A 57,671-nucleotide genomic window follows, 5' to 3' on the forward strand; every position below is an offset into this window, starting at 1 on the left:
ACCTCCTTCGAACCGCACCGGTTCTCCGAACCCCTCCAGCTGGTGCACCGCGGGGCCCGTCCCGACATCACCTTCGAGGACCTGTACGGACTCGACCCCCAGGCGCGGGAGACCGCCGTCGCCGCCCGCTACGCCGCCGAGCGCGACCGCCCCTTCGACTGGCAGCGGCCCCCGCTGATCCGCTTCCACGTCCAGCGGCTCACCGACACCCGGCTCCGGCTCTTCGTCGCCGAGCACCACGCCGTCCTCGACGGCTGGAGCGAACGCTCCCTCCTCACCGAACTCGCCACCGCCTACACCCGGGCCCTCACCGCCCTCTCCGCCCGCACCCCCGGGAACGCCCCCGCGGACCCCCCGGACCCGGCGCCCCGCTCCCGCTACGCCTCCTTCGTCGCCCTCGAACGGGCCGCCCTGGCCGATCCCGGACAGCGCGCCTACTGGACCGCCCGGACCGCCGGCGCCCCGGTGACCCGGCTGCCCCGCCCGTCCGCCACCGGCGGGCTCGCCCGGATGTCCTGGCACCTCGCCCCCCTCCCGGAGGGGCTGCACGCCCGGCTCACCGCCCTGGCCGCCGAATGCGCCGTACCGCTGCGCACCGTCCTGCTCGCCGCACATCTGCGGGTGATGGCCCTGCTGGGCGGCACCGACGAGACCACCACCGGGGTGGTCCACAACGGACGGACCGAGGAGGCCGACGGCGACAAGGTGGTGGGCGTCTTCCTGAACACCCTCCCGATGCGCGTCGACACCGGCGGGCTCAGCTGGCGGGACCTGATCGGCCGGGTCGCCGGGCAGGAGGCGGAACTGCACCCGCACCGCCGGTTCCCGCTGGCCGAGATCCTGCGGCTGTCCGGCGGCAGCCCCCTCTTCGAGACCTTCTTCAACTACACGCACTTCCACATCGAACGGGACGGGCCCGCCGACGGCGGTTTCACCGTGCTGGAGGAGACCGGCGAGGCGGGCACCGACTTCGCCTTCGGCGCCGAGTTCTCCCGCAGTTCCGACGGCTCCCTCCTCGAACTCGGACTGCGCTACGACGCGGCCCAGTTCTCCGAGGAGCAGATGGCCGGCGCCCACGCCTCCTACACGGCCGCCCTGCGCGACCTGGCCGAGGCCCCGGACCGCGACTGCACCGCCGCCGACCTGCTCCCCGAGGCCGACCGCCGCCGCTACGCCGGATGGAACCGGACCGCCGTGCACTACCCGCGGCCGCACGTCCTGACCCGGCTGATCGACGAGCAGCGGGACCGCACCCCCGACGCCCCCGCCGTCCGCTTCGAGGGCCGGGAACTCAGCTACCGCGCCCTGGACGCGGAGGCCGAACGGCTCTGCGCGGTGCTCCGGGCGTGCGGCGCCGCTCCCGGCGGCTTCGTCGGACTGCTGCTGGAGCGCTCCCTCGCCCTGCCCGTGGTGCTGCTCGCCGTCCTGAAGTCCGGTGCCGCCTACGTCCCCCTCGACCCGGAGCACCCGGAGCCGCGGGTGCGCTCCCTGCTCGCCGAGTCCGGGATCCGTCTGGTGGTCGCCGAAGGGGAGTGGGCCGACCGGCTGGCGGGCACCGGGACCGAGGTCGTCCGGCCGGACGGCACCACGACCGGCACCGCCCCCGGCACGGCCCCCGTCCCCGGCACCGCCACCGCGCCCGCCACCGCGCCCGCCCCCGTACCGGCCCCGTACCCCGGTCCGGAGCCCGCCGACCCGGCGTACATGATCTTCACCTCGGGTTCCACCGGCAAGCCCAAGGGCGTGGTGGTCTCCCACCGGGCCATCGCCAACCGGCTGCTGTGGATGCAGGAGGAGTACCGGCTGACCCCGGGGGAGCGGGTGCTGCACAAGACCCCCTACACCTTCGACGTCTCCGTGTGGGAGCTGTTCTGGCCGCTGATCGCCGGAGCCACCCTGGTGCCGGCCCGCCCCGGCGGCCAGCGCGACCCCGGATACCTCTCCGGCCTGATCCGGGACGAGCGGGTCAGCACCGTCCACTTCGTCCCCTCGATGCTCAGCGCCTACCTCGACGACCCCGCCGCGGTCCGCCGCTCCGCCGGACTGACCCGGGTGGTGTGCAGCGGCGAGGCCCTGCCGCACGACGTCCAGCGCCGGTTCTTCGAACGGCTACCCGGGGTCGAACTGCACAACCTGTACGGGCCCACCGAGGCGGCCGTGGACGTCACGCACTGGCGCTGCCGGCCCGACGGCGGGGACACCGTGCCCATCGGTCACCCCATCGCCAACATGCGCACCCATGTCCTGGACCGGCGGCTGGCCGAGGTCCCCCTCGGGGTCACCGGCGAACTGTTCCTCGAAGGCGTGGGCCTCGCCGACGGCTACCACCTGCGCCCCGGGCTCACCGCCGAACGGTTCGTCGAGCACACCGGCCCCGACGGCACCACCCGCCGCCTCTACCGGACCGGGGACCTCGCCCGGCACCGCCCCGACGGGGCCCTGGAGTACGCCGGCCGCACCGACCACCAGTTGAAGATCCGCGGGTTCCGGGTCGAGCCGGGGGAGATCGAGGCGGTGCTCGGAGAGCACCCGCGGGTGCGCGACTGCGCGGTGCTGCCCCGCGCCGGACGGCTGGTCGGCTATCTGGTGCCGGAGACTCCGGGCGCCGCACCCGGACCGGCCGAGCTGGCCCGGCACGCCCGGGAACGGCTGCCCGAGTACATGGTCCCCGCCGCCTGGGTGACGCTCCCGGCCCTCCCGCTCACCGCCAACGGCAAACTGGACCGCGCAGCCCTCCCCGACCCGGACCCGGCGGCGGCCCGCGCGGGCGCCGAACCCACCCCGCCCCGCGACGCGCTCGAAGCCCGGCTCGCCGGGATCTGGGAAGGGCTGCTGGGCACCGGACCGGTCGGAGTCCACGACGACTTCTTCGACTCCGGCGGCCACTCCATCGACGCGCTCCGGCTGATCGGCCGGATCAACCAGGCCTTCGGCGAGAGCCTCGGCGTCCCGGCCGTCCTGGAGCACCCCACGGTCGCCCGGCAGGCCGGACTCCTGCGGAGCCGCCCGTCCGGCCCGGACCCGGTGGTCCGGATCCGGCCCGGGGGCTCCCTCGACCCGGTCTTCCTGGTCCACCCGGTCGGCGGGAACGTCCTCTGCTACCGGTCCCTGGCCGCGGGACTGGGCGAGGACCGGCCGGTGTACGGGCTGGCGGCCCCGGGGCTCACCTTGCCCGAGGACACCCCCGGACCCGGTTCTGGTCCTGGACCCGTCACCGTGCCGGAACTGGCCGAGGCCCATCTGGACGCCCTGCGCCGGATCCGCCCGACCGGCCCCTACCACCTGGCCGGCTGGTCCTTCGGAGGGCTCCTCGCCTACGAGATGGCGGTCCGGCTGCGGGCCGCCGGGGAGGAGGTCGGCACCCTGGCCCTGCTGGACACCGGCTACCCGGACCCCGGCGGCCTGCCCGCCGACGAGAACGAGCTCGTCGAGTGGTTCCACGAGGACCTCGCCCGGTCCGCCGGCTACGACCCCACCGAGGAGGACACGGCCGCCCTGCGGAACGCCCTGGCGGACGCCCCCGACACCGGGGCCCGGCTCGCCGTGCTCGCCGAGCGGGTGGCCCTGGAGGGCTTCGCCCCCGGCCTGGACCCGCGGGAACTCGCCCGGCACCACGCCGTGTTCCGCACCGGCGTCCACGCCACCGCCACGTACGAGCCGCCGGCCGCCCCCTGCCCCGTGCTGTTCCTGCAGAGCGGGACCGGGGCCCGGGAGCGGGCCGCCGACCGCTGGGCGGAACGCGCCCCGGAAGGCTTCACCCGGCACGAGGCGGCCACCGACCACTACGGACTGATGCGGCCGCCGCACAGCACCCGGGCCGCCGCCCTCCTGCGCACCGCCCTGGACGCGTCCGACCCCCGCTGACCGGGCCCCGCCCCGACCGGCACCCCCGCACCACGCCCACCCCCACCCCTTCGCCTTCGCCTTCCCGCGCCGCGCCGCGCGCCGACCAGGCGTGCGCCGACCCGCGCCCCGCACCAGACCAGGAACGGAACACCACGTGACGAGCGATACCCCGGGGCCCGCCCCCGAGCTGAGCGGCCGCATCCGCGGCGGCCCCGCCGAACTCCTGCACGAGGAAGTGCTCGCCCCGCAGTTCGCGTTCGAGTCCCGCCACCTGCTGCGCCACTACACGGCCATCGAGAAGACCCTGACCGCCGAATACCTCCGGATGGAGCTGATCACCGCCGAGGAGGCCGGACGGATCGGCGCCCTGCTGGACTCCATCGGTCCCGACACCCTCAGCGCCCGCCCCGGCGCCAACATGTCGGACATCGCCTTCGCCCTGGAACAGCACGTCGAAGCGGGCCTGCCCGCCCCGGTGGTCCGCTGGCACGCCGACCGCAGCCGCAACGACCTCCAGGCCTGCGCCCAGCTGATGCACGGCCGTGAGCAGCTCGCCCGGTTCGCCGAGGCCCTCCTCGAACTGGGCTCGGTGGTGCACCGGACGGCAGGCGACAACCTCCACCTGCCGATGCCCGGCTACACCCACTTCCAGGCCGCCCAGGTCATCACCCCGGGCTTCCACCTCGCCGCGCTCTCCGAGCAGCTGCTGCACACCCACACCCGGCTGCTGCACGCCTACTACGGCATCGACGCCTGCCCGCTCGGCGCCGGCGCCATGGCCGGCCAGGAACTGCCCTGGGACCGCGACCGGATGGCCCGGCTGCTGGGCTTCGGGCGCCCCCAGCCGCACGCCCTGACCGCGGTGGCCTCGCGCCGCTGGAGCGCCGAACTCACCGCCGAACTCGGCCTGCTGGGCACCGCCCTGAGCCGGTTCGTCACCGACCTGCTGACCTGGGGCGGCAGCGAGCACGGGTTCCTCGAACTCCCCGACGAACTGTCCGGGATCTCCTCCGCGATGCCGCAGAAGAAGAACTACCCGATCCTGGAACGCGTCCGGGGCCGCACCGCCCACCTGGCCGCCTTCCACCTCGACGTGCTCCTCGGCCAGCGCAACACCCCCTTCTGCAACCTGGTCGAGGTGTCCAAGGAGGCCGGCACCCATCTGCTGGACGCCTTCGACTCGGCGCACGGCACCGTCCGCCTGCTCACCGAGGTGCTCCGCCGGGTCACCTTCCGCGCCGACCGGATGCGCGCGGCCTGCGAACGGGAGTTCCTCGGCGGATTCAGCCTCGCCAACGCCCTGTGCCTCACCGAGGGGGTGCCCTGGCGCACCGCGCAGGTCCTCGCCGGGAAGTACGTGGTGCTGGCCCACGCGGCGGGAGCCGCCCCGGCCCCGGGCGAGCCCGCCCTGCTCGCCGAGGCCGCCGCCGCACACGGCCTCACCCTCACCGACCCCGCCCGGCTGCTCGCCGAGGCCTTCGACATCGACCGCGGCCTGGACCGCATGGCCTCCGCCGGCTCCGCCCGCCCCGAAGCCGTCCGCGCACTCCTGGAGACCCAGCGGGAGGCGTACGAGACCGTCGGCGCCGCCTGGCGCTCCCGCGCGGCCGCCGTCCGGGCCGGACTCGACGAGGGCGACCGCGCCCTCCGCCCGGCCGCCCGGCCCGACACCCACCAGGAGGAGGACGGTGACGGTGCCCGCACCCGTATACAGCCGACCCGCTGACCCCGCCGCGCCCGCGGCCGCCGCCCCCGGCCCGGCGCCGGACGGCGGGCCCGCCACCGGCACGGCCACCGGCACGGCCATTGGCACCGCCTTCGGCACCTTCGGCGAACTCCTCCAGGGCGCCCTCCCGACGCCGCGCGGCGAGTTCCTCGTCACCTTCCCGCTCGCCCGCTGGGCCACCGCCGTCTTCCGGCCGTCCCCCGGACGGCCCGGGGTCCTGGTCCGGCCGGCCCACAAGGGCAAGTCCCGGCGGGTCGCCGAAGCCGTCCTCCGCTCCCTGGGAGTTCCCGACGGCGGCCTCCTCGACGTGGCCGGGGACCTCCCCGAGGGCAAGGGCCTGGCCAGCTCCTCCGCCGACCTGGTGGCCACCGTCCGGGCCGTCGGAGCCGCCTACGGCCGGGAGTTCACCCCCGCCGAGACGGAGGACTTCCTGCGCGGCATCGAACCGGCCGACGGGGTCATGTACGACGAGATCGTCGCCTTCCACCACCGCGAGGTGCGGCTCGGCCGCCGCCTCGGAGTCCTGCCCCCGCTCGCCGTCGTCGCCCACGACGAGGGCGGACAGGTCGACACCGTCGCCCACAACCGGGGCGCCCGCACCATCGACACCGCGGCCCGGCAGGAGTACGCGCTGCTGCTGGACCGGCTCACCGGAGCCGTGGCGGCCACCGACCTCCCGGAGGTCGGCGCCGTCGCCACCCGCAGCGCCGAACTCAACGCCCACCGGCGCCCCCGCCCCGGCTTCGCCGAACTCCGCGCCCTGTGCCGGGAGGTCGACGGCCTCGGCCTGGTCCTCGCGCACAGCGGCACCATGCTCGGCGTCCTCCTCGAAGCCCACGACCCGGCCCTCCCCGGCAAGACCGAGCACATCAGGGCCGGCTGCGCGGCCCTCGGCGGAGAGGTGTCCGTACACCGCTCCCTGGGCGCCGGCGACGACTGGAGCCCCCCGGCCACCGCCCTCCACCCCCTCGACCGGGAGAACTGACCATGCTGTTCGACACCGTGACGGACGCCATCGGCCGGACCCCGCTGGTCCGGCTGCGCCTCGGCGAGGCCCGCGGCGTGGAGGTCTACGCCAAACTGGAACTGCAGAACCTGTTCGCGATGAAGGACCGCGTCGCCCGCAACATCCTGCTGGAGGCCCGCCGGCTCGGCACCCTGCGCCCCGGCGCCCCCGTGATCGAGAGCTCCTCGGGCACGATGGCGCTCGGCGTCGCCCTCGTCGGCCGCGCGCTGGGCCACGAGGTACACATCGTCACCGACCCCCGGATCGACCCGGTCACCCTGGCCAAACTCCGGGCCCTGGACTGCCGGGTGCACCTCGTGTCGGCCATGACCGGCCAGGGCTGGCAGAGCGCCCGGCTGGAACGGCTCGCCGAACTCCTCGCCGAACTGCCCGGCGCGTTCTGGCCCCAGCAGTACACCAACCCCGACAACCCCGGCGCCTACCGCGACCTCGCCGACGAACTCCGCGCCGACCTCGGCCACTTCGACACCCTCGTCGGCGCCGTCGGCAGCGGCGGCTCCCTCTGCGGGACCACCCGGGCCCTGCGCGAGACCCTGCCCGGTCTGCACACGGTGGGCGTCGACTGCGTCGGCAGCTCCCTGTTCGGCCAGCCCGACGTGCCCCAGCGGCTGCAGAGCGGACTCGGCAACAGCCTGCTGCCCGGCAACCTGGACCGCACCCTGATCGACGAGGTCCACTGGCTCAACGACCACGAGGCCTTCGCCGCCACCCGGGACCTCGCCCGCGAACAGCAGATCTTCGGCGGCAACACCTCCGGCTCCGTCTACCGGGTCCTCACCGGACTCGCCGACCGCGTCGCGCCCGGCACCCGGATCGTCGGCATCCTCCCCGACCGCGGCGACCGCTACGCCGACACCGTCTACGACGAGGAGCACTGGGCGGCCCACCGGCTGCGCGCGGTGCCGACCGCCGCGGCCCCGGCGCCGCTGGCCGACGGGGAGACCGCCCGCACCTGGTCCAGCCGCTCCTACCAGCCGCCCTCCGGAATCCACCGCCACCTGCTGTTCGTGGAGTCCAACACCACCGGAACCGGCATGCTGGCCCTGCGGCGCGCCCGCGAACTGGGCACCGTACCGGTCCTGCTGACCGGCGACCCCGACCGCTACCGGGGCCTCGCCGCCACCGGCGCCGAGGTGCTGCCCTGCGACACCAACTCCGACGCCGCCCTGCGCGCCGCCGTCCAGCAGCGGTTCCGCCGCGAGGAGATCGCCGGCACCACCACGACCAGCGACTTCTACGTCCCGGCCGCCGCCCGGCTGGCCCGCTGGCTCGGCCTGCCGGGCAACCCGCCCGAGGCGGTGGCCGTCTGCCGCGACAAGTCGGCCCTGCGCGAGGTCCTCCGGGCGGCGGGCGTCCGCCAGCCCCGGCACGCCCTCGTCCGGGACCCCGCCGAAGCCGCGGCGGCCGTCGCCGTCACCGGACTGCCCTGCGTGGTCAAACCGGCCGACGACTCCGGCTCCACCCATGTCCTGCTCTGCGCCGACGAGGAAGCCGTCCGGGCCCACACGGCCCGCATCCTCGCCGTCACCACCAACGCCCGGGGCATGGCCACCGCCCGGACCGTCCTGGTGGAGGAGTACCTGGACGGGCCCGAGTACAGCGTGGAGACCTTCGGCACGGACGGCCGCACCGAATGCGTGGGCATCACCGCCAAGTCCGTGACCGGCACCCCGCACTTCGTCGAGCACCGGCACCTCTTCCCCGCCCCGCTGCCCCCCGCCACCGCCCAGCGGATCACCGAGACGGTGACCGCCGCCCTGGACGCGGCCGGCCTGCGGCTCGGCGCCGCCCACACCGAGGTCAGGCTGACCGCCGACGGACCCGCCCTGATCGAGATCAACCCCCGGCCCGCCGGCGGCATGATCCCCGAACTCATCAGGCTGGCCACCGGGGTCGACCTGCTCACCGAGCAGCTCCGCGCCGCCCTCGGCCTGCCCCCCGGGCTCAAGTCCGCGCCCGACGGGCACGCCGGCATCCGGTTCCTGCTCGCCCCCGCCGACGGCACCCTCACCGCCGTCCACGGCACCGGGGAGGCGGCCGCCGTTGCCGGAGTCGAGTCGGTGCTCGTCACCGCCGCCCCGGGAACGCCCGTCCAGCGGGCGCGCAGCGCCGCCGACCGGCTCGGGCACGTGATCGCCCGCCACCGGGACCCCGAGGGGGTGTACGCCGCCCTGGACGCGGCGCACGCCCTGCTCCGCCTCGACATCGAGGCCCCCGACCGAACCTGACCCGCCCTCCCGCGCCGCACGCCCCGTACGAGCGCACCCGACCCATCACAGGAGACCGCCATGAGCAACCCCTTCGAGAACGACAGCGCCGCCTACCTCGTGGTCCGCAACGAGGAGCTCCAGCACGCGCTGTGGCCCGCCGCCAACCCGGTACCGGCCGGCTGGACCACCGTCCACGGCCCCGACGCCCGCCAGGCCTGCCTGGACCACGTCGAGCGGGTCTGGACCGACATGCGCCCCGCCTCCCTGGTGGCCGCCCTCGCCGGGACCGCGCCCCGTGACTGACCACGACCAGGTACGGACCCTGTGCGCGCTGTTCGCGGAGGTCCTCGGCCTCCCCGGCACCGAACCGGGACACAGCTTCACCGGGCTCGGCGGGGACAGCATCCAGGCGATCCGGCTCGTCAGCCGGGCCCGCGCCGCCGGACTGGCCCTGACCACCCGGGACGTCCTGCGCGCCGACAGCGTCACCGCCCTCGCCGCGACGGCCCGGACCGCCGGTCCGGACCGGGACGGCGGCGGACCGGCCGAACCGCCCCGCCGGCTCGGCCCCGTCGCGGCCACCCCGATCATGGGCTGGCTCGACGGACTCGGCGGCCCGGTGGACACCTACAACCAGTCCCTGGTGCTGCGCACCCCGCCCGGACTCGACCCCCCGGCCGCCCGGCGCATCCTCCAGGTCCTGCTGGACACCCACGACATGCTGCGGCTGCGGCTCCCCGACGGCATCGGCGCCGGGACCACCGCCGAACCCCTGATACCGCCCGCCGGCACGGTGGACGCCGCGGACCTCCTGGAACCCGTCGACGCCCGGCACGCCACCGACGCGGAACTGCCCGCACTCGCCCGGGAGGGGATGCGCCGGGCCCGCCGGCTGCTCTCCCCCCGGGAGGGCCGGATGCTGCGCGCCGTCCTCCTCGACCGGGGAACCGGACGGCAGGGACGGCTCGCGCTCGTCATCCACCACCTCGTCGTGGACGGGGTCTCCTGGCGGATCCTCCAGGATGACCTGCGGAGCTGCTGGCAGGCGCTGGCCGAAGGCCGCGAACCCGCCCCGGAACCCGCCCACACCCCCTTCGCCCACTGGGCCGACCTGCTGCTCGCCGACGCGGCCTCCGGCCGCCGCGCCACCGAGGCCGACCGCTGGGCCGCCGCCCTCCGCCCGGCACCCCAGCCGCTGGCCGGGGTGCGCCCGGCCGGCGGCCTCGACCCGGAGAGCCCCGACCGGACCCTCACCCTCACCCTCGGACCGGAGGTCACCGGCCCGCTCCTCACCACCGCCCCCGGCACCGTCAACGGGACCGTCAACGACGTCCTGCTGACGGCCCTCGCGCTGGCCGTGCTCGCCCGCCGGGCGGCCGAGGCCGAGGCCGGGACCGGGCCCGCCGACGACGGCGCGGGAGCCGTCCTGATCGACGTGGAAGGCCACGGCCGGGAGGACATCGCCGACGGACTCGACCTCTCCCGCACCGTCGGCTGGTTCACCACCGTCTTCCCCGTCCGGCTGGCCCTGGGCCGCCCCGACCTGGACGGGGCACGGTCCGGCGGACACGCCGTCGGTGCCGCCCTGCGCCTGGTCAAGGAGGAACTCCGGTCCCTCCCCGACAAGGGCATCGGCTTCGGACAGCTCCGCCACCTCAACTCCCGCACCGGACCCGCCCTCGCGGCACCCGGCATCCCCGAGATCGGCTTCAACTACCTCGGCCGGTTCCCGATGGGCGGCACGGCGGACTGGGACGCCGCACCGGGGCACCCCTTCGCCCTCGACGACGCCGACGAGGGACTGCCGATGGCGCACGCCGTGGAGGTCAACGCCGCCGCCCACGAGGGCCCCGACGGCCTCACCCTCAGCGCCACCTGGACCTGGGCCGGCAACGCCGTCCCCGACCGGCGGGTCCACGACCTCGCCCACGAGTGGTTCACCATGCTGCGTGCCGTCGCCGCCCACGCCGCCCGCCCGGACGCCGGCGGGCTGACCCCCTCCGACGTGCCCCTCGCCCAGGTCAGCCAGGCCGACCTCGACGCCTTCGAATCCCAGCTCGGAGCCCTGCTGTGATCCCTCTGTCCCACGCCCAGCAACGGCTGTGGTTCCACGCCCGCGACGGCGCCGACGGCGCCCTCTACCACATCCCTCTCCGGCTCCGGCTGCACGGCGACCTCGACCGCCCCGCGCTGCGCGCCGCCCTCGCGGACGTCACCGCCCGGCACGAAGCCCTGCGCACCGTCTTCCCCGACCTCGACGGCCGCCCCCACCAGCGGGTCCTGGACCCCGCCGAGGCCGTCCCCGTCCTCACCGCCTCCGACGGCCCCGCCGACACCGATCCCGCCGACGAGGCCGCCACCCGCCCCTTCGACCTGCGCACCGAACCGCCCCTGCGCGCGGTGCTGTCCACCGACGGCCCCCGCGAACACCGGCTGCTCCTGGTCCTCCACCACATCGCCGGCGACGGCCACTCCCTGAACCTCCTGGTCCGCGACCTCGCCGCCGCCTACACCGCCAGGACCACCGGCCGCCCCCCGCAGTGGCCCGAACTCCCCGTCCAGTACCCGGACTACGCCCTCTGGCAGCGCGAGCTCCTCGGCCGGGCCGAGGACCCCGACTCCCTGCACGCCCGCCTGCTCACCCACTGGACGCAGACCCTCCGCGGACTGCCCGAGGAACTCGCCCTGCCCACCGACCGGCCCCGGCCGGCCGTGGCCGGACACCGGGGCGGCCTGGTGGAGACCCGCACCACCGCCACCGTCCACGCCGGGCTGGCCGCACTGGCCAGGGAGCACCGGGCCACCCCCTTCATGGCCGTACAGGCCGCCCTGGCGGCCCTGCTCACCCGGCTCGGCGCCGGCACCGACCTGCCGCTGGGCTGCCCGGTGGACGGCCGCGAGGACGAGGCCCTCGCCGATCTCGTCGGACTCTTCGTCAACACCCTGGTGATCCGGGCCGACACCTCCGGGGACCCCGCCTTCACCGAACTCCTCGACCGGGTCAGGTCCGCGGCCCTGGACGCCTACGCCCACCAGGAGATCCCCTTCGAATCCCTGGTGGAACACCTCAACCCGGTCCGCAGCAGCGCCCGCCACCCGCTCTTCCAGATCGCCGTCGCCGCCCAGCGCGGAAGCTCCGCCGAACCCGGCTTCGCCGGACTGCGCGCCACCACGGAGGCGGTCCGCACCCCCACCGCCAAGTTCGACCTCACCCTGGAGGTGGAGGAACTCCACGACCCGGCCACCGGCGAACCCCTCGGCCTGGCCCTCGGCCTGGAGTACGCGAGCGAGCTCTACGAGGAGGCCGGCGCCCGGCGCCTGCTGGACCGGCTGGTCCGCCTCCTCGACCTCGTGGTCCGCGCACCCGGCACCCCCCTCAGCGGAATCGACGTGCTCCTTCCCGGCGAACGCCGGGACCTCCTGGAGAACTGGCAGGGCACCCCCGCCGCACCCGACCACCGCACCGTCCCGCAGGCCTTCCGGGAGCGGGTCGCCGCCCACCCCGACCGGCCCGCCGTCCGCTGCGCCGGCCGGGACACCGGCTACGCCGAACTCGACGCCCGGGCCGACCGGACCGCCCGGGCGCTCCACGACCTCGGCGTGCGCCCCGGGGACACGGTCGCCGTCCTGATGGACCGCTCCGCCGAGCTCGTCGCCGTATGCCTGGGCATCCTCAAGGCCGGCGCCGCCTATCTGCCGCTGGACGCCGCGGCCCCGCCCGCCCGCACCGAGGGGGTGCTCGCCGCCGCCGGGGCCGCCGTCCTGGTCACCGACGCCCCGGCCGGCACCCCGCTCCCGGCCGGCCCGCACCGGGTCCTGCGCCCGGACCCCGGCCCCCTCCCGGCCGGAACCGTCCCGGCGCGCCCCGGCCCGCCGGTGCCGGAACACCCCGACGCCCCGGCCTATCTGATGTACACCTCGGGCTCCACCGGCACCCCCAAGGGCGTGACCGTGGCCCACCGCGAGATCCTCTCCCTCGCCACCGACCGTCGCTGGCGCGGCGGTGCCCACGAGCGGGTGCTGTTCCGCTCCCCGCACGCCTTCGACGCCTCCACCTACGAGCTGTGGGTGCCGCTGCTGAACGGCGGCCTCGTGGTCGTCGCCCCGCCCGGGGAACTCGACACGGAGGCGCTGGTCCGGCTGATCGCCGAGGAGCGGGTGACCGGGACCTTCCTCACCGCCACCCTGTTCAACGCGCTCGCCGACCGCCACCCGGCAGCCTTCGCCCCGCTGCACGAGGTGATGACCGGCGGCGAGGCCGCCTCCCCGTCCATGGTCCGCCGGGTCCGCGAGGCCTGCCCCGGCACCACCGTCACCAACGCCTACGGCCCCACCGAGACCACCACCTTCGCCGCCACCCACGCCCTCGCCCCCGGGCTGCCCTCCCCGGCCGGACAGGTGCCGATCGGACGCCCGCTCGACGGCACCCGGCTGCACGTCCTCGACGAACGGCTCGGCCTGTGCCCGCCCGGGGTCACCGGAGAGCTCTACATCGCGGGCGCCGGCCTCGCCCACGGCTACCACGGGCGCGGCGGAACCACCGCCGAACGCTTCGTCCCCTGCCCGTACGGCCCCCCGGGCGCCCGGATGTACCGCACCGGCGACCTGGCCCGCTGGACCACCGCCGGGCAGGTCGAGTACCTGGGCCGCGCCGACCGGCAGGTCAAGATCCGCGGAATGCGCATCGAACCCGCCGAGATCGAGCACGCCCTGGCCGCCCACCCGGGCGTCGGGCAGACCGCCGTGACCGTACGGGACACCCCGGCCGGCCCGGCCCTGGCCGGCTACGCGGTACCCGCCGAAGGCGCGCCCGCCCCCACCCCGCAGGAGCTCCGCGAGCATCTGCGCGCCCGACTCCCCGGCTACCTGGTGCCCCTCACCGTCACCCTGCTCGACGCGCTGCCCGTGACCGCCAACGGCAAGACCGACCTGGCGGCCCTGCCCGCCCCTGGCCCGGACCCGGACACCGCCGGCGCCGACCGGGCCGGGCAGGAACCGCGCACCGAGCGGGAGCACGCCCTGCGGGACCTGTGGGAAAAGCTGCTGGGCCGGACCGGGATCGGGATCCACGAGGACTTCTTCGACCTCGGCGGCCACTCCCTGCTCGCCACCCAGCTGCTCGCCGAGGCCCGCTCCCGGCACGGGGCCGCCGTCACCATCCGCCGGTTCTTCACCGCACCCACCATCGCCGGCCTGGCCGCCGCCCTGACCGAGGCGGCCGCGGCCGCCCCCGAGGAGCCCCCCGTCGTCCGCCGGGCCCGCCGCACCCACACCGCCTGACCCCGAAGGAACCCCACCGTGAACCACCCCCCGAACACCCCCGCCCCCGTGCCCGCCGCCGGTTCCCTGGTCGAGGACGTGCTGCCGCTCTCCCCGCTCCAGGACGGGATCCTCTTCCACGCCCTCTTCGACGAGGACGCCCGCGACGTGTACGTCGCCCAGCTGCTCCTCGACCTCACCGGCCCCCTGGACCCCGCCCGGCTGCGCGCCGCCGCCGACACCGTCCTGGAGCGGCACCCCGGACTCCGCGCCGGCTTCCTGCGCCGGGCCACCGGCGAACCGGCCCAGGTCGTCCGGCGCGGGGTACCCGCCCCGTGGCGGGAGCTGGACCTCTCCGCCCTCGACGAGACCGCCCGGACGGCCGCCGTGGACGCCCTGCTGGCCGAGGACCGGGCCACCCGCTTCGACCTCGCCCGGCCCCCACTGCTCCGGTTCACCCTGATCCGCACCGGACCGCTCACCCACCGGCTGCTGCTCACCTACCACCACATCCTGTTCGACGGCTGGTCCTGGCCGGTCCTGGTCCGCGAACTCCTCGCCCTCCACCACACCGACGGCGCGGACCTCGGCCCGGCCACCCCGTACTCCGCGTTCCTGAACCGGCTGCACGACCGCGACACCGCCGCCGCCGAGGACGCCTGGACCCGCGCCCTGGACGGCCTGCCCGGCGGCACCCGGACCGCCCCCGTCTCCCCGCCCCCCGTCCCGGTGCTCCCCGACCGGGTCGAGACCCTCCTCCCGGAGCCGCTCACCGCACGCCTGGGCGCCCTGGCCCGGGAGCGGCGGATCACCGCCAGCACCCTGCTCCAGGGGATGTGGGCGCTGCTGGTGGGCCGCCAGATCCGCTCCGAGGACGTGGTGTTCGGCGCCATCGTCAGCGGCCGCGACCCCGAGCTCCCCGGCGTCGCCGACATCGTGGGCCTCTGCATCAACACCGTGCCGGTCCGGGTCCGGATCGACCCCGCCGAACCCCTCGGCGCCCTCCTGGAGCGCCTCCAGGACGAACAGGCCCGACTGATCGAGCACCACCACCTGGGCCTCACCGACATCCAGCGGCTGGCCGGCGCCGGCGAACTCTTCGACTCCTGCGTCGCCTTCCAGAACTACCCGGTGGACCCGGCCGGACTGGCCGCCCTCGGCGGCGGCGACCTGCGCGTCACCGCCGTGGACCCGTACGACGCCGCCCACTACCCGCTCTGTCTGACCGCGGTGCCCGGCCCACGGCTGCGCCTCCAGATCGACTACCGGCCCGACGTCTTCGACCGCGACACCGCCCGGGCCATGCTGGACCGGCTCGCCCGGCTCCTGGAGGCCCTCGCCGAGGACCCCGACCGCCCGGCGGGCACCGTGGACCTCCTCTCGGCCGCCGAACGCCACCGGGTCCTCGTCGCATGGAACGACACCGCCCGGGACGAGGAGTACGCGGAGGTCGCCGACCGGGTGCGGGAGCGGGCCGCGCGACGCCCCGAGGCCACCGCCGTCACCGACGACACCGGCCTCGAACTGACCTACGCCGCCCTGGTCGGGCACGCCCGCACCGTCACCCGCGCCCTGCTCGCCGACGGGGTGCGCCCGGGGGAGACGGTCGCCGTGCTCGGCGAACCCACCGCCCGGATCCCGGTCGCCCTGCTCGGCATCCTGGACGCCGGCGCCGCCTACGTCCCGCTCGACCCGGAAGGGCCCGTCGGCCGCACCGCGCGGCTCCTCGCCGAAGGCGGCGTCAGCCGGCTGCTGGCCGCCCCCGCACAGCTCGACCGCGCGCACGAGATCGCCGCCGAGGTCCCCGGCGGCCTGCCCGTCCTCGCCCTCGCCGACCCCGCCACGGGCCCCGCCACCGGTCCCGAACCGTCCGGCCCCGCCGGCCCCGTGGACGCCGGCGGACCGGACGCCCTCGCCTACGTCTGCTTCACCTCCGGCTCCACCGGCAAGCCCAAGGGCGCCATGGTCCACCGGCGCGGCATGAACAACCACCTCCTCGCCAAGGTGGAGGACCTCGGCCTCGGCGAGACCGACCGCCTGATGATGAACGCCCCCCTCACCTTCGACATCTCCGTCTGGCAGATGCTCGCCCCGCTGATCACCGGCGGCCGCGTCCACCTGGTCTCCCGGGACACCGCCCGGGACCCGGCCGCCCTCTTCGACACCGCGGCCCGCCGCGGCACCACCGTCCTGGAGACCGTCCCCTCCTTCGTCCGCGCCGCCGTCGACCTGTGGGACACCGGGGCACCCGCCCCCGGCCTCCCCGCACTCCGCTGGTTCATCGTCAACGGCGAGGTGCTGCCCCCGGAACTGTGCACCCGCTGGTACGCCCGGCACCCGGCTGCCGCCCTCGTCAACGCCTACGGCCTCACCGAATGCTCCGACGACAACACCCACGCCTTCATCGGACCCGAGGTGCACGCCCAGCTGGAGCACGGCCGGCTGCCCGTCGGCCGCCCGCTCCGCAACAACTCCCTCTACCTCCTCGACCCGGCCCTGGCCCCGGTCCCGCCCGGCGTGCCCGGCGAACTCTTCATCGGCGGCACCGGGGTCGGCCCCGGATATCTGCGCGACCCCCGCCGGAGCAGCGAGCGCTACCTCCCCGACCCGTTCTCCGCCGTTCCCGGCAGCCGGATGTACCGCACCGGCGACCTCGCCCGGCTGCGCGCCGACGGACAGCTCGACTTCCTCGGCCGCCAGGACCACCAGGTGAAGGTCCGCGGCAACCGCATCGAACTCGGCGAGGTGGAGACCGCGGTGCGCGCCGTCCCCGGGGTCGGCGAGGCCGTGGTCTCCGTCGACCGCGACCAGACCGGCCAGCAGCGGCTGGTCTGCTACTTCACCGGCGGCACCACCGCCGAGCGGGCCCGCGCCGAACTCGGCCGGACCCTCCCCAACTACATGGTCCCCTCGCTGTTCCTGCACCTGCCGGAGTTCCCCCTCACCGTCAACGGGAAGCTCGACCGCAACTCCCTGCCCGACCCGGCCACCGCCCACCGCCCCGTCGGACGGCCGCCCGCCACCCCCGGGGAGCAGGCCGTCTGCGAGATCTTCGCCGCCGTCCTGGACCTCCCGGCGGCCGGCCCGGACGACGACTTCTTCGCCCACGGCGGCCACTCCCTGCTCGCCACCCGGCTCACCGGCCGGATCGCCACCGAACTCGGGGTCCGCCTCCACATCCGCGACCTCTTCGAGACCCCCACCCCGGCCGGGATCGCCGCCCGGCTGACCACCGCGGCGGCCGAACCGGCCCGCCCGGCCCTGCGCCCCCGTGCCCGCTCCTGAACCCGCCGCCCGCCGAACCGCCCGCCCGACCGCACCCCTTGGAGACACCAGCGCCATGATCCGCACCGACACCGCGCCCGCGCCCGTGCCCCTGCGCATCGCGCGCACGGCCGCGCTCACCCCGGGGGCCACCGCGGTCCGCGGCCCCGAGGGGGAGCTGACCTACCGGGGGCTCGACCGCCGGGCCCGGGTGGTGGCCGCCGAACTCCGCGCCGCAGGCGCCGGACCGGAGGACACCGTGCTGCTCGGGGTGCGCCGGGGGGTCCACTGGGCGGTGGGCCTGCTGGGCATCTGGTACGCCGGGGCGGCCGCCCTCCTGGTGGACCTGGACGCCCCCGACGAGCGGCTCCGGACCCTGCTCCGGGAGGCCGGCACCCGGCACGCGGTCACCCGGGACACCGCGGCGGCGGCGGCCCTGCGCCGCCGCACCGGCACCGAACTGTTCTGGGCCGCCACCGGGTCCGGGCCCGGCCGGTCCCCGGCATCCTCCGGGACCGGCCCGCCGCCCGGCACGGACATCGCGCCGGACTCCCTGGCCTACGTCCTGTTCACCTCGGGCTCCACGGGCCGCCCCAAACCGGTCGCGGTCGGCCACGCCGGACTCACCGCGCAGACCACCGCCCTGGCCGGCCGCTACGGGCTGACCGCCCGCGACCGGGTCCTGCAGTTCGCGGCCCCCGCCTTCGACGTCTGCATGGAGGAGGCCCTCCCCACCTGGTGCACCGGCGGCACCGCCGTGTTCGTCACCGACAACCTGCTCTCGCCGGCCGAACTGGAACCCTTCCTCACCGAGCAGGAGGTCACCCTGGTCAACCTGCCCACCCCGTACTGGGCGCAGTGGGCCAAGGACCTGGAGCGGACCCCCCGCCCGCTGCCCGGCGCCCTGCGCCGGGTGGTGATCGGCAGCGACGCGGGCCGCACCGCGGACCTCGGGCGCTGGGCCGCGGCCGGCGGCCCCCCGGTGATCAGCGCCTACGGCCTCACCGAGTCCACCATCACCGCCACCGCCTACGAGCCCGCCCCGGCCGAACTGGCCGCCTTCACCGGGGACGAGGTGATCCCGCTCGGCGAACCCCTGGACGGCGTACGCGCCTACGTCCTGGACGAGGCCCTCCGCGAGACGGCACCCGGCACCCCGGGGGAGCTGTACCTGGCCGGCGCCTGCCTGGCCCGCGGCTACCACGGGCGGCCGGCGCTCACCGCCGAACGCTTCCTCGCCGACCCCTTCGCCGGCCGGCCGGGGGAGCGCATGTACCGCACCGGCGACCGGGTCGTCCGGACCCCGGGCGGGCCGCTGGTCTTCCTCGGACGGGCCGACGACCAGGTCAAGATCCGGGGGCACCGGGTCGAGCTCAAGGAGGTGGAGTCGGCCGTCGCGGCCCACCCCGAGGTGGTCGACACGGCCGCCCTGGCCGTCACCGGACCCGAGGGCCCGCAGGTGGCCGCCTGGGCCGCCACCGCCCCCGGCAGCCCCCTGACGGCCGAGGACCTGCGCCGTCACCTTCTGGCCACCGTGCCCGGGTACCTGGTACCGGCCCGTGTCACGCTGGTCGACCGGTTGCCCCGCACCCCCGGAGGCAAACTCGACACCCGGGCGCTGCGCTCCCTCGGACCGGAGGAGCCGCCCCGATGAACCCGACAAGGAACACGACCGTGTCCGTCACCACCGAAGAGGGCGCGCAGTCCGCCGAGTCCGCCGTGCTGCGCCGTCGGCGCCGGGACTTCCGCCTCTTCATGTCCTCGCACATCTGCAACGAGCTGGGCGGCAGCATCACCTATGTGGCGCTGCCCCTGATGGCGGTCCTCACCCTCGACGCCAGCCCGATGCAGGCCGGTCTGCTGGCCGCCGCAGAACACACCGCCTTCCTGGTCCTCGGGCTGCCCGCGGGCGCCTGGGTCGACCGGATGCGCAGACGGCGCGTGATGATGGCCGCCGACCTGGCGCGCGCCGTCCTGCTGACCGCCCTCCCGGTGGCCTATCTGCTCGACCTGCACTCCATGGGCCTGCTGTACGCGGTGGCGCTGCTGCTCGGCTGCGCCCGGCTGTTCGGCGATGTCGCCGACCAGAGCTATCTGCCGACCCTGATCGGCCGCGACACCCTGATCGCGGGCAACTCCAAGCTGGAGACGGTGCGTTCCTCGGCCGAGTTCGCGGGTCCCGGCCTCGCCGGATTCCTGGTGCAACTGCTCGGCGCGGCGGGCACGCTGGCCGGGCAGGCCGTCACCTCGCTGGTCTCGGTGGTGCTGCTGGGGCGGATATCGGCCCGGGAGGAGAAGCCGGAGCCCGCCCCGCGGCGCCGGCTGCTCGCCGACATCCGGGAGGGGCTCGGCTATGTGCTGGGCCACCGGATCCTGCGGCTGATCGCCCTGAACACGGCCGCCGTCAACCTGTTCCTGAGCGCGGTGATGGCCCTCGAAGTGCTGTTCCTGACCCGCACGGTGGGACTGCCGCCCGCGGCCGTCGGCTGGGTGCTGACCACGGCCACCATCGGCTCGGTGCTGGCCGCCACGGCCGCGGACCGGCTGACCCGGGCCGTCGGCGCCGCCCGGCTGACCTGGCTCTCCCTGCTGGTGGCCATGCCCTTCGGACTGCTCCTGCCGCTGGCCGAGGAGGACTGGCGGATCGGGCTGTTCGTCCTCGGCTCGCTGGTCCAGTCGGCGGGCGTGACCCTCTACAACATCTGCCAGGTCACCTACCGGCAGACGGTCTGCCCGCCGCACCTGCTCGGCCGGATGACCGCCACCATGCGCTTCCTGGTGTGGGGGGTGCTGCCGTTCAGCGGGCTGCTCGCCGGCGTCCTCGGCGAACTGCTGGGCGTACGGAACGCCCTGTGGCTGTGCGCCGCGGCCCTCTCGGCGGCCCCGCTGGTCCTGCTGTGCTCCCCGCTGCGCCGGATGCGCGGGTTCGAGGACGCGGCCGGGTGAGCGCTCAGTAGCCCATCCGGAAGGCGATGTGCGTGAGCTGGGTCCGGTTCACCGCCCCGGTCTTGCTGCGCAGCCTCCGCAGATAGGTGTCCACCGTGTGGGGGCTCAGCCCCATCCGGCGGGCGATCATCCGGTACGTGTCCCCCTGGGCGAGATAGGCCAGGACCTCCTGCTCGCGGGGGGTCAGGGCGGGGAGTTCGGGCGCGGGCGCGGTGAGGGTGCCGTCGAGCATGAGGGGCTCCGGTTCGGTTCGGTGAGAAGGGGAGGGGGGAACGGGGGACCGGGCGGGGGGTTCCGTTTCGGCCTTCCGCTTCCCGAAGTGGCCGGTGACCCGCCGGTGTTCGTTCCGCTCCAGACTTTCGTCCTGCATATCCTGGCGCCAGGGGGCGGGCACCTCAGGAAAGTGCCTGGCAGTAAAGCGACCGGGGGCGAAAAGGGCGAAGTGGGCCAATGCGAATATCTGACGTGGTGACCGACACCACCGATGCAGACGTCGACGCCGCAGTCGACGCCGACATCGATGTCGATGTGTACGGCTGGGTGCTGGAGCACCGCACGGTGGAGGTGGCGGCGGTCGCCGCCGGGACCGGGCGCGGCCCGGAGGAGATCCGGCGCAGCGTGGAGCGGCTGCGGGCCGCCCGGCTGCTGCACATGAGCCCGGGGGACCCGGCGGTGGCCTTCGCGGTCGCCCCGGACACGGCCGCGGAGCAGCTGGTCGCGCCGCTGGAGGCGCGGGTCCGCGAGCAGCAGCGGGAGATCAGCGGGATCCGGGAGGAACTGGGCAGGTTCCTGCCGCACTACCTGGGGCGTCGTTCGGCGGGGGAGTCCCTGGAGGTTCTGGAGAGCCTGGAGGACGTGCGCGGGGCGCTCAACCGGGCCTCCCTGGCCTGCACCACCGAGATGCTCAGCTCGCAGCCGGGCGGCGGCAGCCGGGTCCCGGCGGCGATGGAGGAGGCGCTGCGCCGGGACGAGGCGATGCTCCAGCGGGGGATCGCGATCCGGACGCTGTACCACCACACGGCCCGGTTCAACGGCCCCAGCCAGGCCTATGTGGCGGCGGCCTCGGCCCTGGGCGCCCAGTACCGCACGGCCCACGAACTGTTCGGCCGGCTCATCGCCTTCGACCGGAAGCTGGCCTTCATCCCGGTCGCCGACGGGAGCTGGGGGGCGGTGGTGGTCCGGGAACCGTCCACGGTCGCCTATCTGTGCGGAATCTTCGACCAGACCTGGGACCTGGCCTCGCCGTTCTCGGCGGCGGCCGGCCAGGGGCTGGAGGAGGTGGCCCGGGAGATCCACGAGACCATCATCCGGCTGCTCGCGGCCGGTCTGAAGGACGAGGCCATCGCCCGCCGGCTCGGCATGTCGCTGCGGACGGCCCGCCGCCATATCGCCGACATCATGCAGGAGTTGGGGGCCGGAAGCCGCTTCCAGGCGGGGGTGGCCGCCGCCGCGCGCGGACTGCTCGACCCCGCCGGCCTGCCGGACCCCGAGGAGGCGGAGGCCGCCGGCCGGGAATGACGTCGCCGTGCGTGTGTCACGTGTTCCCGTGTCTGTCGCCGGGGCCGGGCGTGTCGGATGCTGCTCGGATGGAGCCGTGGGGTATCGACCGCGGCGCGGCGAGGGGCGCGTGATGGACGTACCGGTGGGGATCCCCGAGCGGGAGGCCCCGTACCTGCGGGAGCTGGCCCTGTTCCTGTCGGTCCATCTGGACCGGGCGCCGGGTGTCATGTGGCCCGAGTACGACAACCCGGCCATCGGCGAGGACGGGGTCCGCCCGGTCCGCTGGAACGCGTTCGCCGGGGCGCTCGGCGCCCTCACCGGGCTGTCCCTCCGGCTGGAGGGGGTGCTGGGGGCCGGGGCGGTCGTGGATCGCGAGGACCTGCTGATCCACCAGATCGCGGGCGCCGTCACCTGGCGGCTGGAGGGCCCCGGCGGAGACGGCCGGCCGGACTCCCTCCGGTGCCGGCTGCTGCCCGGCGAGGTGCTGTACGTACCGGCCCGCTGGACCCGCCGCGCCGAGGGCGGGCCACGGTCCCGGTACGCCGTCATCGCCCTGCTGAGAGCGGGCGGCTGACGGACTCCCGGTGGACGCAAAGGGCGGAGGGAGGTACCCGATCGGGTACCTCCCTCCGCCCTTTGCCGCAGGTCAGCCGCCCCAGGAGCTGTCGCCCGGGTCCTTCAGGCCCCGCGTGGTGGTCTGGCCGACGACGACCACGACCCCGGACGGGGTGGTGTACTGGCGCGTCCCCCCGGTGGCGCCCCCCTCCTCGGCCAGGGCGGTGCCGGCGGCCGGGAACAGCAGGGCCGAGGCGGTCAGTGACAGGGCGATGAAGCAGCGCTTGAGCATGGGTTCCCCAGAGTGACGAGCGGTCTGTACGAACGCGGGCCGCTTCGTGGGCCGCCCGCGCCGGTCGGTACGGGGACAACCTTGCCGTGCGCCGGGTGCCCCGAGCGGGCATCGGACTGTTCATCAAACTGCCTGGCGCTAAGGTGAGGGGCGGCAGAACCGGATATGTCACCCCAACTGGGGTGCGGAAAGCGGTGGTTGGGTGCTTTCTCGGACATCGAGTTCGCGCCAGACCGGGAAGGCCAGCGGGGTCAGCGTCACCGCGAGGTACAGCACCCCGGTGCCCAGCAGCGCCGGCACCAGCCCCGGACCGTCCAGCACCAGCCCCGCCCCGAGCATGCCCAGCGGGGTAGCCGCCAGGGCGGCCGCGACCAGCAGGCCGAAGACCCGCCCCCGCATCTCCCCGGGCACCCGCTGGAAGGCCACCGACATCATCAGCGGCCCCACCACCCCCGAGCCGATCCCGGACACCGCCAGCACCGCCAGCAGCACCGGCACCCGCGGCTCGGCCGCCAGCGCGGCACACCGCACCGCCCCGACCAGCACGAAGGCCCCGACGAACACGGCGCGCCGCGGCACCCGGTGGCCCGCCCAGCCGTAGAGGGCGGCCCCCAGCAGCGCACCCGCGCCCATGGCCGTCACCATGGCCCCGAACAGCGCGCTGCTGCGCAGCACCTCCGTTCCGTACGCCGGATAGAGCACCCCGTTCAGCGCCCCGTCCAGGGCGTTGGTCAGCAGCAGCACCGCCGCCATCGCCCCCAGCAGCCGGTCGCTCCGCAGCTGCCGCAGCCCGGCCGCGAGCTCACGGCCGTACGAACTCCGGGGCGGCGGCCCGTCCGGGGCCGGGCCGGCCTGCGGGGGCGCCGGGACCAGGGCGGCCACCAGGGCGGCGCACAGCAGCATCGCCGCCATGTCCGCGCACAGGGTGGGCAGCGGTCCGACGGCCGACACGGCGAGGCCGGCCAGCGGGGCCCCGGCCATCATCCCGATCCGGCGGGCCCCCTCGACGCAGCCGGTGGCCCGCTCGGCGGTGACCCCGGCCCGTTCCATCGCCCCGGGCAGCAGCAGCTGCTTGGAGGTGTCGGCGGGCCCGCGGGCGGCCCCGACCAGGAACACCAGGAGGATCAGGACGGGCATCGGCAGCGCGTCCCGGGAGTGCAGCAGCGGAATCAGGCCGATGGCCGCCGCCGTCAGCAGATCGGCCCCGATGCTCGCCACACGGACCGGGAGCCGGTCGACCACCGGGCCCGCCAGGACGGCCGAGCAGAGCAGGCCCAAGACCTCGGCGGCGGCCACGAGCCCGGTGCGGGTCCCGCTGCCGGTGCTGTGCAGCACGAACCAGGGCACCGCCACCAGCGTCACGGCCATGCCCAGCGAGGAGATCCCGGAAACCGCCACCAGGGCGGCCAGGGGGGTTTTGGAGGAAGCGGGGGAAGCGGAGGGACTGGCCATCAGGAGGAGTTCCTTCCGGCACCGGCACACCGCCCGGCGGTCCGCGTCACGGACCGCCGGGCGGCGGGGTGCCAAGATCTGGTCGGGTGGTCGGGTCAGCCGGCCGTGGTCGTGCGCAGGCTCAGCGGACGCATGTCGGTCCACACCCGCTCGATGTGTGCCAGGCACTCCTCCCTGGTGCCCCCGACGCCCTGGTCCCGCCAGCCGGGCGGGACGGTCCGGCCGGCCTCCCAGAGGGAGTACTGCTCCTCGTCGTTGGCCACGACCAGGTACTGCGGGAAGGTCTCGCTCACGGTGTTCTCCTCAGGGTGATCATCAGGTGGTTCGGTAGCGGACGGCCCGGCGGCGGGGTCAGCCGGGCAGGGCGGCGGCCAGCAGCTCCGCCAGGGTGGTGCAGTGCGGGGGCTCCACCAGGTCGTGGTGGTGGCCCGGGACGGTGGCCCCGAGGACGGACCCGGCCGTGCGCGGCCCCCAGGCCGCCCGGTCCACCAGGGCGGTGGCCAGCTCGGTATGCCGTTCCGCCACCGTGAACAGGTGCAGATCGGTGCCCAGCACGGCATCCGTGCGGTACGCGGCCGAGGCCGTCCCGTTGGCCTCGGCGACCCGCAGCAGCCGGCGCAGGGCCTCGGTGGGGGAGGCGCCGGTCAGGGTGCCGTCCGCGCGGCCGCGGCGCACCAGGACCTCCAGGAGCTCCTCCTCGCCCAGTTCGCGTGCCGAGCCGGCGTCCAGCCCGGCGGCGATCCCGTACCGCAGCAGGTCCGGATCGACGGCACCGGTACCCGCCCCGGCGTCGGCCCCGGCACCGGCATCGGCCCGGGCCTCCGGGCCGGTGCCGGGCGCGGTGCCCGGCGCGGCCGTGTCGATCAGGCCGAGGAAGGCGACCTCCTCCCCGGCCGCCTCCAGCCGGGCCGCCATCTCGTAGGCGACCGTGCCGCCGAAGGACCAGCCCGCCAGCAGGTACGGGCCGTGCGGCCGCTCCTCGCGGAGCGCGGCCAGATAGCGTTCCGCCATCTCCGCCACCCGCTCCAGGGGCGCCTCCTCCGTGTTGTAGCCCACCGACTCCAGGCCGAGGACCCGCCGGTCACCGCCCGGCAGACCGGCCAGCTCCCGCACCAGGTCGCGGTAGCAGACCACGTCACCGCCCCGGGGATGGACCAGGACCAGCGGCGGCCGGGCCGGATCGCCGTCGGCCAGCGGGACCAGCAGCCGGGCGGCCTCCGCCCCCGCGTCCGGCAGCGCCTCGCACAGGAGCTCCACGGTGCGCCGGCGGAACACCAGGTTCAGCGGCAGCTCCACCCCGAACTCCCGGCGTACCGCGGCCATCAGCGCGAACGCCTTCAGGGAATGGCCGCCCAGCGCGAAGAAGTCGTCGCGGACCCCGATGGGGGCGGTGCCGAGGGTCTCCTCCCACAGCCGGACCATCCGCAGTTCCGCCGGACCGCGCGGGGCGATCCGCTCACCGGCCCCGGCCGCGCGTCCCGCACCCGCCGAGGGCGCGGGCAGCGCCTTCCGGTCGAGCTTGCCGTTCGGGGTGAGCGGCAGCCGGTCCAGGGCGGTGAGCACCGTCGGAACCATGTACTCGGGCAGGTCCCGGCGCAGGAACTCGCCCAGACGCCCCAGGTCGCCCTCCTCGTCCCGCCAGGTCACATAGCCCGCCAGGACGGCGTCCACCCCCGTCCCGTGCACGGCCACGGCCGCCGACAGCACCCGCGGATGCCGGGCCAGCACGGCCTCGATCTCCCCGAGCTCCATCCGGTGGCCGCGCACCTTCACCTGGCCGTCGGCCCGCCCCCGGTACTCCAGGGTGCCGTCGGCCAGCCGCCGCACCAGGTCCCCGGTCCGGTAGAGCCGGCCGCCCCGCCCGTACGGGTCGGGCACGAAGCGGTCCGCCGTCAGACCGGGCCGCCCGTGGTAGCCGCGGGCCACCCCGGCACCGCCGATGAACAGTTCGCCGAACACGCCCACCGGCACCGGACGCAGGCCCGAGTCCAGCACGTGCAGCCCGGTGTTCGCCAGCGCCGAACCGATGGGCACCGGCCCCTCGCCGACCGGACCGGACAGCGGATGGGCGGTGGACCAGACCGTGGTCTCGGTCGGCCCGTACACGTTCCACACCCGCCCCAGGGCCGTGCGCAGCCGCTCGGCCAGCGCGGCCGGCAGCGCCTCGCCACCGCACAGCGCCCGCACATGGGGGGCCTGCCAGCCCGACTCCATCAGCTGGTGCCAGGTGGCCGGAGTGGCCTGCACCACGGAGACCGCGGCGGAGTCCAGCTCCTTCGCGAGGAGGACCCCGTCCCGCGCCGTGTCCCGGTCCACCACCCGGACCGCCGCCCCGCACACCAGCGGGACCAGCAGCTCCAGGACCGCGATGTCGAAGGAGGCCGTGGTGACCGCCGCGACCGTGTCCCCGGCCGTCAGCTCCAGCCTGCGCACCATGTCCCGGGTGAAGTTGGACAGCGCCCGGTGCGGGACCGCGACCCCCTTCGGCCGCCCGGTCGAACCCGAGGTGTACAGCAGGTACGCCAGGTTCTCCGCCCGGACCGGCACCGGGGCGGGTTCCGGGACGGGGGCCATCCCCTCCGCCTCCAGGGCGTCGAGGTCCACCACCGTGACCCCCGCCGGCAGCCGCGGCACGGCGGCCCCGCCGGACACCACCAGCACCCGGGCCCCGCTGTCCGCGAGCATGTACCCGACCCGGTCCGCCGGGAACCCGGGGTCCACCGGTACGTACAGACCGCCCGACCGGAGCACGCCCAGCAGCGCCGCCGGCAGCAGCACGGACCGTTCCGCGCACACCGCCACCGCCGTGTCGGGGCCCACGCCCAGCCCGGTCAGCTCCCGGGCCAGCCGGCCCGAGACCTCCCACAGCCCGGCGTACGTCAGCGCACGGTCCGCGTCCTCCACGGCGGTCCGGTGCGGATCCAGGGCCGCCCGCTCCCCGACCAGCTCGTGCAGCGGCACCCCCGCGCCGGGTCCGCCCGACCCGGCCGGCTCGGCCGTGCCGGATCCGGCGCGCACCAGACGGAGTTCGTCCTCCGCGCCCATCAGGGGGAGCGAGCGCAGCGGGGTGCCCGGATCGGCCACCGCCGCCGTGAGCAGCTCGGCGAGTCCCGAGGTCATCCGTTCCACGGTGTCCCGGTCGAACAGGTCGGTGGCGAAGACCGCCTCGCCGCGCAGTTCGCCCGCCTCCTCGGCGAAGTACACGGACAGGTCGAACTTCGAGGCCCCGCTGGCCAGCGGGAGCGGTTCGAGCTCCAGCCCGGCCGGGGCGGGCGGCACGGCCGCCTCCTCGTCCAGAACCAGCATCACCTGGAACAGCGGGTTGCGGCTCGGGTCGCGCTCCGGCCGGAGCTCCTCCACCAGCCGCTCGAACGGCACCTCCTGGTGGGCGTACGCCCCCAGCGCGGTGTCCCGGGCGCGGCCCAGCAGCTCACCGAACCCGGGGTCCCCGGACAGGTCGGTCCGCAGCACCAGGCTGTTGACGAAGAACCCGATGAGCGGCTCCAGTTCGGCCCGGTCCCGGCCCGCGATCGGCGAGCCCACCGCCACGTCGGCACTGCCCGACCAGCGGGCCAGCAGGGCCTGGAAGCCCGCCAGCAGCACCATGAACAGGGTCGCGTCGTGCCGCCGCCCCAGCTCGCGCAGCCCGCGCAGCAGCGGTGCGGGCAGCACGAAGGGCACCTGTTCGCCGCGTCCCGAGGGCACGGCCGGCCGGGGCCGGTCGGTGGGCAGGTCCAGCGGGGCGAGCCCGCCCAGCCGGTCCCGCCAGTAGTCCAGGGTCCCGGCGAGCGCGTCCCCGCCGAGCCGGTCCCGCTGCCAGGCGGCGAACTCCCGATAAGAGACGGGGAGTTCGGGTAGGGGGGCGGAGTCCTCGCCGGTGTGGGCGCGGTAGGCGGCGAGGAACTCCCGCCAGAACACCCCGACCGACCAGCCGTCGAAGGCGATGTGGTGCGCCACGACCACCAGCAGGTGCTCGGCGGGGGCGATCCGGAGCAGCCGGGCCCGCAGCGGGCCCCCGGCCGCCAGGTCGAAGGGACGCGCCGCGTCCTCGGCCGCCAGCTCCCGCGCCCGCCCGGGCGCCGCCGGGCCGAGCGCCGACAGGTCCGTGAACTCCGGGGCGAAGGCCCCGACCGGGCCGGGCACCACCCGGGCCGCATCACCGGAACGCGCACCGCCGGAACCCGCATCACCGGCATCCGTGCCGCCGGGACCGGGCCCGGCCGCCGCGGATTCCTCGATCCGGGACCGCAGCACCTCGTGCCGGTCCACCACGTCGCCGAGCGCGGCCAGCGCCGCCTCCGTGTCCAGCTTCCCGCCCAGCCGCACGGCGCAGGGCATGTTGTAGTCCGGACGCCCCGGCTGCAACCGGTCCAGCAGCCACAGCCGCTGCTGTCCGAAGGACAGCGGTCCGTGCCCCTCCGGCAGCGCCGGGATACCGCCACCGGAGGCACCGGAGGCACCGGAGGCACCGGACGGACCCGAGGCACCGTCCGTACCGGCCGTGTCCGAGGCGTCCGAGGCTTCCGCGCCCAGGGTGACCAGCGCCCGGGCCAGGTCCTCCGCCACCGGATGGCGGAACACCAGCTGCACCGGCAGGTCCAGCCCCAGCAGGTCGCGCAGCCGGGAGACCACCCGGGTGGCGCGCAGCGAGTGCCCGCCGCGTTCGAAGAAGTGGTCCAGGGCTCCGACCGGGCCGGTGCCGAGCACCTCCTCCCAGACCGCGGCCACGGTCCGCTCCATCGCCGTGCGCGGCGCCGTGTGCGGGCGCGGGCCCCCGGCGGTGCCGGGGTCGGGCACGGACAGCGCCTTCCGGTCGGTCTTGCCGTTCGGGGTCAGCGGCAGCGCGTCCAGCACCACCAGCGTGGACGGCACCATCGCGGCCGGCAGGGCGGACCGGACGAAGTCCAGCACGGCCGCCGGGTCACCGGTGGCCCCGGCCCGCCAGACCAGATGGCCGGCGAGGAAGGCGTCACCGCCCTCGCCGTGCGCGGTGGCCACGGCCCGTGCCACGTCGGGGTGCCGCAGCAGCGCGGCCTCCACCTCGCCCAGCTCGATCCGGTGGCCCCGCACCTTGACCTGGTTGTCCCGGCGGCCGTGGAACTCCAGCACCCCGTCGGACCGCAGCCGTGCCAGGTCCCCGGTGCGGTACATCCGGGCGCCGGGCGGACCGTACGGGTCCGGGGGATAGGCCTCGGCGGTGCGGGCCGGATCGCCGGGATAGCCGCGGGCCACTCCGCGTCCGGCGATGAAGAGTTCGCCGATCGCGCCCTGCGGCAGCGGTTCGAGGTGTTCGCCGAGGACGAGCACCCGGGCGCCGGGTAGCGGCCGCCCGATCGGGATCCGGCCCGACTCGATGTCGGCGTCGGTCACCAGGTGGAAGGTGGTGGTGTTGGTGCACTCGGTGGGGCCGTACTGGTTGACGAGCCGCAGCCGTCCCGGCAGGCCCAGCCCGTGCGCGGCCCGGGCCAGTCCGGCGGTCAGCGCCTCACCGGTGGTCATCACCAGCCGCAGCGCCGGTTCCGGCGCAGGGACCGCCGCCACCAGGGGTTCCAGCATGGAGGGGACGATCGAGAGCAGGGCGGTGACCCGCTCCTCGCGCAGCAGCCGGGCCAGGGCGTCCGGGTCCCCCGCCTCGTCCGCCGAGGCCAGCACGATCCGCCCGCCGGTGGTCAGCGGGGCGAACAGGTCGCGGACCGAGGGGTCGAAGGTGAGGGCCGTGCGGGCCAGCACGGTGTCCTGCGGGCCGATGCCGAACGTGCCGGTCAGCGCCTGGAGGTAGCCGGTGATCGCCGCGTGCGGGACCGCCACCCCCTTGGGGCGGCCGGTGGAGCCCGAGGTGTAGAGCAGATAGGCCGGGTTCCCGGGCCCGGCGGTGTCGGCCGGAGCGGTCGCCGGCAGCCGGTCGATCAGCCGCCGCTCGGCCGCCGAGCCGGTGTCCAGGACCGGCCTGCCGCCGGTCAGGCCCTCCGGCAGGCCGCCGGGGAGCCCGGAGGTGAGCACCAGACGGGCGCCGCTGTCCGCCAGCACCGTCCGCAGCCGTTCGGCCGGATGGTCCGGGTCCACCGGTACGTACGCCCCGCCGGCCTTCAGCACGGCCAGCACGCAGACCACCGTGCCCGGGTCCCGGCCCGCCGGCACGGCCACCGTGGTCTCCGGGCCGGTGCCCAGCTGACGCAGCCGGTGGGCCAGCCGGTTGGCGGCCGTGTCGAGTTCGGCGTAGGAGGTGGTGCGGCCGCGCCAGATCACGGCGGGCGCGTCCGGCCGCAGCCGGGCCTGTTCCGCCACCAGCGCGTGCAGGGTCAGGGCCGCCGGCCCGCCCGTCGGCGGGGCCGTCCCCACCGAGGGGTCCTCGCCGAGGAGCGCGGCGTGTTCGCCGGGGGACAGCAGGTCCAGCCGGGACAGCGGGAGGTCCGGGCCCTCGGCGGCCCCGGCCAGCAGCCGGAGGTAGTGTCCGGCGAACCGTTCCACCGTGGCCCGGTCGAACAGGTCGGTGGCGTACTGCACGGTGCCGGTGAGCCCGCCCGGGTGCTCCGTCATCGCGAGGCTGAGGTCGAACTTCGCCGTCCCGTTGCCGGTGTCGAGGGTCTCCACCGCCACACCGTCCAGCGGCAGCGAGCCGAGCTGGTCGGGGTGCAGCTGGAACAGCACGTCGAAGAGCGGGTTGCGGCCCAGGTCGCGGTCCGGCCGCAGCTCCTCCACCAGCCGGTCGAAGGGCACGTCCTGGTGCTCGTAGGCGGCCAGGGCGGTCCGCCGCACCCGGTCCAGCAGTTCGCCGAAGGCGGGGTCCCCGGACAGGTCGGTGCGCAGCACCAGGGTGTTCACGAAGAAGCCGACGAGCGGCTCCAGTTCGGTGCGGTCCCGGCCCGCGACGGGGGAGCCCACCACGATGTCCCGCTGCCCGGTGTAGCGGGCGAGGAGGGCCTGGAACCCGGCCAGCAGCACCATGTACAGGGTGGCCCCGTGTTCCCGGGCCAGCCCGCCGAGCCGGGCCGCGAGCGCGGCGGGGACCTCGAAGGCGAGGCTGTCGCCCGCGCCCGAGCGGAGCTGCGGGCGCGGCCGGTCGGTCGGCAGCTCCAGGGCCGGCAGCCCCGCCAGCGCCGCCCGCCAGTAGGCGATCCCGGCCGCCGATCCGCCGGCCGCCTCCCGGCGCTGCTGCCAGTACGCGAAGTCCCCGTACTGGACCGGGAGTCCGGGCAGGGCCGGCCGCTCGCCGCGGCGCAGCGCCGCGTAGGCGGCCGAGAGCTCGCGCCACAGCACCGGCATGGACCAGCCGTCACCGACGGTGTGGTGCAGCACCAGGACCAGCAGGTGCTCCCCGGCCGTGACGCGCACCAGCCGGGCCCGCAGCAGCGGGGCCGTGCCCAGGTCGAAGGGGGCGGCCGCATCCGCGTGGGCCAGACCGAGGGCCCGCGCCCGGGCCTCCTCCGCGGGAAGCTCACCGAGGTCGGTGAGCGGGACGGCGAACACCTCGGGAGGTGACACGAGCTGCACCGGGCCGTCCGGCCCCTCGGCGATCCGGGACCGCAGCACCTCGTGCCGGGCCACGACCACCCCGAGCGCCTCGGTCAGCGCCCGCGCGTCCAGCGGGCCGGTCAGCCGGGCGGCCACCGGGATGTTGTAGTCGGGGCGGCCGGGCTGGAGCTGGTCCAGGAACCACAGCCGCTGCTGGGCGAAGGACAGCGGGGCGTCCGTCCCGGCGGGTCGGGCGCCGATGCCGGCGGTCGGGTCCGCGCCGGCCGGTCCGGCGGCCGGGCCGCCGGTCTGCCGCAGCCCGTCCAGGGCCGCCGCGAACCCTTCCAGCGTGGGGTGTTCGAACAGCAGCCGCAGGGGTACGCCGGTTCCCAGACGGGTGCCGAGCCGGGACACCGCCCGGGTGGCCCGCAGGGAGTGCCCGCCGAGGGCGAAGAAGTCGTCCCGGCGGCCGATCGGGCCGGTGTCCAGCACCTCGGCCCATACGGCCGCGGCCAGTTCCTCGGTCTCCGTCGCCGGGGCCGTGAACTCGGCCCGGACCAGGCCCTCCTCGGGCGGCGCGGGCAGCGCCCGCCGGTCCAGCTTGCCGTTCGGGGTGACCGGCAGGGCGGCCAGCTCCACGATCGCGGACGGCAGCATGTAGGCGGGCAGCCGGGCGGCCAGCGCCCGCCTCAGCCCGTCGGTGTCCGGCCCGGCGCCCACCGGGCCGTCCGGGTCCGTGTCCCGGCCGGCCACCACATAGGCGACCAGGCGCTGTTCACCGGGCGAGTCCGTCCGGACCAGCACCGCGGCGTGCCCGACCCCCGGGCAGCGCAGCAGTTCGGCCTCGATCTCGCCCGGCTCGATCCGGTGCCCCCGGATCTTGACCTGCTGGTCGGCGCGCCCCAGGTAGTCGAGCGCTCCGTCGGGGCGGCGGCGGACCAGGTCCCCCGTCCGGTACATCCGGGAGCCCGGTTCGCCGTACGGGTCCGGGGTGAACTGCCGGGCGGTCAGCCCGGGGCGGCCCAGATAGCCGCGGGCCACTCCGGTGCCGCCCACGCACAGCTCGCCGACGGCACCCTCCGGGACGGGCCGGCCGAGCCCGTCCAGGACGTACAGCCGGGTGTCGTCCAGGCCGGTGCCGATCGGTATCCGACCGGCCGCGGGCGCCCCAGGACCGCTGTCGACCCGCTGCCGGGTGGCGAACACGGTCGTCTCGGTGGGGCCGTACACATTGACCAGCACGGTGTCCGGGGCCTGCTCCCGGGCCCGGGCGAAGGAGTGCGCGGAGGCGGCCTCGCCGCCCGTCCACACCTCCCGCAGCCGGCCCAGCAGCGCCGGGCACTCCTCGACGACCAGGTTGAACAGCGCGGCCGTCAGGAACAGCGAGCTGATCCGGTGCTCCTCCACCAGCCGGGTCAGCGCCGCCGTGTCCACCCGGCCGGGCGGGGCCAGCACCACCTCGCCGCCGGACAGCAGCGGCACCCACAGCTCGTAGGTCGAGGCGTCGAAGGCCAGCGGGGAGTGCGCCAGCACCCGCCGGTGCGCCGGCCCGAACGCGGAGTCCCGGACGAGCGCCGCCACATTGGCGTGGGTGACCCCGATGCCCTTGGGCTCGCCGGTGGAGCCGGAGGTGAACATCACGTACGCCAGCTGCTCCGGCCGGCAGACCGGGGCCGGGACCGGCCCGGCGGACCCGCCGGAGGGCGGCGGGCCGTCGGGGGCGGTGGCGTCCAGCACCGGGACGGGGCAGTCGCGGACGGCCTCGTGGCCGGCCGTCACCGGGTCGGTGAGCAGCAGCCGGGCACCGGTCCGCTCCAGCATCCAGTGCAGCCGTGCGGTCGGGAAGCCGTCGCCCAGCGGGACGTAGGCGCCACCGGCCTTCAGCACCGCCAGGACCGCCACCGGCAGGTGCGCGGAACGCTCCATCAGCAGGGCGACGGGGGACTCCGGACGCACCCCGGCGGCCGTCAGCCGGGCCGCCAACAGGTCGGAACGGGCGTCGAGTTCGGCGAAGCTGAGGCGTTCGGCGCCGCACACCACGGCGGGCGCGCCGGGGGTGCGGCGGACCTGCTCGGCGAACAGCTCCACCAGGGTGGCCGGGGCGAGGTCAGGGCGGGCCGGGCCGTGCCCGCGGCCGGTCAGCCCGGCCGCGGTCGCCGCCGAGGGCAGCAGCTCGGCCACCGGTCGGTCGGGCTCCTCGGCCGCCGCGCCGAGCAGCTCCAGATAGTGCGCCAGGATCCGCTCGGCCGTGGCCCGGTCGAAGAGGTCGGTGTCGAAGACCAGCGAGCCGGACCAGTCGGCGGGCCCCTCGGAGACGAACACGCTGAGGTCGAAGAGGGAGCCGCCGAAGTCGATCCGCAGCGGACGCGCCTCCAGCCCCGGCAGCCGCAGCCCGGCCGTCTCGTCCTGCGCCGACGCGAACATCACCTGGACCAGGGGGTTCCGGTCGCCGACCCGCTCCGGACTCAGACGCTCCACCAGCCGGTCGAAGGGCACCTCCTGGTGGTCGTAGGCGTCCAGCGTGGTCCGCCGGACCCGGCCGAGGAGCTCACGGAAGCCCGGCTCCCCCGACAGGTCGCAGCGCAGCACCACGGTGTTGACGAAGAACCCGACGAGCGGCTCCAGCTCCACCCGGTCCCGGCCGGCCACCGGAGTGCCCACCGCGATGTCGGTACGACCGCAGTAGCGGGCCAGTGAGGCCTGGAACCCGGCCAGCAGGGTGGTGAAGAGGGTGGCTCCGGCTTCCTCGGCGATCCGGCGCAGCCGGGCGGTGAGCTCCGCGTCCAGCCGGAACTCCAGGCTCGCCCCGTCGCCGCTGCGCCGGGTGGGCCGGGGCCGGTCGGCGGGCAGTTCGAGCGGCTCCAGACCGCGCAGGGACTCCTCCCACCAGCGCAGCTGCCCGTCCATCGAGCCGTCGGCGAACCGGTCGCGCTGGCCGCGGGCGTACGCCTGGTAGTCCAGCGGCAGCGGGGCCGTGACGGCCGGGCGACCGGCCAGGTGGGCCGCGTAGCCCTCCGACAGCTCCTGCCACAGCAGGCCCATGGACCAGCCGTCGGTGGCGATGTGGTGGACCACCAGGACCAGCAGGTGGTCCTCGGCACCGAGCCGGATCAGCAGACCGCGCAGCAGCGGTCCGGCGGCCAGGTCGAAGGGCTTGCGGACCTCCTCCCGGGCCAGGTCCACGGCCCGCCGCTCCAGCCCGTCGAGCGGGCCGGCCCCCAGGTCCAGCACCGGCAGCGGGAAGGCCGCCGGGGCGGGCAGCACCACCGGGTGCGGCACCCCGTCCCGCTCCTCGAACACGGTGCGCAGCGGCGCGTGGCGCGCCACCACCCCGGTCAGTCCCCGGCGCAGCAGGTCCGGTCGCAGCGGGCCGCGCAGCCGCACCAGTTCGGGGATGGCATGGCCGGGCGTGCCGTCCGCCATCCGGTCCACCAGCCACATCCGCTCCTGGGCGAACGAGGCGACGGGCGCGGCGGCCGGGCCCCCGGCGGGGGCGGTCGGGGCGGTCGGGCCGGCGGCCGGGGCCGGGCCGGCCGCCGAGTCGTCCAGCGCGGCGCGCACACGGCGGCGCAGCAGCTCACGGGCGGCGGCCAGGCGGCCGTCCGTACCGGCGGGCAGGCTCTCCTGGGTGGTCACGAGGTCTCTCCCTGGAACACGAGTGAAGGAATCGCAGAAGGGGTGGAAGGGGCGGACGGGTCGGTTGCGGCGTCCAGTTCGGCCAGCAGCGCCGTCTCCACGGCGGCGGCCAGCGCCGCGACCGTCCGCTGTTCGAAGACGGTGTGCAGGGGGAGCTCCAGCCCGAGGGACTGGCGCAGCCGGGCCGCCACCCGGGTGGCGCTCAGCGAGTGCCCGCCGAGGGCGAAGAAGTCGTCGTGCCGGCCGATCCGCGGCGCGTCCAGCACCCCGGACCACACCAGGGCCACCAGCTCCTCGGTCTCCCCGTCGGGCGCCTCGTACCCGGCGGCCGGGGCCGCGGCGGGCGCCGGGAGCGCCCGGCGGTCCAGCTTGCCGTTGGCCGTGACCGGCAGCCCGTCCACGAACACCAGCACCGGCACCATGTACTCCGGCAGGGCGGCGGCCAGCCCGGCCCGCAGCTCCTCCGGGTCCGGGGCCCGTCCGGCCTCCGGCACCACGTAGCCGACGAGCCGGCGCTCGCCCGGGACGTCCTCGCGGACCACCACGGCGGCCCGACCGACCCCGGGCAGCCGGCCCAGGACCGTCTCGATCTCGCCGAGTTCGATCCGGAAGCCGTGGATCTTCACCTGGTCGTCGGTGCGCCCCAGGTACTCCACCGAACCGTCGGCCCGCCGCCGGGCCAGGTCACCGGTCCGGTACATCCGCGAACCCGGCGGCCCGAACGGGTCCGGCGAGAACCGCTCGGCGGTCAGCCCCGGACGCCCCAGATAGCCGCGGGCCAGTCCGGCACCCGCCAGGAACAGCTCCCCGGCCACCCCGACGGGCACCGGCCGCCCCCTGGGGTCCAGCACGTACAGGGAGGTGTTCCAGATCGGCCGCCCGATCGGCACCGGTCCGGGATCCTCCCGGCGACAGTCCCAGTGGGTGACGTCCACGGCCGCCTCGGTGGGCCCGTACAGATTGTGCAGGGGCACGTCCAGCACATCGAGGAACCGGTCCTTCAGCTCCTCCGGCAGGGCCTCCCCGCTGCACACCACCCGCCGCAGGGAACGGCACAGGCCGGCCCCCGGATCCTCCGCGAACGCCGCCAGCATCGACGGGACGAAGTGGACGGTGGTGACCGCCTCCTGCCGGATCACCCGGCTGAGATAGGCCGGGTCCATGTGCCCGCCCGGCTCCGCGACCACCAGGGCGGCCCCGGTCAGCAGCGGCCAGAAGAACTCCCACACCGACACGTCGAAGCCGAACGGGGTCTTCTGCAGCACCCGGTCGTCCGCGCCCAGCCGGTACCGGTCCTGCATCCACAGCAGCCGGTTGACGATCGCCGCGTGCTCCACGACCACCGCCTTGGGGCGGCCCGTGGACCCGGAGGTGTAGATCACGTACGCGGGGTGCGAGGGCAGCGGTCCGCGTGCCGTCGTGCCACCGCCGCCCGCGTGGTGGCCCGGGTGGTCGGCGGCCGGGTCCAGCCGGGGCGGTCCCGCGACCGCCGGAAGGGTCGCCGCCACCGCGTCGTCGGCGATCAGCAGCACCGGACGGGCGTCCGACAGCAGATAGCCGATCCGCTCGGCCGGCAGCGAGAGATCCACCGGAAGGTAGGCCGCCCCCGACTTCAGCACGGCCAGCAGCGCGACCACCAGTTCGGTGGAGCGGAGCAGCGAGACCGCCACGATCCGCTCCGGACCGGCCCCCCGCTCCCGCAGCACCCGGGCCAGCCGCTCGGCACGGGCGTCGAGCCCCGCGTACGTCAGGCTCTCCCCGCGGAACACGGTGGCCACGGCGTCCGGGGTCCGCGCGACCTGCCGCTCGAACAGCTCCACCAGGGTGGTTGCGGGAACCGGAACGGCCGTGTCGTTCCACTCCCGGATCAGCCGGTGCTGCCCCTCGGACAGCGGGTCCAGCCGTCCGACCGGGGTACCGGGGGAGTCCGCGACGGCCGTCAGCAGCACCTCCAGCGCCTCGCCCAGACTGCGCGCCGTCCGGGCGTCCAGGACGTCCGTACGGTGGTCCAGGTGCAGCCGCAGCCGCTCACCGGGCAGCACGATCAGGTTGACCGTGTAGTGGGTGGCGTCGGAGGCCTCCACCCCGGTCAGCCGGGGGCCGCCGCCCAGGTCGCGCAGGGCCTCCAGGTCGAGGGGATAGTTCTCCACCACCACCGCGGTGTCGAACAGGGTTCCCAGCCCGGCCGCGTGCTGGATCCCGGCCAGACCGGCGTGCTGGTGGTCCATCAGCTCGGCCTGCTCGTCCTGGAACCGGGCCAGCGCGGCGATCAGCGGCTCGTCCTCCCGGATCCGGAACCGCACGGGCAGCGTGTTGATCAGCAGACCCACCATGGACTCGATGCCCGGGACCTCCGAGGCCCGCCCGGAGACGGTCCCGCCGAACACCACGTCCTCCCGCCCGGTCACCCGGCCCAGCAGCACCGCCCAGACACCCTGGACGACACTGTTGAGGGTGACCCCGGCGGCCCGGGCCCGGGCCAGCAGCCGGGCGGTGAGCTCCGCCGGCAGCTCCACCGAGGTCCGTTCGGGCAGCTCGCCGATCCGGTGGGGGTCGGCCGCGCCCAGCAGGGTGGGCTCGTCGAGTCCCGCCAGCGCACCGCTCCACGCGGCCTCGGCCGCCGCCCGGTCCTGCCGGGCCAGCCAGGCCAGATGCGACCGGAAGGGCACGGCTTCGGGCAGCGGGAGGCCCGGCGGGAGCCCCGGCAGCGCGATGCCCGGCACCGGCGCGCCGGGGCGTGCGGCCTCCGCGTATCCGGTGAGGAGTTCGCGGAGCAGCACCGCCGAGGACCAGCCGTCCCACAGGATGTGATGGTTCGTCATGACGAGGCGGTGGCTCCGCTCCGCGCAGCGCACCAGGGTGAACCGCACCAGCGGGGGCCGCTCCAGGTCGAACCGGCGCAGCCGGTCGGCGGCCAGCAGCTCCTCCCATTCCCGCTGCCGGTCCGTCTCGTCGAGACCGCCCAGGTCCACGGCCTCCCAGGGCGCGCGGACCTCCTCGACGACCACCTGTACGGGACCGTCCAGGCCCTGGTCGGTGAAGGCCGAGCGCAGCGCCTCGTGCCGCCCCAGCATCCGGTCGCAGGACGCCCGCAGGGTCTCCGCGTCCAGCGGACCGTCCAGGGTGAGGATGATCTGGCCCGTGTAGGCGTCCAGGGCTCCGGTGTCGAAGGCCGCGTGGAAGAAAAGCCCCTCCTGGAGCGGGGAGAGCGGCAGCACCTCGGTGAGACCGGGATAGCGGGCGGCCAGCCCGGCCGTCTCCGCTTCCCCGAGCCGCACCAGCGGCGGCCGATCGGCGGCGGGCAGGGCCGGCCGGGCGGGTCCGGTCCAGCCGGCCAGCAGGCGCAGCGCCTCCTCCCAGGCGGCCACCAGTCCGGCCGCCTCGGTCGGGTCCAGCAGGGCCTCCGGCCAGCCGACGACAGCGGTGAGGGAGGGGCCGGAAGGCCCGTCCACGGCCAGGGCGTCGATCTGGAGGGCGTGCTCGACGGGCATCCCCGGGTCCACGGCGGCCCGCAGCCCGCCCGCTTCCGGGGCCGGCTGCCAGGGCGTCTCCTGCGCTCCGGGGAACCGGCCCAGGTAGTTGAACAGCAGCCGGGGGAGCGGGAGTCCGGCCAGCTCGGCGGTGCTGTCCGGGTGGATCCGGCTCAGCAGGCCGAAGCCCGTGCCGTGGTCGGGTACGGCGGCCAGGGTGCTGTGCACCCGCGAGACGAGGCCGGCGAGGGCCTCACCGCTCCCGGCGCCCGCTCCGGGCCCGTCCAGCCCGTTCAGCCCGTCCAGCCCGTCCAGCCTGTCCAGCCCGTCCAGTCCTTCGAGTCCTTCGAGGTCGAAGCGCACGGGGTACTGGGTGGTGAACCAGCCCACCGTCCCGGCGAGGTCGTGCCGCCCGGTGCGGTCGGCACGGCCGTGGCCCTCCAGGTCGACCAGCAGTGACCGGACGGCCGCCCCCGCCCCGGACCCGGGCCGCGTACCGGTACCGGCGGAGACCTTGCGTACGGCCAGGGCCAGCCCCGCGAGGAGCACCTCGGCCGGACCCGTCCGCAGGGCGGCCGGCACCCGGGCCAGCAGCGGACCCGCCACCTCCGGCGGAAGGTCGAGGGTCAGCGTCCGTACCGTCCCGGCGGTGTCCCGGACCGGGTCGGGGACCCGCTCCCACGGCGCGGACCCCTCCGGCGCGGACCCCTCGGGCGCGGACCTCTTCTCCCCATCACCCAGCACACCGCGCCAGTAGGGCAGTTCCGCCAGCACCTCCGGGGATCCGGCCCGCCGCTCCAGATGGTGCGCCCAGGCGCGGAAGGAGCTCCCGCCGTCCACGGCCGGGACCGTCCGCCCGGCGGCCTCCGCCTCCCAGGCCGCCGCCAGGTCCGCCATCAGGATCCGCCAGGACACCCCGTCCACGGCGAGATGGTGCACGCACAGCAGCAGCCGGTCGGCCGCGGCCGAGCCCTCGCCGTCGGCGAACCGCACCGCGCGCAGCATCACCGAGGCCGAGGGGTCCAGCAGCCGGGCCGCCTCCCCGGTGGCCTCCGCCACCAGGGCGGCGCGCCCGGCCTCGTCCAGCCCGGCCACACGCACCGTCCGGTACAGCGCGGCCACATCCACCGAACCCGGTTCGCCGACGGTGCACACCGCTCCGTCCGGGCCTTCGGACACGCCCATCCGGAGCGCCCCGTGCCGGTCCACGACCGACCGCAGCACCCGTACCAGGGTGTCGTCCTCCGCGCCCGGGGGCAGGGCCAGCACCATCGACTGGCTGAACCGTCCGATCGGGCCGGGGCCGTCCAGCAGCCAGCGCATCACCGGAGTGGCGGGCAGCGGACCGCACTCGCCGACGGCGGGCGGGGCCGCCGCGTCCGCGCCGGCCGGCCGGCCGTCCGGGCCGCCGACCGCCGAGGCCAGGGCGGCGGCCGTCTTGTGCGCGAACACCTCGCGCAGGGTGAAGGAGTACCCCCGGGCCCGGGCCCGGCTGGTCAGGGTGAGGGCGGTGATGCTGTCGCCGCCCAGTTCGAAGAAGTTGTCGTCCGGGCCGGCCGTGACCCCGAGGGCCTCGGAGAACAGCCCGGCCAGCTCCCGCTCCACCGGGGTGCACGGACGTTCCGACCGCTCCGCCCGCAGCGGTTCCTCGGGCAGGGTCAGCCGTGCCCGGTCCACCTTGCCGCCCGCCGTCAGCGGCAGCCGGTCCAGCACCACGAAGGTGCCCGGCACCATGTAGACCGGCAGTACGGCACCCAGCTCCCGGGCCAGCAGCACCGGATCCGGAGCCGGCCCGTCCGCGGCGGGCGGTGCCACGAAGGCGACCAGCCGACGCTGCCCGCCCGCGGTGGCCCGCACCTCGACGGCCGCCTGGCCCACCGAGGGCTGCCGGGCCAGCGCCGCCTCGATCTCACCCGGTTCGATCCGATGCCCGTTGATCTTCACCTGGCGGTCGACCCGCCCCAGGAACTCCAGCTCACCGCGCTCCGACCAGCGCACCAGGTCGCCCGTCCGGTACATCCGGGCACCGGGCACCCCCGAGAACGGATCCGGCACGAACCGGTCCGCCGTCAGACCCGGACGCCCCGCGTACCCCCGGGCCAGACCGGCACCCGACACGCACAGCTCGCCCGTCGCCCCCGGCGGCAGCAGCCTCAGCTCCCGGTCCACCACATGGGCCCGGTGGTTGGCCATCGGCCGGCCGATCGGCGGGACCCGGCCGTACGAGGGGGGCACCACCCGGTGCATGGTGGCCGACACGGCCGCCTCGGTGGGCCCGTAGGCGTTCCAGACCTCGCGCCCCGACACCGCCCACCGGTCGACGGCGTCCCCGGACGGCGCCTCGCCGCCCGTGGACAGGAACCGCAGTGCGGGCAGACCGGCCGGGTCCAGCAGCGGCAGCAGGGCCGGCGGCAGATCGGCCACCGTCACCGCCCGCCCGGCCAGCAGCGCCTGCAGCCGGTCGACGTCCACCCGCTCGGCATCGGTGGCCAGGACCAGCACGGAGCCGCTCAGCAGCGCCCCGAAGACATCGAGCACCGAGACGTCGAAGGACAGCGAGGCGAACCCGAGGAACCGCTCCGGCCCGCCCGCGCCCCCGTCGCCCGCCTCCGCACCGCACAGGGCGAGATGTCCCCGTACGAAGTCCACGGCCGCCGAGTGCGGCACCACCACGCCCTTGGGCTCGCCCGTACTGCCCGAGGTGTACAGCAGGTACGCGGCCGAAGCCGGGGGCACCCCTTCGCCCGGCCGGCGGTCGTCGGGGCCCTCCGACGGCTCGGCCGGGTCGACCACGCGGGACAGGTCCGCGGGCAGCCGCTCCCGGGTCCCCGGCCGGGCGAGGACCGTGCCCAGCCCCGCGTCCCGCACCACGTACCCGATCCGCTCGGCCGGCAGGCCCGGATCCAGCGGTACGTAGCAGCCGCCGGCCTTCAGCACGCCCAGGACGGCCGCGACCATCGCCGGTGAACGCTCCACGCACACCCCCACCGGGGTCCCCGGCGCCAGCCCCGGCCGCAGCCGCTCCGCGATGCCGCCGGCCCAGGCGTCGAGCCGCCGGTAGGAGACCTCCTCGCCGTCGCACACCACCGCGACCGCGTCCGGGGTGAGGGCCGCCCGCTCCTCGAACAGGGTGTGCAGCAGCCCCGCGCCGGGCGCGGGATCCGTCCCCCCGTCGGCGAGGACGGCGATCCGCTCCTCGTCCCGGGCCGTCAGGAACGGCAGTTCACGCACCGCGGTGCCGTCCTCGGCCCCGGCCAGCGCGACCAGGAACCGGGTGAACCGGTCCCGCAGCGCCTCCAGCCCGGCCGGGCCGCCGTCTCCGCCCCCGCCCTCCGCCTGCACGGTCAGCGGGCCGTCGCCGCCCCGGTCGTAGACGTTGAGGGAGACGTGCTCCACCGGTCCGACCGCCAGGTTGTGCGCGGACGCCGGAACCCCCGCGAAGGACAGCTCGTAGTCGAAGGACATCAGGTTGACCGCGGCGTCCCACAGCCGGGGACCGGCCCCCGTGTACTCCTCGATCCGGTAGCGCTGGTGCCGCAGCACCTCCTTGATCCCGGCCGAGGTGCTCCGCACCAGCTCGCCCACCGTGGTGTCCCCGGTCACCGTCAGCCGCAGCGGCAGCACCTTGGAGAACATCCCCGGGGTGCGGCGGGCGTCCGCGGTGGTCCGGCCGGTCACCGGCAGGCCCAGCACCACGTCCTCGGTCCCGCCGACCCGGTGCAGATAGGCGGCGGAGGCCGCCATCACCAGCGCCGACCAGCGGGTGCCGTGCCGGCGGGCGGACTCGCGCAGCGTCCGCGCCCCGGCCGCCCCGAGCTCCCCGCTGACCCGGACCGGCCGGCCCGTCGCGGCCGCCGGCACGCTGCCGGTGAAGGACACCGGCGCCGGGGCGCCGGCCAGCTTCGCCCGCCAGAACTCCCGGTCCGCGACCAGCTGTTCGGATCGGGCGTACTCCTCCTCCGCGGCCACGATCCGGGCCCACGGCGCGCCCTCCGCCTCCGGCACGGGGGTTCCGGCGGCCAGCGCCGAGTACACCTCCGCGGTGCGGCGGGCGAGCATCGAGCCGGTGACCCCGTCCGCGACCAGGTGGTGGTAGCCCTGCATCCACCGGTAGGTGTCCGGGCCGGTCCGCACCAGCAGGAACCGGCACACGTCACCGGCCGCCAGGTCGGTGGGCCGGGCCAGCTCGGCCCGCATCAGCCGCTCGGACTCCGCCCCGGCGTCGGGACGGCCGCTGAGGTCGACCGTCTCCATCAGGAACGGCGGCGGACCGCAGGGGATCTGGCGCACCGCACCGTCGGATTCGGCGAACCGGACGCGCAGGGACTCCGTCCCGGCCACCATCAGGCGCACCGCCTCGGCGAACAGCTCCGGATCCAGCGGACCGCGGATCTCCAGGTACTCGCCGATCGTGTAGTCCAGGCGGGCGGGATCGAGCTGCTGCGCGAACCAGACGCCGCTCTGCGACGGGGTCAGGGGCAGCGGCCCGTGGTCGTGATTGGCCATGCGGTGGTCAGTCTCCTCAGTCGGATCGGTCGATCAACGACGACGCGACCCCACTGTCGAAGACCCGGGACATCCCGGAAAGTCCCACCAATACGCCTCTTGACGACCCCCGTCCGGCCCCGGGAAAAACCCGGTAACGCGATCCCGTGACAGCCGCTCAACGCCGCTGCGGCTCCAGGACCTCGGCCGCCGCCCGCAGACCGGACTCCACGGCCCCGTCGATGTACCCCGCCCAGCGGGTGGCGGTCTCGGTACCGGCCCAGTGCAGCGGGCCCACCGGCCGGCGCAGCGCCGGCCCGAACCGGGTCAGGGTGCCCGGAGTGGCGAAGGCCCCGTAGCAGCCACGGCTGAACTCCTCCCGGGTCCAGTCGTGTTCGAGGTAGTCGAGGGGACGCAGGGCGCGCGGCCCGAAGTAGCCGGCCAGGTCCTCGACCACCCGCGCCCGGCGCTCCCCGGGCTCCAGCCGGGAGTAGGCGTCCGCGTGCCGGCCTTCCAGGAACCCCACCAGAACTCCGGGGGAGCCGCCCGGGGGAGTGTTGTCGAGCACCGTGCCGCAGGGCCGCACGGTGCTGTTGGCCTGGCCGCTGAGGCCCTCGCGCCGCCAGAACGGCTCCTCGTAGACGACGTTGACCTTGATGACCCGCCCCATCGGCATCCCCCGGACCAGCCCCTCCCGCTCCCCGGGCAGCCCCGGCTCGAACCGGATCGACGAGCTCAGGGGCGGCGGCAGGGCGAGCACGGCCCGCCGGGCGCGGACGGCCGCCCCGCCCCGGGTGCGGACCCGGACCCCGCCGTCCCGCCACCCGACCCCGGCCACGGGCGCGCCCAGGACGATCCGGTCGCCGAGCTCCCGGGCCAACTCCAGCGCGATCCGCTGGGATCCGCCGACCACCCGGTCCTGCTGGGCCCCGCCCACCACGCCGATCAGCCGGTCGAGCCCGCCGGCCGCACCCACGTAGAAGGCCGCCCACAGCGCGGACACCTCCTCCGGCCCGGCGGACAGCACCGCCTCGGTGACCAGCCGGAAGAAGGCCCGGCCGCGCGCGGTGCGGGCGGTCCCGCGGATCCAGTCGTCGAAGGTCCGGCCGTCCAGGCCCTCCGCGCCCCGGGCCCGCCAGGGTTCGGCCGCGGCGATCCTGCGGGCCGTGCGGTCCAGGCGGTACTGGGCCTGGCCGATGTCGGCGAGCACCAGGGGGTTCAGGAGGGGGATCCGGCCCCGGTAGCGGCTGCGGTCCGGGCCGAACTCGGCGATGTGCGCACCGTCCGCATGGGTGGGGTGGGTGCCCAGACCCAGCTCCGTGACCAGGCGGTTCACCCGGTGCTGGGTCGGGCCGATCCACTGCCCGCCCATCTCCACGGGGGCGCCGCCGGGCAGTTCGGCGTTCAGGAGGCGGCCGCCCACCCGGTCGCGGGCCTCCAGCACCAGGACGTCCAGCCCGCCGCGGACCAGTTCGCGCGCGGCCACCAGCCCCGCCGTTCCGGCTCCGACCACCACCACGTCCGCGGAGTCCCGCATCGCCCGCACCCCTCCCCGGCGTACGGCCGGAACCGTACGTTAGCTTCTGGTCACATGATCATGAATTTGTCCGGCCGTCGCGGCCGGCGGACCGTCGCGACGGTCGTGGCGCTGTCCTCCTGGGCCGCACTCCTGTGGGGCACCCCCACGGCCGCCGCCGCCGAGCCGCTCCCGAGGATCAGCGATTCCGGCAAGCTCTTCAGGGCACAGGTGCCGTCCGAGTTCGTCCTCCACCCGCGCGAGATACCCGGGGTGGCGGAGGGCCACACCGCGCGCTCGGTGATCGAGGCGGTCGAGGCGCGGGGCGCCGTGACCCCGGTGTCCCCGCTGAGCGTCGCCGAATCCCGCGAACGCACCGGCCGTGCCATGTGCCAGCACCCGGGCATCGACGACGCCCTGAAGTGGAACGGCTTCTGCTGGGACTCGACCGACACCCTGACGAGCGCCTACTCCACCTCCGGCGGCTGGCACCCGCAGGGGTTCACCGCCTCGCACGACGCCGAACCCGGCGGCACCGTCGGCGGCAGCCACCTCTACATGGCCTCCTGGTACTACGGCAACGGCCCGGGCCCGGACGACCGTTCCAAGAAGGCCCGCGTCTCGGTCTACAAGTCGACCGGCACCTCCTGGTCCTACGGCCATGTCCTCCTGGTCCGCCCCACCGGCAGCCCCGAGGACCCCGGCTTCACCGCGGTCGACGACGTCCACGCCGACGGCCTCGTCTGGCACGGCAACCGCCTCTTCCTGGCCAACGGCGGCGAACTCCAGGTCTACGACCTCGACCACCTGTGGAAGGCGAACGGCGCCGCGGCCGCCGAGGGCCACCAGTGGGTGCTGCCCATGGTGGCCCGCTACTCCAACCGCACCAAGGAGGCACAGGAGACCTCCGCCAAGAAGAGCAACATGTACTGCGACGGGCGGATCGCCTGCCTCAACTCCCTGAGCCTCGACCGCACCGTCACCACCGGACCGCCGCGCCTGGTCTCCGGGCGCTACGGCGACTCGCGCCGGACGGAGCCGGTGGACGTGCTCCGCTGGCCCGTCGAACGGCTCGACGGGTCCGAGCCCGCGTCGGGTACGGGAACGGGCGCGGGTACGGGTGCCGTTCCCGTCGTGGCCGAAGCGGCCTTCGAGGCCCCCCTCCACCAACTCCAGGGCGTCACCACCGACGGCACCCACTACTACCTGTCCGCCCAGTGCGACACCGACTACATGGGCGACCCCGACACCGCCGACGCAGGCTCCCCCTCCTGCCTCTGGCGGGCCGCACCGGGCGGCCCGGTGGAGATCCTCAGCCGGATGCCGAGCCTCACCCAGAACCTCTCCTACTCCACCTCCTCGCGCCGGCTGTGGGGCATGAACGAGGCCACCGGAATGCGCAGCGTGTTCTCCCTGCTCCCCCGCGAACTCGACGGCCCCGTCACCCTGAAGAACGACCACAGCGCCCTGTGCGCCAGTGTCGCGGGCGCCCTCGGGAACACCGCGAAGGTCGTCCAGGGCAGCTGCGACGGAGCCGTCGACAAGACCTGGCGGTTCGAACGCACCTGGCACACCGACGGCCGCCGGGCCTACCTCCTGCGCAACGGCCACTCCGGCAAGTGCATGGGCCCCGGCTCCAGCGTCGCGAACGGCGCGGCCGTCTTCCAGTACACCTGCAACGACGATCCGGCCGAGAAGTGGTACTACCTCGTGGCCACCCGCGAACTGCGGAACGCGTCCTCCGGCAAGTGCCTGGGCCTGGGGGCCATGCCCGCCCTGGGCACCCACCTGATCCAGTACACCTGCAACGGTCTCCAGGACGAGAAGTGGACGGTCCGCCCCGCGTGACCGACTGACCGGGCGCCCCTCCCGCACCACCGTCCGCCGGTGTCACGTTGCGTAACGTTCGACTACCTTCGGCGACGGAACGGTTCGACGGCACGACGGAGGCGGCAGCGGAATGCGCACGAGCACGAGCACGAGTACGAGCACGGGTACGGGTGGCGGTACGAGGAGGTACGGGACGCGGCGCGCGGCGGGACGGGTGCTGGCCGCGTGCGCGCTCGCCCTGGCGCCGGTGTGGACGGGCGCGGCGGCGGGCACCGCGCAGGCGGCGGCCGGGGTGCTGGTCGTCGACGGTGCGGTGCACGCCGACCCGTCGGGTTGCCATCCGTTGGGGGACTTCGCGCCCTCCTCGGTCACCAACCTCACGGACGAGGTCGCCTTCCTCTGGTCGGGACCCTTCTGCGACGGCCGGGTCACCGGTTCCGTCCTGCCCGGGCAGACCGTCCGGCAGGCCCCCGGCATGAGCCTGTTCGTCCTCTGACGCCGGGGAACTCGGCGCGGTCGGCGGCCGTTGGCAGGGTACGCGTGCAAGGTGCGCGGAGGGCGAGCGGAAGCCGAGGTGGCACGGAGATGGCGATGTGGGACCGGATCAAGGACCAGGCCAAGGGGCTGCAACAGCAGACCCAGGGGGCGCGTGGGTCCAGCGGTCACGGCCGGACGGGACCGGGTTCCGGAGGCGGATCGAAGGCCCAGCTGATGGGCCTGTTCAAGTCACAGCTCAGCAGCCTCAAGGCGGAGCTGAAGAGCGGTGCCTACCGGGACGCCAGCATGGCGGTCTGCGCCCTGGTGGCCGCCGCCGACGGCTCGGTCGACCCGGCCGAGCGGCAGCACGTGGAGTCCCTGATCGTGCAGAACGACGTCCTGCAGAACTTCCCGCCGGACCAGCTCCGGCAGCGGTTCAACAAGCACGTCGACCAGCTGGCGGCCAACTTCCCGCAGGGCAAGGCCGAGGCCATGCAGGAGATCGCCAAGGCCGCGAAGAAGCCGACCGAGGCCCGGGCGGTGGTGCAGACCGGTCTGGTCGTCGCCGGCGCCGACGGCTATGTGGCCCCCGCCGAGGAGCAGATCCTCCGGGAGGTCTGCGCCGCCCTCGGCCTGCCCGCCCAGGAGTTCGGCCTCTGACCGGCCGAACCCCCACCGCACAGGGCTGACCACCACACCCTGGGGCCCCGCACCCTGGCGCGGGGCCCGAGGCTCCCTCCATGCTGTGGCGGACAGCCGCCGAGGCGGACAGGCGGGCAGCCGGACGATCCGGGGGACACGCATGGCAGGGCTCGAAACGGACGGACCGGTGTTCGTCATCCACGGTGTCGCCCAACGCGATCCGGACACCTTCACCAGCGCGGTGGACGCCCTGCGGGCGGCCACCGGCCTGGACATGGTCCCGGTCTACTGGGGCGACCTCGGCGCCAGGAACGACCTCATCGTCCGCACCCTGCCCGCCCCCGGTTCCCCCACCCCACCGCCCCCGGCCCCCGCCGACTCGGGCTTGCGCAACCACCCGGCCGCCGCCGGAGCCGACACCCCCTGGCCCGCCCCGGCACCGGGGCCCCACGACCTCACGGACCCCGCGTCCCTCTCCGCGGCCCTGGGCGGGCGGGCCCCCGCCCATGCCCGGCTCACCTGGTCCCAGGTCTCCCAGGAGATCACCGACCACCTCGAAGCCCCACCCGCCGACCACGCCTCCGGACACGATCCCGTCCTGCGGGACGGAACCACCGGCCCCCTCGCACCCCAGCAGGTCCAGCAGGTCCAGGAGGCCCTGGACCTGCTGGAGGAGGAGTGGCCCGAGACCCGCTGGCTGAGCCGCCTCGACGACCAGGCCCTGCTCCGGGAGACCGGGCGCGCCCTCGCCGGCCTGCTGGCCGACCTCCGCCCCGGGGAGGACGAGGACCCGTACGAGGGCCTGCGGGCCGGCGGCCCAGGGGCCGACGGCCCGGGATGGCGGGCCGTGCTCCGCCGCCGGCTGTCCGACCTGGACCGGGTCGCGGGCGCCGCCGTCCAGGCCGTGGCCGGGCGCGCCAACCACTCCCTGCGCACCCGGTTCGGCCCCGGAGCCACGGCCTTCCTGGGCGACGTACTCGTCTACCAGCGCCACCAGGCCGCCGTCCACGGCCGGGTCCGCGAGGTCATCGCCTCCGTCGATCCGGACCTCGGCCGGACCCCCGGGAAACCGGTCCGGATCGTCGCCCACAGCCTGGGCGGGGTGATCGCCGTGGACATGGCCACGGCGGCCGACCCCCTGTGGACGCGGACCCTGCTCACCTTCGGCTCACAGGCGGCGTTCTTCCATGTCTGCGACCCGAGGGGCGGCCAACTCGGCTCCTACGACGGTGAGAAGAACGTCGACCTGCCCGCCTCCCTGCCCCACTGGGTGAACCTGTGGGAACCCCTGGACATGCTCGCCTTCTCCGCCTCGCGCGTGTTCCGGCACCACCACGGCGGCCACCCCCTGGACATCCCCGTCCCGCACGCGGCCACCGCGGGCCTGTGGACCCACTCCTCCTACTGGGACATGCCCGCCGTGGCGGCGGAGATCCGCGACGCCATGACCGGGCGGGCCTGAGGGCGGCGGCGTGCGCCACCACGTGCGGACGGCCGACGGCAGGAACCTGGCCGTGGAACGCTTCGGAGACCCGGCCGGCCGGGTCGTGTTCCTGCTGCACGGAACCCCGGGCGGCCGTCTGGGCCCGGCCCCCCGGGGCATGGTCCTGTACCAGCGCCGCATCCAGCTGATCACCTATGACCGCCCCGGCTACGGAGGGTCGGACCGGATGCCGGGCCGCACCGTCGCCGACGCGGCCGCCGATGTGGCCGCCATCGCCGACGCCCTGGGCGTCGAGGAGTTCGCGGTGATCGGCAGGTCGGGCGGAGCCCCGCACGCCCTCGCCGTGGCGGCCGCCCTCCCCGCGAGGGTGAGCAGGGTCGCGACCATCGTGGCCTCCGCCCCCTGGGGAGCGGACGGCTCCGACCTGTTCGACGGGATGACCCGGGGGGAGGGGGGACCGGGCGGGCTCCTCGACACCGGACCCGGACCGGACGGCGCCGACCCGCCGGCCCGCCTGCTCCGGCCGAGCCGTGATCCCGTCGACGTGCTGGAGCGGCTCCGGCGGGAACTCGCCGACGGGCACCGGGCGGTCGCCACCGATGCGAACATCCGGTCCATGCTCCTCCGGGACTACCGCGAAGGCCTGCGCAACTCCGCCCATGGCTGGATCGACGACGCCCTCGCGTTCGCCCGGCCCTGGGGTTTCGACCCCTCGGAGATCACCGCCCCGGTCCTGATGTGGCACGCCGGGGACGAGGAGCGGCAACGCGTCCGCTGGCTGGCGGAGCGCATCCCCGGTGCGGTGCCCGTGGTCCGGGACCACACCCGCTATGCGGCGGACCTCCTCGTGATCCCCCAGGTGCTGAGCTGGGCCGTGCTCGACCGGAGCCAGGTCCGGCAGGCCCACCGGGCGGTGGAGGTGATCACCGGGGCGGGCCGGGCCCTCGTCGGCGTCCCCCGGGGGCATCCCGTCCCGGTTCCGCACGGCACCCCCTCCGGAACACCCGACTCCGGCGGCCCCCGTACACCGGCGGACCAGGGGGCCGGGTTCGACGGGGCCGAACCGCACCGCCTCGTCGTCGACTTCGCCGAACAGTCGTCCCCCGGCAGACGGATCCCCCTCCAGGCCCAGATCGTCTCCGGAGCGGACCGGGGCCACCCGCTGACCGGCCTGACGGCCCTGCCGCCCGAAGGCGTACGCCTGACCGTCACCGTCCACGCCCCCGGACTGATCGCCGTGGACGACCTGGAGCAGGACCTGACCGCCTACCCGGGCAGGAGCTCCACCGTGCTGCGCTTCGGACTCCGGACCTCGGTCCCCGGCACGCACACGGTCACCGTCCGCGCCTTCCGCGGACCCACCTGCCTGGGCGAGGTCCTCTGCCCGATCACCGTGGACCACGGAAGCGCCACCCGCGACGGCCTCCCGCGCCACACCGCCCTGGAATCCCTGGACCACGACCCCGGGGACACCACGCTGGTGGTGGACCGGGACGACACGGCCGGCACGTACAGCTTCCGGCTCGTCGGCACCACCTGGTACGAGGCGGAGACCTTCCGATTCCGCGGCAACGACCCCCGCCGGGCCGGGGAGCAGCTCTACCGTGAACTCTGCGCCATGGCCAAGGCCGCGAGGGGGCCGCACGACACCCCCGACCACGACTACCAGTACCGGCGCCTGCAGAACCTCGGCGTGCAGCTCTGGACCTCGGCGGTGCCCGCCGCGGTCCAACGCCAGTTCTGGGAACAGGCCTCCCGGATGACCTCCTTCACCGTCATCGGCGAACAGGACGTGGTGCCCTGGGAACTGCTCTACCCCCTCAACGGGGACCAGGAGGGGGAGGGCTTCCTCTCCGAATGGCTGCCCGTGCTGCGCCGCATCTACGACCAGGACCGGGTCCGCCTGCTCGGACTCGACCCGGCGGCCTTCGTGGTGCCACCGGGCTCACCCCCGGAGGCCCTCTCCGAGACGGCGGCGGTGCACGCCCGCATCGGGGCGGCCAAGGGACGCGGCGGCCCCGCCCCGAGGTCCATCACCACCCACCGCGAACTCTCCGAGCTGATCGGCCTCGGCACCACCGGGCTGATCCACTTCGCCTGCCACAACACCTTCACCGCCCAGGGCTCCCAGATCCGGATGGCCGACGTCCCCTTCGACCCGATCGACCTCGCCAAGGCGGCCGAGTCCCGGTCCCTCCGCGAGGCCCGCCCCCTGGTCTTCCTGAACGCCTGCCGCAGCGCGGGCGAGATCGACTGGTTCGGCACCACCCTCGGCTGGGCCCCGCAGTTCCTGAAGGCCGGCGCGGGCGCCTTCATCGGCACCCTCTGGCCGGTGCGCTCGGACTCCGCGCTCACCTTCGCCCAGACGTTCTACGAGGGCTTCGCCTCGGGCCGCGAAACCCTCGGCGAGGCCTCCCTCTCGGCCCGCCGCGCCGTCCGCGAGAACACCGGAGACCCCACCCGCCTCGCCTACGCGGTGTACGGGAACGCGGCCACCCGCGCCGTCCCCTGACCGGCACGCCCCGGCACCCCGCGAGCCGCCGAGCGGGCAGGGCGCCGAGCAGGGGACCGCCGGGCCGCGGGGTGGCCGGGCGGGCCCGGAACCGGCCAGGCCGCCCGTCCCGACTCGGCCGCTACCCCGGGTTCGGCTGACCCGGGCCGGTCGGCGGCCCTAGCGTGGGAGCGAACCGTTGCCCATCACGCCGGAGGGACCCCAGTGACATCCTCGTACGACCCCCGCTACGCCCCGGCCGGTGACGTGGACGCGGCCCTGCTGGTGATCGACTCGCGACTCAAGGCGGTCTACGACGGCGGAGCCGGGACCAGCCCCGAGAACCAGCTGATGACCGAGCAGTTCCTCGCCTCCCTCGGCCCCGAAGGCGCCCAGGACCTCCTCGACGGCACCTGCACGCTCATCTACATGTTCATGACCTGGCTGGGCAAGGCGCACGAGGAGCACGGCAAGGACGTCATCGAGTACGTCGTGCCCCATCTGGTGACCTCCCTGGGCACCATGCCCAAGAGCATCCGCCCGGAGACCATCCCCACGGCGGCCGGCCTGGTCATCGCGGCCGGAACCGGCCTCAGCCCCAGCCTGTGGCGGGCCCAGTTCGGCGAGTGGACCCCGAGCGAGATGAACACCCTGGAGGCGACCGCCCTGCTGCTGGCCGACCACATCAACCGCATGACGGACGACCACGACTACGCCACCCGCCTCATCACCGAGGCCCTGTCCCGCACCGAAGGGGACTGAAGGGGCCAGTGTGCTGTCCCGGGTCTCGGGGTGCCGGATCTGCCGCGGGAGCGCACAGTGGCTTCTGGGGGCACGGCCGCCGCACCCGGTGCAGCGCCCGGGCGCCGACGAATGAGGATGCGCCATGGTCCAGCCCACCAAGCCCTCCACCCCACCCGAGCCCCCTGAACCCGCCGAGCTCCCCGAGTCACCGCGGTCTCCCGAGGACCACGTCATCGTCCTGTTCGGTGCGACGGGCGACCTGGCCCGGCGCAAACTGCTCCCCGGGCTGTTCCATCTGGCGCGGGCCGGGCTGATGCCCCGGAACTACCGGATCGTCGGCACCGCGCCCGCCGCCGAAGCCCTCACCGACCAGGAGTTCCGGGCCCACGCGCGACAGGCCGTGACCGAGTTCGGGCGCTCGCGCCCCGAGGGCCCGGCCTGGGAGGCGTTCGAGGCCGCCCTGTCCTTCGGCGCCGCCGACACGGGGGCCGCCGAACCCCTGACGGCGGCCGTACGCACGGCCGAGACGGCGCTCGGCGGCACACCGCGCCGGCTGTTCCACCTGGCCGTGCCGCCCGCCGCCTTCACCGCGATGATCGACCTGCTCGGCACCACCGGCCTGGCCGAGGGCGGCCGGGTCATCGTCGAGAAGCCCTTCGGCACCGACCTGGACTCCGCCCGCGCCCTCAACGCCGCCATCCACGCCGTCTTCGACGAGTCGCGGGTGTTCCGGATCGACCACTTCCTCGGCAAGGAGGCCGTGGACAACGTCCTCGCGCTGCGCTTCGCCAACGGCCTCTTCGAGCCGCTGTGGAACCGCGAGCACATCGGCTACGTACAGATCGACGTGCCCGAGCACATCGACATCCAGGGACGCGCCCGATTCTTCGAGGGCACCGGGACCTTCCGCGACATGGTGGTCACCCACCTGTTCCAGCTGCTCGGGTTCATCGCCATGGAACCGCCGGTGGCACTGGAGGCGGACGCCCTGCGCGACGAGCAGGTGAAGGTGTTCCGCAGCATGCGGTCGCTGGACCCGGCCCGGGTGGTCCGCGGCCAGTACACCGGCTACCGCGAGGAACGGGGCGTGGATCCGGCCTCGGACACCGAGACGTTCGTGGCGCTGCGGGTCGAGATCGACAACTGGCGCTGGGCGGGCGTCCCGTTCTACCTCCGCACCGGCAAGGCCCTTGCCGAGGGCCGGCACCTGGTCACCCTCGGCCTGCGGGAGCCGGTCCTGCGGATGTTCCCGCTGGACGCGCGGGCTGCCGCGGACGGCCGGAGCAACGAACTCGTCGTCGACTTCGACGACCCCGGCTCGATCACGGCCCGCTTCCTGGTCAAGGAACCGGGGCCGTCGATGCGGCTGGCGGACGGCGACATGGTCTTCAACTACGGCACCTCGTTCGCCGCCCGGAACTTCCTGGAGGGCTACGAGCACCTCCTGCTGGAGGCCATGCGCGGCAACCAGTCCCTGTTCACCCGCTCCGACGGCATCGAACGCCTGTGGGAGGTGGCGGCCCCCCTGCTGCATTCCCCACCCCCCGTCCAGCCGTACGCCCCCGGCACCTGGGGCCCGCCCGCCATCACCCCCCTGATCACCCCCCACCACTGGCACCTCCCCGACCACCGCACCACCCCTGGCTAGGCCCGCAGGACGCTGCCCGCCGTCCCCGAGCGGCGGGGTGTGGTCATACGGGAAGGAGGCCCGTCACGGGGTGAGGATCACCTTGCCGCTGACCGTCCCGGACTCGGCGAGCCGCAGCGCCTCTGCTGCCCGGCCGAGGGGGATCTCGGCGGCGATCCGGGCGGTGATCTCGCCGCGCCGGAGCGCCTCGAACACCTGGCCGAGGTCCGTCCGCAGCCGGGCCCGGAAGCGGTCCCCGGACAGGGCCTTGCCGCCCCAGACGTTGTAGAAGTACGCGCGCTTGCCGTTCGGCAGGGCGTTCCACACCCACACCCGTCCGAGGATCTTCAGCACGGGCGCCTGCTTGGAGCCGGAGTCGTCCCGGGTGGCGGCGCTGCCGTACGAGACCAGGGTGCCGCCGGGGGCGAGCAGCCCCCAGGAGTCGGTCACGCTGCGGCCGCCGATGTGGTCGAAGACGGCGTCCACCCCGCCGGGCGCCAGCTCCCGCACCCGGGCCGGTACGTCCTCCGTGCGGTAGTCGACGGGCTCCACGCCCTGTCGGCGCAGCTCCTCGTGGTGGCGGGCGGAGGCGGTCCCGATGACCTTGACCCCGGCGCTCCGGGCCAGCTGGACGAGCACCGTGCCCACGCCCCCGTTGGCGCCGTGCACCAGGATCGTCTGGCCGGACCGGACCCGGGCCTTGCGGTGGAGCATCTGCCAGGCCGTGATGCCGTTGACCACCGCGGTCTCGGCCTCGGAGGCGCTCACTCCGGCCGGCACCGGCACCGCGTCGGCCGCGTCGAGGAGCACATGGCTGGCCCAGGCGCCGGTCTTGGTCAGGGCCGCCACCCGGGTCCCGGAGAGGTCGGGGGAGACCCCGGGGCCGGTGGCGGTCACCGTGCCGACCAGGTCGTAGCCGGGGACGAAGGGGAACGGGGGCTGGTCGTAGTACCGGCCGCGCCGCATCTGCTGCTCGGCGAACGAGACGCCGGTGGCCTCCATGGCGACGACCAGCCGGCCCGGTCCGGGCACCGGGACCGGCCCGTGGCGCAGCTGGAGTCCCTCGGGTTCCACGGTGCCGGGCAGGACGACCTCCACACGCTCGACGCTGGTGCTCATATGACCGACCTCCACTGATCGTCAGCGCCTTCCGTTAGCGCCTTTCGCTTCTGTGAGAAGTTATAACTGTGATCTCGCGAAGGTGTCAAGCATTCGCATGAGTGATAGGTTCTAACTCGCAGTTCGCGTGATGGACGTACCGGTGCGAGGGGAGAAGGAAGTGGCGGGGACGACGGCAGGTGCGGGGCAGACACCGCGCGAGCGGTACCGGAACCAGGTCCGGGAGGAGGTCAAGCAGCAGGCCTGGCAGCAGATCGCGGTCGATGGGGCCTCCGCGCTGTCGATCAACGCCATCGCCAAACAGCTGGGCATGAGCGGCCCCGCCCTCTACCGCTACTTCGCCAGCCGGGACGAACTCATCACCGAGCTCATCCGGGACGCCTACCGGGGGCTCGCCGACGCGTTCCACTCCGCGGCCGCCGAAGGCGCCCGGCTCGACGGGATCGCCCGCGCCCTGCGCCGTTGGGCTCTCGCGGACCCGCACCGCTACCTGCTTCTCTACGGCACCCCCGTGCCCGGCTACCGCGCCCCGGCCGACACCACCCGGATCGCCTCGGAGATGATGGACGTCCTGCTGAAGACGGCGGCCGCGGCCGGTTCCGCCGACCCGCGCGCGACGGCCCTGGCCTTCTGGACCCGGCTGCACGGGATCCTCTCCCTCGAACTCGCGGGCCATTTCGAGGGCATGGGCCTGGATCCGGAGGCGCTCTTCGAGGCCGAGGCCGCCACCCTGCACTGACCGGCCGGGCGGCCGGGCCGGGAGCTGCGGGCGGGGAGGGGGCTACCCGCCGGGGCGGGACCTACCGCCCGTGGCGACGCCTGCCGTGCTGGCCGTGCTGGGTGTGGTGGCCGTGATGGGCGTGGCGCCCACGCTGGTCGGCTCCACCGGTCGCGAGGAGGACGAGGGCCAGTCCGAGCGGCAGCAGGAACAGCAGCATCAGGGTCATGAGAGTTCGCCTGCCCGCTCCACCCGATCCGACACGGAGGTTCACCCGGCGCGTGCGTCGGCGGATCCGGGGCATCGCAGAGGGGGACCACTCCCATCGAGCCCGGAAGGGGCCGACGTTGACCGCGACGCTCACCCACGAAGTCGTGCACGACCTGCTGATCATCCGCTTCGGCGCGGACCTCGACATCAGCGGCCGCGGTCCCGCCCTGCGCCGGATCGAGGGGCTGCTCCTCGGCCACCAGCCCCGCCGGGTGGTGGTCGAGCTGCCCGCCGGCCCGACCGGTCCGGCGACCCTGAGCGTGGTCCTGCGCGCGGACCGGGCCTGCCGTGAGCTCGGCGCCTCGCTCGCGCTCGCCGCCCGCTCCGCCGAGGTCCGGCAGGCGCTCCGGCCGTACGGCCATCTGCCGGTCTACGACACCGTACGACAGGCCGTCCACGACACCGTGCCGACGGCGGAAGCCGCCGCCTGACCAGGGCACCAGGCCCCCGTACGCCGCGGGCGGGACGGGGGCGGGAGGAGGAGCCGTGACGGAAGACGCGTCGATGCGAGCCGTCGGCTGGGCGCGCTCGCTGCCGCTGAACAGCCCGCCGAAGACGGCGCGGGACTGGGCGCGCGGCCATCTGGAGACCCTGGGATGGTCGCGGACCGCCCCGGAGACGCTGGACGCCGTGCTGCTCGCCGTCTCCGAACTGGTCACCAACGCGCATGTGCACGCCCGCGCCGCCGCCCAGTTGGTGCTGGCCTGGGACGGCGACTGCCTGCATGTCACCGTGCACGACTCCTCCACGGAACTGCCCCGGCTCCGGGAGCCGACCGAGGGCGGCCTCGGTGGCCGGGGCATGTTCCTCGTCGGCGCACTGGCCGACAGCTGGCGGGCTCGGCGCTGCCCCACCGGCAAGGACGTCACCGCCTGCTTCCGCCCGCCCCCCGGCCCCTCGGGCTAGGGCGCGGCGTCAGACGACACGGGCGGCGGAGATCGGCCGGGCCGCGACGGAATGGGTGTTGTCCGGGCCGGAGTTGACGCTCCAGCGGTACCCCGAGAATTCGCCGGTCGTGTTCGAGGCGTAGAACATCATGTGCCCGATCCCGACGCCCGTGAGGTTCAGGGACTCGGGCTTGTCGAGGTTGTCGACCATCCTCGTGTCGGGGTAGGCCTCGTAGCTGGACAGGCCGTAGACACCGTGGGGGTCGCCCGTGCAGTCGATGATCTCGACCGCGTACTGGGTCTGGCCCTGGATGTTCCCCGAGGCCGTGTGGACGCCCTTGACCTCCCGGACCATGACGATGTGGCCGGTGTTGTCGGCGACGGTGCCCTTGTAGTCGACCGCGATGATGTCTCCGGGCCGCAGGTCGGCCACCTTGCGGATCTTCCTGAAGTGGGGGCCGGGGTCGGCGTCGAACCCGGCGCGGTAGTCCGCCGCCTCGGGGCCCGAGTCCTGGAAGTGGAGCGTGAAGTACTGCTTCTCGGGTGCGGCCCATGCGTAGGACTGCCGGAGCAGCCTGGTGATGAACGAGGAGCAGCGGGCCCGGGCGATCCAGGTGGCCGGCTCGACGGGCGAACCCCAGACCACCTGGGGAGTCGCGTCCATGAGGTAGAAGTTGTTGTACCGAGCCGTCTTCCCGCTGACGACCGACACCTCCTCGGCGGTCAGCGCCCTGTTGTACGCGCGGACGTCGCCGATGCTCCCGTGCCACCGGTTGGCCGGGACGC

Annotated in this window: 32 protein-coding genes (2 of these 32 only partly in view); 22 read left to right on the forward strand and 10 right to left on the reverse strand. The window is 75.2% G+C overall.

Annotated features, from left to right (window positions below; genetic code table 11):
• From ACZ50K_RS28650 to ACZ50K_RS28695, 10 genes are all read left to right on the forward strand, one after another.
• Nucleotides 1-3,864: the 3' portion of an amino acid adenylation domain-containing protein gene (locus ACZ50K_RS28650; protein ID WP_468908175.1), read on the forward strand. Its footprint begins 3,522 nt before the window's first position; 3,864 of the gene's 7,386 nt are visible here — the last part of the coding sequence; the start codon falls outside the window, past its left edge; it ends in the stop codon at nucleotides 3,862-3,864.
• Between the two features lie 136 nt (nucleotides 3,865-4,000).
• Entirely contained in the window at nucleotides 4,001-5,572 is a 1,572-nt protein-coding gene (locus tag ACZ50K_RS28655) for a lyase family protein (protein ID WP_468908177.1), read from the forward strand.
• The gene (locus ACZ50K_RS28660) at nucleotides 5,541-6,557 is read left to right on the forward strand and encodes a GHMP family kinase ATP-binding protein (protein ID WP_468908178.1); all 1,017 of its coding nucleotides are present in this window, start codon (nucleotides 5,541-5,543) and stop codon (nucleotides 6,555-6,557) included. Before ACZ50K_RS28655 ends, ACZ50K_RS28660 begins: the two co-directional genes overlap by 32 nt.
• Nucleotides 6,558-6,559: 2 nt before the next feature.
• Complete coding sequence (locus tag ACZ50K_RS28665) at nucleotides 6,560-8,827, forward strand: pyridoxal-phosphate dependent enzyme (protein WP_468908179.1); 2,268 nt, start codon at nucleotides 6,560-6,562, stop codon at nucleotides 8,825-8,827.
• 60 nt (nucleotides 8,828-8,887) lie between these two features.
• On the forward strand, nucleotides 8,888-9,112 hold the full coding sequence (locus tag ACZ50K_RS28670) for an MbtH family protein (RefSeq protein WP_468908181.1): 225 nt from the start codon (nucleotides 8,888-8,890) through the stop codon (nucleotides 9,110-9,112).
• Nucleotides 9,105-10,883 carry a condensation domain-containing protein gene (locus ACZ50K_RS28675; protein WP_468908183.1) on the forward strand — a complete coding sequence of 593 codons (1,779 nt, stop codon included), beginning with the start codon at nucleotides 9,105-9,107 and terminating at the stop codon, nucleotides 10,881-10,883. The genes ACZ50K_RS28670 and ACZ50K_RS28675 overlap by 8 nt, the downstream gene beginning before the upstream one ends.
• Complete coding sequence (locus ACZ50K_RS28680; RefSeq protein WP_468908185.1) at nucleotides 10,880-14,089, forward strand: non-ribosomal peptide synthetase; 3,210 nt, start codon at nucleotides 10,880-10,882, stop codon at nucleotides 14,087-14,089. Before ACZ50K_RS28675 ends, ACZ50K_RS28680 begins: the two co-directional genes overlap by 4 nt.
• A gap of 18 nt (nucleotides 14,090-14,107) precedes the next feature.
• Nucleotides 14,108-17,353, forward strand: coding sequence for a non-ribosomal peptide synthetase (locus ACZ50K_RS28685; protein ID WP_468908187.1), 3,246 nt, complete (start codon nucleotides 14,108-14,110; stop codon nucleotides 17,351-17,353).
• Nucleotides 17,354-17,408: 55 nt separating this feature from the next.
• The gene (locus ACZ50K_RS28690) at nucleotides 17,409-18,986 is read left to right on the forward strand and encodes an amino acid adenylation domain-containing protein (RefSeq protein WP_468908189.1); all 1,578 of its coding nucleotides are present in this window, start codon (nucleotides 17,409-17,411) and stop codon (nucleotides 18,984-18,986) included.
• Nucleotides 18,983-20,278 (forward strand): MFS transporter, encoded by a 1,296-nt coding sequence (locus ACZ50K_RS28695; RefSeq protein WP_468908190.1) that lies wholly within the window; start codon nucleotides 18,983-18,985, stop codon nucleotides 20,276-20,278. The genes ACZ50K_RS28690 and ACZ50K_RS28695 overlap by 4 nt, the downstream gene beginning before the upstream one ends.
• Before the next feature lie 4 nt (nucleotides 20,279-20,282).
• Here the strand turns inward: ACZ50K_RS28695 and ACZ50K_RS28700 are convergent, their stop codons facing one another.
• The gene (locus ACZ50K_RS28700) at nucleotides 20,283-20,510 is read right to left on the reverse strand and encodes a response regulator transcription factor (protein WP_468908192.1); all 228 of its coding nucleotides are present in this window, start codon (nucleotides 20,508-20,510) and stop codon (nucleotides 20,283-20,285) included.
• A gap of 236 nt (nucleotides 20,511-20,746) precedes the next feature.
• Between ACZ50K_RS28700 and ACZ50K_RS28705 the strand changes: the two genes are divergently transcribed.
• Both ACZ50K_RS28705 and ACZ50K_RS28710 read left to right on the forward strand, forming a co-directional pair.
• Nucleotides 20,747-21,796: a helix-turn-helix transcriptional regulator gene (locus tag ACZ50K_RS28705; protein WP_468908194.1), complete on the forward strand. Its 1,050-nt coding sequence runs from the start codon at nucleotides 20,747-20,749 to the stop codon at nucleotides 21,794-21,796.
• A 112-nt stretch (nucleotides 21,797-21,908) separates the two neighbouring features.
• Nucleotides 21,909-22,352, forward strand: coding sequence for a hypothetical protein (locus ACZ50K_RS28710; RefSeq protein ID WP_468908195.1), 444 nt, complete (start codon nucleotides 21,909-21,911; stop codon nucleotides 22,350-22,352).
• Between the two features lie 72 nt (nucleotides 22,353-22,424).
• On the opposite strand, the gene ACZ50K_RS28715 is transcribed toward ACZ50K_RS28710, so the two are convergent.
• The 6 genes from ACZ50K_RS28715 to ACZ50K_RS28740 form a co-directional block, all read right to left on the reverse strand.
• Nucleotides 22,425-22,625, reverse strand: coding sequence for a hypothetical protein (locus ACZ50K_RS28715; protein WP_468908197.1), 201 nt, complete (start codon nucleotides 22,623-22,625; stop codon nucleotides 22,425-22,427).
• A gap of 168 nt (nucleotides 22,626-22,793) precedes the next feature.
• A complete protein-coding gene (locus ACZ50K_RS28720) occupies nucleotides 22,794-24,077 on the reverse strand; it encodes an MFS transporter (RefSeq protein ID WP_468908199.1) in 1,284 nt (427 codons plus the stop codon).
• 95 nt (nucleotides 24,078-24,172) lie between these two features.
• A complete protein-coding gene (locus ACZ50K_RS28725) occupies nucleotides 24,173-24,370 on the reverse strand; it encodes an MbtH family protein (protein WP_468908201.1) in 198 nt (65 codons plus the stop codon).
• Nucleotides 24,371-24,428: 58 nt separating this feature from the next.
• Nucleotides 24,429-35,165 (reverse strand): amino acid adenylation domain-containing protein, encoded by a 10,737-nt coding sequence (locus ACZ50K_RS28730; protein ID WP_468908202.1) that lies wholly within the window; start codon nucleotides 35,163-35,165, stop codon nucleotides 24,429-24,431.
• A complete protein-coding gene (locus tag ACZ50K_RS28735; protein WP_468908204.1) occupies nucleotides 35,162-43,141 on the reverse strand; it encodes an amino acid adenylation domain-containing protein in 7,980 nt (2,659 codons plus the stop codon). Before ACZ50K_RS28735 ends, ACZ50K_RS28730 begins: the two co-directional genes overlap by 4 nt.
• A 157-nt stretch (nucleotides 43,142-43,298) precedes the next feature.
• A complete protein-coding gene (locus ACZ50K_RS28740; RefSeq protein WP_468908206.1) occupies nucleotides 43,299-44,657 on the reverse strand; it encodes a flavin monoamine oxidase family protein in 1,359 nt (452 codons plus the stop codon).
• A 54-nt stretch (nucleotides 44,658-44,711) separates the two neighbouring features.
• Here ACZ50K_RS28740 and ACZ50K_RS28745 point away from each other — a divergent pair, with 54 nt between their 5' ends.
• From ACZ50K_RS28745 to zwf, 7 genes are all read left to right on the forward strand, one after another.
• Complete coding sequence (locus ACZ50K_RS28745; protein ID WP_468908207.1) at nucleotides 44,712-46,484, forward strand: RICIN domain-containing protein; 1,773 nt, start codon at nucleotides 44,712-44,714, stop codon at nucleotides 46,482-46,484.
• Between the two features lie 112 nt (nucleotides 46,485-46,596).
• Nucleotides 46,597-46,962, forward strand: coding sequence for a hypothetical protein (locus tag ACZ50K_RS28750; protein ID WP_468908209.1), 366 nt, complete (start codon nucleotides 46,597-46,599; stop codon nucleotides 46,960-46,962).
• Between the two features lie 89 nt (nucleotides 46,963-47,051).
• Entirely contained in the window at nucleotides 47,052-47,603 is a 552-nt protein-coding gene (locus ACZ50K_RS28755) for a tellurite resistance TerB family protein (RefSeq protein ID WP_468908210.1), read from the forward strand.
• 142 nt (nucleotides 47,604-47,745) lie between these two features.
• Nucleotides 47,746-49,047: a hypothetical protein gene (locus ACZ50K_RS28760; protein WP_468908212.1), complete on the forward strand. Its 1,302-nt coding sequence runs from the start codon at nucleotides 47,746-47,748 to the stop codon at nucleotides 49,045-49,047.
• A gap of 10 nt (nucleotides 49,048-49,057) precedes the next feature.
• Nucleotides 49,058-51,541 (forward strand): alpha/beta fold hydrolase, encoded by a 2,484-nt coding sequence (locus ACZ50K_RS28765; protein ID WP_468908213.1) that lies wholly within the window; start codon nucleotides 49,058-49,060, stop codon nucleotides 51,539-51,541.
• A 204-nt stretch (nucleotides 51,542-51,745) separates the two neighbouring features.
• Entirely contained in the window at nucleotides 51,746-52,282 is a 537-nt protein-coding gene (locus ACZ50K_RS28770) for a hypothetical protein (RefSeq protein WP_468908215.1), read from the forward strand.
• A 124-nt stretch (nucleotides 52,283-52,406) separates the two neighbouring features.
• The gene (gene zwf, locus ACZ50K_RS28775) at nucleotides 52,407-53,912 is read left to right on the forward strand and encodes a glucose-6-phosphate dehydrogenase (RefSeq protein ID WP_468908217.1); all 1,506 of its coding nucleotides are present in this window, start codon (nucleotides 52,407-52,409) and stop codon (nucleotides 53,910-53,912) included.
• A gap of 63 nt (nucleotides 53,913-53,975) precedes the next feature.
• On the opposite strand, the gene ACZ50K_RS28780 is transcribed toward zwf, so the two are convergent.
• Entirely contained in the window at nucleotides 53,976-55,010 is a 1,035-nt protein-coding gene (locus ACZ50K_RS28780) for a medium chain dehydrogenase/reductase family protein (protein WP_468908219.1), read from the reverse strand.
• Between the two features lie 160 nt (nucleotides 55,011-55,170).
• Between ACZ50K_RS28780 and ACZ50K_RS28785 the strand changes: the two genes are divergently transcribed.
• On the forward strand, nucleotides 55,171-55,749 hold the full coding sequence (locus ACZ50K_RS28785) for a TetR/AcrR family transcriptional regulator (RefSeq protein ID WP_468908220.1): 579 nt from the start codon (nucleotides 55,171-55,173) through the stop codon (nucleotides 55,747-55,749).
• Nucleotides 55,750-55,810: 61 nt separating this feature from the next.
• Here ACZ50K_RS28785 and ACZ50K_RS28790 read toward each other — a convergent pair whose 3' ends face one another.
• Nucleotides 55,811-55,957, reverse strand: coding sequence for a hypothetical protein (locus tag ACZ50K_RS28790; RefSeq protein WP_468908221.1), 147 nt, complete (start codon nucleotides 55,955-55,957; stop codon nucleotides 55,811-55,813).
• 118 nt (nucleotides 55,958-56,075) lie between these two features.
• Between ACZ50K_RS28790 and ACZ50K_RS28795 the strand changes: the two genes are divergently transcribed.
• Nucleotides 56,076-56,429: a hypothetical protein gene (locus ACZ50K_RS28795; RefSeq protein WP_468908223.1), complete on the forward strand. Its 354-nt coding sequence runs from the start codon at nucleotides 56,076-56,078 to the stop codon at nucleotides 56,427-56,429.
• 73 nt (nucleotides 56,430-56,502) lie between these two features.
• The gene (locus ACZ50K_RS28800) at nucleotides 56,503-56,904 is read left to right on the forward strand and encodes an ATP-binding protein (protein ID WP_468908260.1); all 402 of its coding nucleotides are present in this window, start codon (nucleotides 56,503-56,505) and stop codon (nucleotides 56,902-56,904) included.
• A 9-nt stretch (nucleotides 56,905-56,913) separates the two neighbouring features.
• Here the strand turns inward: ACZ50K_RS28800 and ACZ50K_RS28805 are convergent, their stop codons facing one another.
• Nucleotides 56,914-57,671 carry the final stretch of a LamG domain-containing protein gene (locus ACZ50K_RS28805; RefSeq protein ID WP_468908225.1) on the reverse strand. The gene runs 766 nt beyond the window's last position, so 758 of the gene's 1,524 nt are visible here — the last part of the coding sequence; its start codon lies off the right edge, out of view; the stop codon is at nucleotides 56,914-56,916.

The organism is Streptomyces sp. NPDC033845 (genome assembly GCF_055576225.1).

What these genes read in the sequence shown, in the direction of transcription:
- ACZ50K_RS28665 (WP_468908179.1), top strand. Translation starts at nt 6,560, where the DNA reads ATGCTGTTCGACACCGTGACGGACGCCATCGGCCGGACCCCGCTGGTC.
- ACZ50K_RS28800 (WP_468908260.1), top strand. Translation starts at nt 56,503, where the DNA reads ATGCGAGCCGTCGGCTGGGCGCGCTCGCTGCCGCTGAACAGCCCGCCG.
- ACZ50K_RS28755 (WP_468908210.1), top strand. Translation starts at nt 47,052, where the DNA reads ATGGCGATGTGGGACCGGATCAAGGACCAGGCCAAGGGGCTGCAACAG.
- zwf (WP_468908217.1), top strand. Translation starts at nt 52,407, where the DNA reads ATGGTCCAGCCCACCAAGCCCTCCACCCCACCCGAGCCCCCTGAACCC.
- ACZ50K_RS28715 (WP_468908197.1), bottom strand. Translation starts at nt 22,625, where the DNA reads ATGCTCAAGCGCTGCTTCATCGCCCTGTCACTGACCGCCTCGGCCCTG.
- ACZ50K_RS28745 (WP_468908207.1), top strand. Translation starts at nt 44,712, where the DNA reads ATGATCATGAATTTGTCCGGCCGTCGCGGCCGGCGGACCGTCGCGACG.
- ACZ50K_RS28750 (WP_468908209.1), top strand. Translation starts at nt 46,597, where the DNA reads ATGCGCACGAGCACGAGCACGAGTACGAGCACGGGTACGGGTGGCGGT.
- ACZ50K_RS28720 (WP_468908199.1), bottom strand. Translation starts at nt 24,077, where the DNA reads ATGGCCAGTCCCTCCGCTTCCCCCGCTTCCTCCAAAACCCCCCTGGCC.
- ACZ50K_RS28700 (WP_468908192.1), bottom strand. Translation starts at nt 20,510, where the DNA reads ATGCTCGACGGCACCCTCACCGCGCCCGCGCCCGAACTCCCCGCCCTG.
- ACZ50K_RS28695 (WP_468908190.1), top strand. Translation starts at nt 18,983, where the DNA reads ATGAACCCGACAAGGAACACGACCGTGTCCGTCACCACCGAAGAGGGC.
- ACZ50K_RS28760 (WP_468908212.1), top strand. Translation starts at nt 47,746, where the DNA reads ATGGCAGGGCTCGAAACGGACGGACCGGTGTTCGTCATCCACGGTGTC.
- ACZ50K_RS28780 (WP_468908219.1), bottom strand. Translation starts at nt 55,010, where the DNA reads ATGAGCACCAGCGTCGAGCGTGTGGAGGTCGTCCTGCCCGGCACCGTG.
- ACZ50K_RS28710 (WP_468908195.1), top strand. Translation starts at nt 21,909, where the DNA reads ATGGACGTACCGGTGGGGATCCCCGAGCGGGAGGCCCCGTACCTGCGG.
- ACZ50K_RS28740 (WP_468908206.1), bottom strand. Translation starts at nt 44,657, where the DNA reads ATGCGGGACTCCGCGGACGTGGTGGTGGTCGGAGCCGGAACGGCGGGG.
- ACZ50K_RS28735 (WP_468908204.1), bottom strand. Translation starts at nt 43,141, where the DNA reads ATGGCCAATCACGACCACGGGCCGCTGCCCCTGACCCCGTCGCAGAGC.
- ACZ50K_RS28790 (WP_468908221.1), bottom strand. Translation starts at nt 55,957, where the DNA reads ATGACCCTGATGCTGCTGTTCCTGCTGCCGCTCGGACTGGCCCTCGTC.
- ACZ50K_RS28690 (WP_468908189.1), top strand. Translation starts at nt 17,409, where the DNA reads ATGATCCGCACCGACACCGCGCCCGCGCCCGTGCCCCTGCGCATCGCG.
- ACZ50K_RS28670 (WP_468908181.1), top strand. Translation starts at nt 8,888, where the DNA reads ATGAGCAACCCCTTCGAGAACGACAGCGCCGCCTACCTCGTGGTCCGC.